The organism is Inquilinus limosus, assembly GCF_051487185.1.
In the GTDB taxonomy this organism is placed as follows: domain Bacteria; phylum Pseudomonadota; class Alphaproteobacteria; order DSM-16000; family Inquilinaceae; genus Inquilinus; species Inquilinus limosus_F.
The window spans coordinates 275,699-329,535 of sequence record NZ_JAHVDK010000004.1; the positions used below are offsets into that span (position 1 = coordinate 275,699).

Sequence of the window (53,837 nt, forward strand, 5' to 3'; positions counted from 1 at the left end):
CGCCGGAGGAATCGAAGGTCAGGTCCTCGACCGAGCCGGCGACGATGTCGAGATCCGACTGCTCGGCCAGCACCGCCTGCATCGCCTGGCGGTACAGCTTGCGGTCGGCCTGGGCGCGGGGGCCGCGCACCGCCGGACCCTTGCTGCGGTTGAGGATGCGGAACTGGATACCGGCGCGGTCGGTCACGCGGCCCATGATGCCGTCCAGCGCATCGATCTCGCGCACCAGATGGCCCTTGCCCAGCCCGCCGATGGCCGGGTTGCAGGACATTTCGCCGATCGTAGAGAGCCGCTGGGTGACCAGCGCCGTGCGCGCGCCAAACCGCGCCGCGGCCGCCGCCGCCTCGCATCCGGCATGGCCGCCGCCGACCACGATAACATCATACTGTTCCATGGCGGCGGACTTTACGGAGACGGCCCCGCGGGGTCAAATGCGGGGACATCAGGGGGTTTCACGTGAAACAGAAAAGCTTGCTTGCACGCCGCGCGGTGATCTGGGCGACCCTGCCTTTCGCGGCCGCGGCAGTGCTCGGCGCATGCGTGCCGAGCCGCCCGTCCAAGGAGGTGGCTTCTCCGACAGGTCTGCAGGTCCACTTGGCCGAACCGTCTCCCGGCCCCGGCCTGACACAAGCATCATCGACCGAAACCACCGTGTACCTGCAGCCGGATTCCCTGATCACCAGCGCGGACACGTCCCTGGTCCGGATTCTCCCGTCGCCGTTCGGTGACTATCGGATTGTGGTCCAACTCAAGGAAGGTGTGCCGGACCGGCTCGCCCCGATCTTGCGAGCCCATCGCGGCGGCACGCTCGCCATCATCGTCGACGGCCGGCTCGTGTCGACGCAGCCCATCGACGGCTCCCTCGGCGGCCGCCTGACCATTGCCAACAAGTTCTCGAAGGCGAAAGCCGAAGCAATCGCCAAGGCGATCTGACACGGCAGGATCAGATGCGCCTGCACTAGACCAGGGTGTTTCACGTGAAACATCGCGGGAGGATGCCATCTCGTGCTCTCCATCGTCTCCACCCTGGCCGCCACCGCCACGGCCCTGGCCACCGCGCTGTCGATCCCGATCGAGCCGCCGCCGACAGCCCGGACCGCCCCGCCGGACGTGCAGATGCGCTTCGCCGAGACCGAGCCGGGGCCCGGCCTGACCCGAATTGAGGGCAGCGGCCGGGTCCTCTACCTGCAGCCGAATGCCGTGCTGTCGACCCCTGATATCGCCTCGGCCGCGGTCCGGATTGATCCGACCTCGGCAAGCCCTGTCGTCGAGCTGACGCTAACCCTGGCCGGTCGCGACCACCTGGCCCGGGCGACCACCGATAATGTCGGCCGGATTCTGGCCGTGCTGATCGATGAGGCCTTGATCACGGCCCCGATCATCCGCGAACCCATTCTCGGCGGCCGGGTGCAGATCAGCGGCCTGATGACTGCGGCGGAAGCCACCGATCTCGCCCGCCTGCTTGCCGGCGCCGTCGGCCGATCCGATCGGTCGCTGGCCGACGCGCTGCAGGACCGGCTGTTTCGACAAACGATGCGGTGAGGCCAACATCGCCTCGCAAAATCGAGGCATCACACCCAAGGCGCAACCATGGATTGCTTCGCTACGCTCGCAACGACGAGGAGGAGCCGGGGCCGTGCTCCCCAATCGTCATTGCGAGGAGGCGAAGCCGGCGAAGCAATCCACGCAAGCGTCGATGTGCCATAGCATGCTATGCAATTATCGGAATCGGCGGTCTTCCAATGCAGCCTGCCGTCTACATCATGGCGAACCGCCGCAACGGCACGCTCTACACGGGTGTCACGTCGGACCTGCTCCGGCGGGTTCATCAGCATCGCGAGGGCGCGGTCGCGGGTTTCTCGTCTCGATATGGCTGCAAGATCCTGGTCTGGTACGAGACCCTGCCGTCGATGATGAGGCGATCGCGCGAGAGAAGCAGATCAAGGGCGGGTCGCGGGAGAAGAAGATCGCGCTGATCCAGGCGCTGAACCCCGAGTGGCGCGACCTCTATCCGGACCTGATCTGACCCTTTTTAGAGGTAAGATTGCTATGGATTGCTTCGCTTCGCTCGCAATGACGTTGAGAGGGGACGACCGGCACTCTCCACCGTCATTGCGAGAAGGCGCAGCCGACGAAGCAATCCATCACGCCGACGGACGCAGCCCGAATCGCCCCGCCGATGTTCCACGTGAAACATCTCACTTCCCGATACAGAAGCTGCCGAACAGCACGTCGAGCATGTCCTCGACATCGACCCGGCCGGTGATGCGGCCGAGGGCGCGCAGAGCCAGGCGCAGATCCTCCGCCGCCAGCTCGGGCAGCGGTGCCGTCGGCACCCGGGCCAGGGCGTCGCGCGCATCCTCCAGGGCCGCGCGGTGGCGGGCCCGGGTGAGGGCAGGAGAGCCGTCGCCGGTCAGCCGCCGCTCCACCGCCTCGGCCACGGCGTCGAGCAGCCGGTCGACTCCGGCACCGGTGCGCACGGAGATGGCGATCTCATCCGCCGCCCGTGGCGCCTGCGGCGCCAGATCGATCTTGTTGACCACACGGATCGTGTCGGGCCCCGGGCCCAAGGCCGGATCAGCAGACACAGGTTCCGCCGCGTCTCGGATGACCAGGCGCAGATCGGCCTCGGCGGCGCGGTGGTGGGAGCGGCGGATGCCCTCGATCTCGATCTCGTCGATGGTCTCGCGCAGCCCCGCCGTGTCGGCCAGCACCACCGGGTAGCCGCGCAGATCGAGCGCAACCTCGACCACGTCGCGGGTGGTGCCCGGCCGGTCGGAGACAATGGCGACGTCGCGCCGGGCCAGCGCGTTCAGCAGGCTGGACTTGCCGGCGTTGACCGGGCCGAGGATGGCGATGTGCACCCCCTCGCGCAGCCGCTCGCCGCGGCCGGCATCGTCGAGATGGGCGGCGATCGCCGCCGACACCTCGGCCACGATCCGCTCCGCCTCCGCCGCCAGATCGGGCGGCAGCCCCTCGTCGGGAAAATCGAGCGCCGCCTCGGTCATGGCCAGCGCCCGCATCAGCGACGCGCGCCAGCTTTCATAGAGCTCGCCGAGAGCGCCGCCGAGCTGGCGCAGCGCCTGCAGCCGCTGGGCCCGGGTCTCGGCGTCGACCAGGTCGGCCACCGCCTCGGCCTCGGTGAGGTCTAGCTTGCCGGCCAGGAAAGCGCGCTTGGTGAACTCCCCCGGCTCGGCCGGGCGCAGCCCCGGCAGCCGGGCCAACGCCTCGACCACGCCGCGGGTCACCGCCCGCCCGCCATGGAGATGCAGCTCGACGACGTCCTCGCCGGTGTAGCTGGCGGGGCCGGGGAACCAGAGCACGAGGCCGCGGTCGAGCGGTGTGCCGTCGGCCGGGTCGCGCAGCTCCGCCAGCGTCGCCAGGCGAGGGGCGGGGAGGGGGCGTTCGGTCAGCACCCGCAGCGCCGGCCCGGCGTCGGGACCGGAGATCCGCAGCACCGCCACACCGCCGCGCCCGGCGGGGGTCGCCGGGGCGAAGATGGTGTCACGGCGAGTCATGAAGCGAGACCGGTGCCGGCCGTTGTTTCACGTGAAACACGCCTGTCCGTTCGCATCCGCACGCTCAGGACTTGCCTCCCTTGCCGCCGGTCATGCTCTGCCAGAAGGCGCGCTGCAGCGTCTCGAAGCCTTCGAGGCTCGCGGGCAGCCAGGTCTTGAACAGCGCCTCCGGCTCCATCGCCGCCAGGTTGGCGCGCATCCGCCCCTCCAGATCCTTCAGCAGCGCCTGCTGCATCGGGCCGACATCCGGCAGGCCGAAGAAGGCGCGCGCCTCCTCCGGCGTGCAGTCGATATCGATCGAGACCTTCATCGGGATCCTCCTGGGGAGTTGGCGGCGTTATCGTGGCAGGGGAGTATAGCCGCTGGCCGCAGATCCACCACAGGCCGGCCCCACAGACCGGGATTTCGAGATGCCGAACCGCCTCGCCCCCAATCGCCTCGCCGGGGAGACCAGCCCCTATCTGCTGCAGCACGCCGACAATCCGGTGGACTGGCAGCCCTGGGGCCCGGAGGCCTTCGCCCGCGCCCGCGCCGAGAACAAGCCGGTGCTGCTGTCGGTCGGCTACGCCGCCTGCCACTGGTGCCATGTGATGGCGCATGAGAGCTTCGAGGACCCGGCCACGGCCGCGGTGATGAACGATCTGTTCGTGTCGATCAAGGTCGACCGCGAGGAGCGGCCGGATGTCGATACCATCTACCAGACGGCGCTGGCGATGCTCGGCCAGCAGGGCGGCTGGCCGCTGACCATGTTCCTGACGCCGGAGGGCAAGCCTTTCTGGGGCGGCACCTATTTCCCGCCGACCAGCCGCTGGGGCCGGCCCGGCTTCACCGACGTGCTGCGCGCCCTGGCCGCCGCCTATGCCAATGAGCCGGAGAAGGTGACCGGCAACGTCGCCGCCCTGACCGAGGCCCTGGCCAAGCATTCGGAGAACACTCCCGGCGCGGGGCTCGACCGCGACGTGCTCGACCAGGTGGCGGAGCGGCTGGCCGGGCAGTTCGACCCACTTTGGGGCGGGATGCGCGGCGCCCCGAAATTCCCGCAGCCGAGCATCCTCGAGCTGCTGTGGCGCGGCTGGTGTCGGTCGCGCCGCCCGGAGTGGCGCGACGCCGTGCTGCGCACCCTGACGGCGATGAGCCAGGGCGGCCTCTACGACCATCTCGGCGGCGGCTTCGCCCGCTACTCCACCGACGAGGAGTGGCTGGCGCCGCATTTCGAGAAGATGCTGTATGACAATGCCCAGCTGATCGACCTCCTGACCCTGGCCTGGCAGGAGACGCGTGATCCTCTGTACGCTGCCCGGGTCGCGGAGACGGTGACCTGGGTCGAGCGCGAGATGATCGCGGAGGGCGGCGCCTTCGCCGCGACGCTGGATGCTGACAGCGAGGGCGAGGAGGGCCGGTTCTACGTCTGGACCGAGGCCGAGATCGACGCCGCGCTGGGTGAACGTGCGGCCGCGTTCAAGCAGGCGTACGACGTCACGCCGGACGGCAACTGGGAGGGCAAGACCATCCTCAACCGCCGCCGCGATCCGGCGCTGCGCGACGCCGAAACCGAGGCGGCGCTGGCGGCGGACCGGGCCGTACTCCTCGAGCACCGGGGTGTACGCGTACGGCCGGGCTGGGACGACAAGGTGCTGGCCGACTGGAACGGGCTGATGGCCGCCGCCCTGGCCCGCGCCGCCCTGGCCTTCGACCGGCCGGAATGGCTCGCGCTGGCCGAGACCGCCTTCGCCGCCGTGGTCCGGCAGCTCGGGCAGGGCGACCGCCTGGCGCATGCCTGGCGCCGCGGCAAGGCGACCGCGCCCGGGCTGCTCGAGGACTATGCCGACATGGCGGCGGCGGCGCTGGCCCTGCATGAGGCGACCGAGACGGCGGCCTATCTCGACCATGCGAAGCGCTGGACCGCGGTGCTCGACACCCATTTCTGGGATGCCGGCCGCGGCGGCTATTTCCTGACGGCCGATGACGGCGAGACGCTGATCGTCCGCACCAAGAGCGCGTACGACGCCGCGGTGCCGGCCGGCAACGGCACCATGCTCGGGGTGCTGACGCAGCTGCACCACCTGACCGGCGACCAGCTGTACGCCTTGCGCGCCGATTCCCTGATCGCCGCCTTCACCGGCGAGCTGCAGCGGAACTTCATCCCGCTCGCCACCTGGCTGAACCGGGCCGAGGACCGGATGGAGCCGTTGCAGATCGTGGTCATCGGCCCGAAGGACGATCCCGCCACCCGGGCGCTGCTGCGGGCGGTCCATGGCCGATCGCTGCCCGGCCGGATGCTGCTGCGGCTCGACCCCGGCACGGCCCTGCCGGAAGGCCACCCGGCCGCCGGCAAGGCGATGCTGGACGGGCGGCCGACCGCCTATCTCTGCCGCGGGCCGGTGTGCCAGGCCCCCGTCACCGAACCGGACGCCCTCCTCGACCTGATCGGACCATGACGCGCATTGCCCGAAGCCTCGCTCCCGCGGACCGTGTCACCGCGACGATCGCCACCCCGGTCGGGCCGGTGCGGATCACCGTGGCCGGCGGCGTGGTCGCCGCCGTCGACCATGTCCAGGACCCGCCGGACGAAACCCTGCCGCGAGACAAGCTGCTGCGCGAGGCGATCCGGCAGATCGAGGCGTATTTCGCCGGCCAGCGGCGCCGCTTCGACCTGCCGATGGCGCCGGCCGCCAGCCCGTTCCAGGCCCGGGTGCGGCAGGCGATCATCGACATCCCCTATAGCGAGGCCGCGTCCTATGGCGGCCTGGCGCATATCCTGAACAGCGGCCCGCGCGCCGTCGGCCAGGCTTGCGGCCGCAACGACCTGGTGCTGCTGGTGCCCTGCCATCGCGTCATCGGCGCCGGCGGCGCCCTCGGCGGCTACGGCAGCGCCTCCGGCCTGGAACGCAAGCGCCGGCTGCTGGAGTTCGAGGGATATCCAGGAAAATTCCCGTCGAATTGAATCGATCCAACGGCGGCGCTGCGGGGCTGTTCGGCCGCCGTGACAAGCCCGCCGGCCTGCGGTTATCGTCCACCCCGTTTGCTCCGATTGCTTCGTCCACCGCAACGCTCGAGGGAGAGCGCATCCATGGCGACAGTCACCATCACCGCTGCCGATGGCGGCCGCTTCAACGCGTATCTCGCGCGGCCGGCCTCGGGCTCCGGGCCAGGCATCCTGGTGATCCAGGAGATCTTCGGCGTCAATGCGGTGATGCGGCAGATCTGCGACGACCTGGCCGCGCAGGGCTATGTCGCCCTGTGCCCCGACCTGTTCTGGCGGCAGGAGCCCGGCGTCGATATCACCGACAAGTCGAAGGCAGAGTGGGACAAGGCCTTCGCCCTGTTCAACGGCTTCAACGAGACCGCGGGTGTCGAGGACCTGATCGCCTCGCTGGCCACGCTGCGCGACCTGCCGGAATGCACCGGCCGCGCCGGCGCGCTTGGCTACTGCCTGGGCGGCCGCCTGGCCTTCCTGATGGCCACCCGCTCGGACGCCGACTGTGCCGTCAGCTATTACGGCGTCGGCATCGACAAGCTCCTGGGCGAGGCCAGCGCCATCACCCGGCCGCTGATGCTGCACATCGCCGAGAAGGACCGTTTCGTGCCGCCCGAGGCGCAGGCCGAGATCCGCGCACGCATGGCCTCGCTGCCGACGGTCACGGTGCATGCCTATCCCGGCCTCGATCACGCCTTCGCCCGCGTCGGCGGCGAGCATTACGACGCGGCCGGCGCCAAGCTGGCGAACGACCGCACCGCCGCCTTCCTGAAGACCCACCTCGGCTGAGGGAGACAACCATGGTCCACGCCATCCGCATCCATGAGAACGGCGGCCCCGAGGTGCTGCGCTGGGAGCCGGTCGAGGTGCCCGCGCCCGGCGAGGGTGAGATCCGCGTCCGCCACACCGCGATCGGCCTGAACTACATCGACACCTATCACCGCGCCGGCCTGTACAAGCTGACCCTGCCGGTCGCCCTCGGGCAGGAGGCGGCGGGCGAGGTCGTCGCCGTCGGGCCCGGCGTCGAGGACCTCAAGCCGGGCGACCGGATCGCCTATGGCAACGGCCCGATCGGCGCCTATTCCGAGGAACGGGTGATTCCGGTCGAGAAGGTGGTGAAGATCCCGGACGGCGTCACCGACCGCACCGCGGCCGCGATCATGCTGAAGGGGCTGACCGCCTGGTATCTCCTGCGCCGCACCTTCCCGGTGCAGCCGGGCCAGACCATCCTGTTCCACGCCGCCGCCGGCGGCGTCGGCCAGATCGCCTGCCAGTGGGCCAAGCATCTCGGCGCCACCGTGATCGGCACCGCCGGCGGGCCGGAGAAGGTGGCGATCGCCCGGGCGGCCGGCTGCGACCATGTGATCGACTACACGACCGAGGACTTCGTCTCCCGCGTGCGCGCCATCACCGGCGGCAAGGGCGTGCCGGTGGTCTATGACGGCGTCGGCAAGACCACCTTCGAGGGGTCGCTCGACTGCCTGTCGCCGCGCGGCATGATGGTGACCTTCGGCAACGCCTCCGGCCCGGTGGCGCCGATCAGCCCGCTGGTGCTGTCGCAGAAGGGGTCGCTGTACCTGACCCGACCGACGCTCGGCACCTATATCGCGACCCGGGCGGAGCACGAGGCCGCGGCGGCGGAGCTGTTCGATGTGGTCGCCCGCGGCGCGGTGAAGATCGCGATCAACCAGACCTATCCGCTGCGCGAGGCCGCCCAGGCCCATCGCGACCTCGAGGCGCGGAAGACCACGGGATCGACGGTGCTGCTGCCGTAGAGTTCGCTTCGGAGAGAGACCCTTACTGCGTCATGGCGAGGCGCGCAGCGCCGTGGCCATCCAGAGGCCGGTGCCGCCTGGATGGCCACGCCCCTTCGGGGCTCGCCATGACGATGAGGGGCTTGGCGCCCTACGACGCCGGAACCGCGTAGGCGCGCAGGAAGGCGTCGACGCCACTCTTCAGGCCGCGCTCGATCCGCTCCTCGCTCGGGATCTCGATGCCGAGCTCGAGCCGCATCTTCATGTGGCCAAGGATCATGGCGCCGAACTGCTCGGCCGCCAGCTCCGGATCCGGCACCGCCAGCACGCCGCGCTCGGTGGCGGCGGCGAAGAACTTCGCCAGATGGGCCTTGCCCTGGCCCGGGCCGGCCTCGTACATCGCCCGACCCAGCTCCGGGAACCGCACCGCCTCCGCCATCACGTTGCGGTACACCTTGACCACGTCGGGGTGCAGGATGAAGCGCAGCAGCGTGCCGCCGGCCTCCATCAGCGCCGAACGCAGGTCGTCCGGCGGCGGCGACATCGCGGCCAGCCGTTCGAACGCCCGGCACGCATTGCCGACGATCGCGGAGAACAACTCCTCCTTGCTGGCGAAATGGGCGTAGAGCGTGGCCTTGGACACGCCGGCCTCGCGCGCGATCGAATCCATGCTGGCCGCCCCATAGCCCTGCTCGAGAAACACGGCATAGGCCGCCTTCAGGATCTGGTCCGGCTTCCGGCTGGCCGCGGCTGGCGGCGGAAGCATGTCGGTGAAAGGGCAGGTCATCGGCACGCAGGATAGGGAAAGTTTGAACTAAACTGAACCGTTCAGTTTGATCTTGACAACAGATAGGGCAAATCGCACTTTCCCGCAACAAGACTGAACGGTTTAGTTTAGCCCGCGGTTCTCCCTCCCATGCGCAAGCCCCTCATCGCCGTCGTCACCGTGGCCGCCATCGCCGCCGCGGGCTATTTCGGCTATCGCTGGTGGACCGTCGACCGGTTCATCGAGAGCACCGACACCACCACGCTGAGCCCGCAGGTCGAAGGATCGGTGGTCGAGGTGCTGGTCACCGACAACCAGATGGTCAGGGCCGGCGACCCGCTGGTCCGCATCGATGACCGCGACTACCGCGCGCAACTGGCGCAGGCGAAGGCGGAGCTGTCGGCGCAGCAGGCGGCGCTGGCCTCGATCGAGCAGCAGCTGGCACTGCAGGATTCGATGATCGCCCAGGCCGAGGCCAGCGTCGACCAGGCGACCGCGACCCTGGCCCAGACCGGCAACGACCTGGAGCGGGCGCGCCGGCTGTGGGAGACCCGCAACGGCAGCCAGCAGGCCTTCGAGACCGCCGATACCGAGCACAAGCGCGCCGCCGCGGCCCTCGCCAGCGCCCAGGCGGCGCTGACCAACCAGCAGGGCCAGACCACGATCCTGCAGGCCTCGCGCAAGCAGGCCCAAGCCCAGATCGAGCGGCTGAGCGCCGCGGTCGACCTGGCCCAGATCAGCCTCGACCGCACCGTGATCCACGCCCCGGTCGACGGCGTCGTCGGCAACAAGGGGGTCGAAGTCGGGCAGTATGTCCGGCCTGGCACGCAGCTGCTGTCGGTCGTGCCGCTGCCCAGCGTCTATGTCGTCGCCAATTTCAAGGAGACCCAGCTGTCTGAGATGCGGGTCGGCCAGACGGTGACGATGTCGGTCGACGCCTTCCCCGGCAAAACCCTGACCGGCAAGGTCGAAAGCTTCGCCCCGGCCAGCGGCGCCGAGTTCAGCCTGCTGCCGCCGGAGAATGCGACCGGCAACTTCACCAAGATCGTGCAGCGCGTGCCGGTGCGCATCGCGGTGCCGGCCGACAACCAGCTCAGCGGCCTGCTGCGCCCCGGCCTGTCGGTCGGCGTTTCGGTCGACACGCGCGAGGAGGGCACAGGTCCGCTCCTGGCCAGCGGCATCTTCGGCGCCGCCATGGCGGCCGAGTTCCGGCGGTGACCGCGGACGCGACGACTGCCGACGTTCTTCCGGCCCCGGCGCCGGCCGCGCCGAAGCGCGCCGGCATCTCGACGCGGGAGACGATCGGCTTCTTCACCATGGTCGTCGGCATGTTCATGGCGATCCTGGACATCCAGATCGTCTCCAGCTCGATCAGCGAGATCCAGGCCGGGCTGGCGGCCAGCCCGGACGAGATCAGCTGGGTCCAGACCTCCTATCTGATCGCCGAGGTGGTGATGATCCCGCTGTCGGGATTCCTCTCCCGCCTGCTGTCGACCCGGATCCTCTACGTCATCTCGGCGGCCAGCTTCACCCTCTCCAGCCTGGCCTGCGCGCTGGCCTGGAACATCGAATCCATGATCGTGTTCCGGGCGCTGCAGGGCTTCCTCGGCGGGGCGATGATCCCGACTGTCTTCGCCGCCTCCTTCATCCTGTTCCCGCCTGAGCGCCGGGCCGGCATCTCGGTGCTGATCGGCCTGGTGGCGACCATGGCCCCGACCATCGGGCCGACCCTCGGTGGCTATCTGACCCAGGCCTTCTCCTGGCACTGGCTGTTCCTGATCAACGTCGTGCCGGGCGTGCTGGTGACCGCCGGGGTGTGGTTCCTGGTCAATTTCGACAAGCCGAATCTCGAGCTGCTCAAGGGCTTCGATTTCGCCGGGCTGGGATTGATGGCGCTGTTCCTCGGCAGTCTCGAATACGTGTTCGAGGAAGGGCCGCGATGGGACTGGTTCGAGGATCAGTCGATCTTCACCTTCGCCGTGATCGGGACACTGGCCGGGATCGGCTTCTTCGTCCGGGTGCTGCGCGCGAGGAACCCGATCGTCGACCTGCGCGCCTTCGCCGACCGCAACTTCTCGCTCGGCTGCCTGTACAGCCTGATCATCGGCGTCGGGCTCTACGGCGCCGTCTACATCGTGCCCCTGTTCCTGGCGCGGGTGCGCGGCCTGAACAGCCTGCAGATCGGCGAGATCATGTTCGTCACCGGCGTGTTCCAATTCCTCTCGGCGCCGCTGGCCGGCGCGCTGTCGAAGAAGCTGGACCTGCGGGTGATGCTGGCCATGGGCCTCGTTGCCTTCGGCACCGGGGTCTACATGATGACCTGGATCACCGCCGACTGGAGCTTCTGGGAGCTGTTCTGGCCGCAGGCGGTCCGCGGCGTGTCGCTGATGCTCCTGTTCCTGCCGATCAACACACTCGCGCTCGGCACCCTGCCGCCCGACAAGATCAAGAACGCCTCGGGCCTCTACAACCTGATGCGCAATCTCGGCGGCGCCTTCGGCCTCGCCGGCATCAACACGGTGATGATCGAACGGTCGGCACTGCACGGCTCGCGCATCGCCGACCACGTCACCATGACCAACCCGCAGGTGCAGGCGACGGTCGACAATTTCAGCCAGATGTTCACCGCAGCCGGCCTCGGCAACCCGGACCTCGCGGCGGTGAAGATGCTGGACAACATGGTGCTGAAGCAGGCGCAGGTGCTGACCTTCGCCGACTGCTTCCTGCTGATGGCGCTGCTGTTCTATGCCGGGCTGCTGCTGATGCCGCTCTTGCGCGCGCCGAAGCAGGCCGGGCCTGGCGGCGGCGGGCACTGACGGGCGTCAGGCGGACGTCACGTCAGATCGGCGGCAAGGTCGCGCCGTCCCGCGCATAGACCTGCGCGATCCGGCAGTTGCCCCGGTCGTACTGCACCACGATCGCGCCGGGCTGGCCCGGCTGCCGGATCCAGGCCTGGCGCTGGCTCAGGTTGTAATCGTCCGGTCTGCGGGGCGGCACCGGCGTCAGCTCGATGCGGGAGATGCCCTCGGCCGTCAAGTGATAGGCCGCCAGGACCCCGGCGACGCGGCCGGAGCAGTCGTCGTCCTCATTCCCCATCAGGCCGCGGACCTTCTCGGCCAGCGCCGGATCGGGCGTCGCCGAGGGCGGGACCAGACCGGCGCAGCCCGACAGCGCCACGACGAGGGCGATGCTGGAACGAAGTTTGGCCATGCCGATCCCCCACAGGCTGATTTCGCCAGCGAAATGGTATTGCCCGCGCGCCCAGTCAACCGGTGCGAACCGCAGCGCTGCCCTGAAACGACGAAGGCCGCCGATCCTGCGACCGGCGGCCCTCTTCGTCGGAATCGAGACCGTTACTGATTCATGCTCTCGAAGAAGTCGGCGTTCGACTTGGTGTGCTTGAGCTTCTCCATCAGGAACTCCATCGCATCCGTCGGGCCCATCGGCATCAGGATGCGGCGCAGCACCCACATCTTCGACATCGTGCCCTTGTCGACCAGCAGCTCCTCCTTGCGGGTGCCGGACTTGCCGATGTCGATCGACGGGAATGTGCGGCGGTCGGACAGCTTGCGGTCCAGGATGATCTCGGAGTTGCCGGTGCCCTTGAACTCTTCGAAGATCACCTCGTCCATCCGGCTGCCGGTGTCGATCAGCGCGGTGGCGATGATGGTCAGGCTGCCGCCCTCCTCGATGTTGCGGGCGGCACCGAAGAAGCGCTTCGGCCGCTGCAGCGCGTTGGCGTCGACACCGCCGGTCAGCACCTTGCCCGAGGACGGCACCACCGTGTTGTAGGCGCGCGCCAGGCGGGTGATCGAGTCGAGCAGGATGACGACATCCTTCTTGTGCTCGACCAGGCGCTTGGCCTTCTCGATCACCATCTCGGCCACCTGGACGTGGCGCGAGGCCGGCTCGTCGAAGGTCGAGGAGATGACCTCGCCCTTCACCGACCGGTCCATGTCGGTCACTTCCTCCGGCCGCTCATCGATCAGCAGCACGATCAGGAAGGCTTCCGGGTGGTTCTCGGCGATCGAGTTGGCGATGTTCTGCAGCATCACCGTCTTGCCGGTGCGCGGCGGCGCCACGATCAGGGCACGCTGGCCCTTGCCGAGGGGCGAGACCAGATCGATGATCCGGCCGGTCATGTTCTTCTTGGTCGGGTCGATCAGCTCCATCCGCAGCGCTTCATCGGGATAGAGCGGGGTCAGGTTGTCGAAGGTGACCCGGTGCCGGACCGCCTCCGGCTCCTCGAAGTTGATCTTGTTGACCTTGGTCAGGGCGAAGTAGCGCTCATTTTCCTTCGGCGCGCGGATCTCGCCCTCGATGGTGTCGCCGGTGCGCACGCCGAAGCGGCGGATCTGCTGCGGCGACACATAGATGTCGTCCGGTCCCGGCAGGTAATTCGATTCCGGGGATCGCAGAAATCCGAAGCCGTCGGGCAGGACTTCCAGCACACCCGATCCAAAAATGGCAACGTCGTTCTCGGCGAGCTGCTTGAGGATTGCGAACATCATGTCCTGCTTGCGCAGCATGCTCGCGTTTTCGACCTCGAGCTCTTCGGCATAGGCGAGAAGCTCGCTGGGAGACTTCTCTTTCAGTTCTTGCAGATGCATGGGGACCCTGATGGGCGTGGACAGATCACCGGCGGCGCGGCGTCTTTGGATTGGTCTCTCGCTGGAAGCTCGGTCCACGGCACGAAGGGCTCGACCGCGCCGGCGCTTCGAATGACCGCCGGAAGACCGCTGAGAACACGAGATGGTTATCGAATGACTTGCCGCAAGTCAATCGCCGAGCCGCGGCGGAGCGCCGGGAGCCGCGCCGCTCAGAACGGCCGCACGATCACCATGATCAGGATGATCAGCAGCAGCAGCGCCGGCACTTCGTTGACGATGCGGTAGAAACGCTCGCTGTGCGGGTTGCGGCCCTCGGCGAAACCGCGGCGCCACCGGATGCACATGTGGTGCAGCACGGTCAGGATGACAACCCCCGTCAGCTTCACATGCAGCCAGCCCTCGGCGAAAAACGCCCAATCGGTCAGCCACAGCATGGCGATGCCGAACACCCAGGTCAGAACCGCCGCGGGCAGCATGATGCCGCGCATCAGCCGCCGCTCCATCACCGAGAAGCGCTCGTATTCCGGCGTCCCAGGCGTGGTCTGCGAGTGGTAGACGAACAGCCGCGGCAGGTAGAGCATCCCCGCCATCCAGGCGATGACGAAGAAGACGTGGAACGCCTTGATCCAGGGGTAGACGTCTGCCATTCGCTCCTCGTCGCTCAAGCCGCCTTGCTGGGACACCCCGAGAACGCCGCCGGGCAGATCCGGCCGCCATCCCCCGCTTCGCATGCCGTCCCGCGGCGATGGCCGGCCCGCACCAGCTCCGCCAGCCCGGCGATGAAGCCCTCGTCGGCGCCGACGGTCGGCACTCGCAGGTAGCACGGCGCGCCCGATTCGTCAGCCAGCCTGCGGTATTCGATGTCGAGCTCGACCAGCGTCTCGGAATGCTCGGAGACGAAGGCGATCGGCACCACCACGATCGGCCGCTTCGCCAGCGCCGCCTCGTGGATCACCGCCTCGGTCGACGGCTCGATCCATTTCAGCCGGCCGACCCGGCTCTGATAGGTCGAGACCCAGTCGAGGTCACGGATGCCGGAGGCCTCGGCCAGGGCCGCGGCGGTGAGCTCGCACTGCCACTGATAGGGATCGCCGGCGCGGACGATCTTCTCCGGCAGGCCGTGGGCGGAGAACAGCACCCGCGGCCGTCCGTGCCGCGCCGCTTCCTCATGCGCCGCGCGCAGCCCGGCGGCCATGGCGGCGACGAACCGGCTCTCGGTCGGATAGCAGCAGACGACGCGGGTCGGCGCGTCCAGCCGGGCGATCCTGCAGGCGTCGCGCCACACCCGCAGCGATGAGGCCGTGGTGGTGGTGGAGAATTGCGGGTAGAGCGGCAGCAGGATCACCTCGTCGGGCGCGAAGTCCTTCGCCAGCATCGCCGTCTCCTGGCTCATCGGATGCCAGTAGCGCATGGCGATGAAGACCTTGACCTCGCCGAGATCCGCCAGCTCCGCCTCGAGGGCCCGGGCCTGGGCCTCGGTGTTGGGCAGCAGCGGCGAGCCGCCGCCGAGCTCGGCATAGATGTCCTTCGCCTGGCGCGACCGCTTCTTGGCGATGGCCCAGGCCAGGATCAGCCGCACCGGGTTGGGCAGCCGGATGATCGCCGGATCGGCGAACAGGTTGAACAGGAAGGGCCGGATCGCATCCGGATTGTCGGGGCCGCCCAGGTTGAACAGGACGACGGCGATCCGCCGGCTCATCCCGCGTCTCCGCGCAGGTGGCGGACCAGGGCGGCCACGTGCTCGGGCGGCGTCTTCTGCAGCACGCCGTGGCCGAGATTGAACACGAAGGGGCCGCGGCCCAGCGCGTCGACGATCATGTCGGTGGCCCGCAGCATCGGTGCGCCGCCGGTCAGCAGGAAGACCGGATCGAGATTGCCCTGCACTGCCGCCCTGGGCTGCAGCACCCGGGCCGCCCAGCCCGGCGGCACGGTGGTGTCGAGGCCGACCGCATCCACCCCGGTGCCGGCGAGGTAGCGCTCGGTGAGCAGCCCGGCGCCGCGTGGGAAGCCGATGACCGGCACCCCCGGCGCCCCGGCCCGCACCGCCTCGACGATGCGCCGCGTGGGGGCGACGACCCAGCGTTCGAATTCCGCCTCCGGCAGCACCCCGGCCCAGCTGTCGAACAGCTGCACCGCCTCGGCCCCGGCCTCGATCTGGCGCAGCAGATAGGCGGATGTCGCCTCGACCAGCAGGTCGATCAGCCGGCCGAAGGTCTCCGGCTCGCCATAGGCCAGCCGCTTCACCGCGGCGTATTCCTTGCTGCCGCCGCCCTCGACCATGTAGGTCGCGACGGTCCAGGGCGACCCGGCGAAGCCGATCAGCGCCGTCTCCGGCGGCAGCTCCGCCGCCACCCGGCCGACCGTCTCATAGACCGGCGCCAGCACCTCCTGCAGCCGGTCGGGGGACAGGCGGCCGATTGCAGCCGCGTCGGTCACCGGCTCGAGCTTCGGGCCCTCGCCCTCGATATAGTCCAGCGCCTGGCCCAGCGCGTGCGGCACCACCAGGATGTCCGAGAACAGGATCGCGGCGTCGAACCCATAGCGGCGGATCGGCTGCAGCGTCACCTCGGCGGCCAGGGCCGGGGTGTAGCAGAGGTCGAGGAAGGTGCCTGCCCGGGCGCGGGTGGCGCGGTATTCCGGCAGGTAGCGGCCGGCCTGGCGCATCAGCCAGACCGGCGGTCGGGCCTGGGTCTCGCCGGCCAGGGCGCGCAGGAACGGCTTCGCCGGTGTCACGGATCCGTCTTCCCGGCTCTGCCCATCCTGTTTCATTAAAGGAATCCTTTGATTCTTGAGGATGTGGTGAATCGCTGTGGATAACGGGGATTGTGACTCATCCCCAGGTCATCCACAGGGTTTTGCCGGCCCGGCTGCCCCGTCCTGTGGAAAGCGGGGAAGACGCGCCCGACTCGCTACACCCTCGCCATCGCTCCTGTCCATAACGGGCGGGAGGACTCGGAGTCGCATCGGCGCGCTTCGGCGGGGGTGCTCCGGGACCGTGACTCTCGTCCCCAGCCGGATGGAAGAGTCGACGACTCGCCGGCCAGCCGGCACGAGATCGCGTCAAGCCTCACGAATCCGGCCTTGATCCCGAATTTGCCCACAGACAATCCCCATGCCTCGGGATACAAGATGGGCATGGCGCAGACGAAGACATTCCACCTACATCTCGTTTCGGATTCGACCGGCGACACCATTCATAGCGTCGCGCGGGCCTGCCTCGCCCAGTTCGAAGGGGCGGAGCCGATCGAGCATTTCTGGAACCTGGTGCGGACCAACCGCCAGCTCGACATGGTGATCGAGGAGATCCGCACCCATCCCGGCATCGTCGTCTTCACCCTGGTCGATGACGGGCTGCGCCACCGGCTGATGGATGTCTGCGGCTCGCTCGGCGTGCCCTGCATCTCGGTGCTCGATCCGATCATGGCGGCGCTGGCGCAGCAGCTCGGCATGGCGGTGCATGGCCGCCCGGGACGGCAGCACGCGATGGACGCCGCCTATTTCCACCGCATCGAGGCGATGGACTATGCGCTGGCCCATGACGACGGCCATCTGACGGGCGAGATGCACCAGGCCGATGTCATCCTGGTCGGCGTCTCCCGCACCTCGAAGACCCCGACCTGCCTCTACCTCGCCAATCGCGGGGTGAAGGCGGCGAACGTCCCCTTCGTCCCGGGGCTGCCGCTGCCGGAGGATCTGCACAGGGTCAGCCGGCCGCTGATCGTCGGGCTGACGAAGGACCCGGAGCAGCTGGTGCAGCTGCGCCGCAACCGGATGCAGATGCTGAACCAGGCCCAGACCACCGATTATGTCGACCCGGAGCTGGTGCGGTCGGAGGTGGCGGAGGCGCGGCGCTATTTCGCCAAGCACCGCTGGCCGGTGATCGACGTCAGCCGCCGCGCGATCGAGGAGACGGCGGCGGAGATCCTGTCGCTGCTCGCCCGCCGCGGCCGCAGCGTGGGGGTGTGAGACGTGAGCGCGCTGGTCCTCGCCTCCGGCAGCGCGACGCGGCGGGCGATGCTCGAAGCCGCCGGCGTCGCCGTCACGGTCAGCCCGGCAGCGATCGACGAGGCCGAGGTCAAGGCCTCGATGAAGGCCGAGGGCGCGTCCCCGGCCGATGTCGCCGAGGCGCTGGCGGTACTGAAGGCGCAGCGGGCGTCGCGGCGGCATCCCGGCGCCCTCGTCATCGGCGCCGACCAGATGCTGGACTGCGACGGCGTCTGGTACGACAAGCCCGCCGACCGGGAAGCGGCCCGCGACCAGCTGCTGGCGCTGCGCGGCCGCACCCACACCCTGACCTCGACGGCGGTGGCGGTGCGCGACGGCGAAAGGCTGTGGCACGCGACCGACCGGGCGCGGCTGACCATGCGGCCGTTCAGCCATGTCTTCCTGGAATCCTATCTCGACGCGGTCGGCGATGCGGTGCTGAGCTCGGTCGGCGGCTATCAGCTGGAAGGCCGCGGGGCGCAGCTCTTCGCCAAGGTCGAGGGCGACCATTTCACCATCCTCGGCCTGCCGCTGCTGCCACTGCTCGGCTTTCTGCGCGACCACGGGGTGCTGCCGTCGTGAGCGGACTGCTTCTGACCGCGAAGGGCCGTCTGGCCGGGGTGATCGGCTGGCCGGTCGGGCATTCCCGCTCGCCGCAGCTGCACGGCCACTGGTTGGCGCGCTATCGCATCGACGGCGCCTATGTGCCGATGGCCGTGCCGCCCGAGCGGCTGGAGGCGGCGTTGCGCGGCCTCGCCGCCCTCGGCTTCCGCGGCTGCAACGTCACGGTGCCGCACAAGGAGGCGGCGATGGCCCTGGTCGACGAGCTCGACCCGCTGGCCCGCCGCATCGCCGCGGTGAACACCATCGTCGTGCGCGAGGACGGCAGCCTCTTCGGCACCAACACCGACGGCTTCGGCTTCCTGGCCAATCTCCAGGCCGGCGCATCCTTGAACGCCAAGGAAGGGGGCTGGTCGGCGGGCGCGGGACCCGCCGTGGTGATCGGCGCCGGCGGCGCGGCCCGGGCGGTGATCGTCGCCCTGGCCGATGCCGGCGCGCCGGAGATCCGCCTGGCCAACCGCACCCGGGCCCGCGCCGAGACCCTGGCGGCGGAGCTGGGCGGGCCGGGCACCGTGCCCATAACCGTCATTGACTGGGCTGACCGGGCCGCGGCGCTGGACGGCGCGGCGCTGCTGGTCAACACCACCACCGAGGGCATGGTCGGCCGCCCGCCGCTCGACCTGCCGCTCGACGCGCTGCCGCCGGTGGCGCTGGTCAACGACATCGTCTATGTGCCGCTGGAGACGCCGCTGCTGGCCGCGGCGCGGGCGCGCGGCAACCCGGTGGTCGACGGGCTCGGCATGCTGCTGCACCAGGCCCGGCCGGGCTTCGAAGCGTGGTTCGGCGTGGCGCCGATGGTCGATTCCGCGCTGCGGGCCGCGGTGCTGGGGCCCACGGACTCGGGGCGATCCTGATGCGGATCCTGGGCCTCACCGGCTCGATCGGCATGGGCAAGTCGACCGCGGCGGCGATGCTGCGGCGCGACGGCGTCGCCGTGCACGACGCCGACGCCGTGGTGCATGACCTGCTGCGCCGCGGCGGGGCGGCGGTGCCGGCGGTGGCCGCGGCCTTCCCGGAGGCGGTGCGCGACGGCGCGGTCGACCGCCGGGCGCTCGGCGCGCTGGTGTTCGGCAAGCCGGAGGCGCTGCGCCGGCTGGAGGCGATCCTGCACCCGCTGGTGCGCCGCCGCATGCGCCGCTTCCTGCAGCAGGCCGGGCGGCGCGGCGACCGGCTGGTGGTGCTCGATATCCCGCTGCTGTTCGAGACCGGGGGCGAGCGGTTCTGCGACGCCGTCGCCGTGGTCAGCGCGCCGCGCCTGCTGCAGCGCCAGCGGGTGCTGACCCGACCGGGCATGACGCGCGAGAAATTCGCCGCCATCCTGGCGGCACAGATGCCCGACCGCGAGAAGCGGCGGCGGGCGGATTGGGTGGTGCCGACCGGCCTCGGCCGCCGGCCGACGCGGCTGGCCCTGCGGGCCGTGCGGCGGCAGGCGCTGGCGCGGCCGGGGCGGCGCTGGCGGCCCTCATTGAAGGTGGTGTGATGCGCGAGATCGTCCTGGACACAGAAACCACCGGCCTGCATGCGCTGGGCGGCGACCGCCTGGTCGAGATCGGCGGGGTCGAGATGATCAACCACGTTCCGACCGGCCGGCATTTCCACGTCTACATCAACCCGGAGCGGCCGGTGCCGTTGGAGGCGCAGCGGGTGCACGGGCTGACCGACGAGTTCCTGGGCGACAAGCCGCTCTTCGCCGAGGTGGTGGGCGACTTCCTGGACTTCGTCGGCGACGCCATGCTGGTGATCCACAACGCCGAATTCGACATGGGCTTCCTGAACGCCGAGCTCGGGCGGCTCGGCCTGCCGCCGATCCCGATGGCGCGGGCGATCGACACGGTGGCGCTGGCCCGGCGGCGCTGGCCCGGCGCCCAGGCCTCGCTCGACGCGCTGTGCCGGCGCTTCGGCATCGACAATTCCGGCCGCACCCTGCACGGGGCGCTGCTCGACGCCCAACTGCTGGCCGAGGTGTGGCTGGAGATGTGCGGCGGCCGCGAGCCGGGCCTCGCCATCACCACGACGGTCGCGGTCACCGAGACCACGGTGGTGGTCGAGCGCGTCGCCCGCCCGGCGCGGCCGCACGCCCCGACCGAGGAGGAGCTGGCCGCCCATCTCGCCTTCATCAAGGGCCTGACCGACGCGCTGTGGCTGAAGGAGGGATGAGGGCGGACAAGAAAAAGCCCCGCCGGAGCGGGGCTTGGTCTTTGCCGCAGAGGGCGGCCGGCGTCAGTTCACGCTCGGCTGCTCGTTCTCGGATTCGGACCGGGCGCGCAGTGCGGCGAGCTGGCGGCGGAACAGCTCGGTGAAGTCGATCGGCTGGATCAGCAGCGGCGGGAAGCCGCCGTTGCGCGTCGCCTCGGCGATCACCGACCGGGCGAAGGGAAACAGAAGGCGCGGCGCCTCGATCAGCAGCAGCGGCGCCGTCTGCTCCTTGGTCGCATTGGCCAGCACGACCACGCCGCCATAGCTCAGCTCGCACAGGAAGGTGGCGGCGTCGCCGGTCTTGGCCTCGGCCTTGATGTGCAGCACCACCTCGAAGGCGTTGTCGGCCAGCTGCTGGGTGCGGACATCGACATTGACCGTCACCTGCGGCGGCGTCGACTGCTGGGTCAGGCTGCGCGGCGCGTTCGGGTTCTCGAAGGACAGGTCCTTGACGTACTGCGCCGAGATCTGCAGCGACGGCTGCAGCGGCTGGGCCGCGTCGGGCTGCTGGTTGACGTCCGACATGAAAAATCTCCCTGGAAACTCTGGCTGGGCTGGCCGGCGAAAGACGGCGTCTCGCTAGCACGGAACCCGTGGCGGCCACAACCGGGGAGGGAGGCCGATCACGAGGGGCGGCGCACATCCTTGTCGTCCGGGCCGCGCCAGCGCGAATCCTCGAGCCGCGGCGCGGTCGGATCGGCGCCGCCCTCCGGGTGGACCTCGGTGTAGTCCGCGTCGATCACGGTGCCACCGCCGGGGCCGCGCCCACCGCCGGGCCAGACGGTGAAGCCGCCGCGGCGCTGGGCCTGCACGCCGAGCCAGCGGATCAGGCTGCGTCGCACCGGCGGCAGCAGCAACGGCAGCGCCATCAGGTCGCTGAGGAAGCCGGGGAAGATCAGCAGCAGCGCCGCCAGCACCAGCAGGGCGGCATGCGCCACCGGCTCGGCCGGCGGCTCGCCCCGGGCCAGCGCCGCCTGCATCTCGCGCAGCGCCCGCATCCCCTGCCGCTTCAGCAGCAGCGAGCCGATCACGCCGATGGCGATGAACAGCACCAGGGTGGCGACGACGCCGATCCAGCGGCCGACCAGGATGAACACCGTGATCTCGGCCAGAACCGGGACAAGAAGCAGCAGGGCGAGAAGGGGCATCGGTTTCCCTTGCCGTTTGGGGGGCGGCAGCCTATCTGTCGGGGGCAGGCGTCGTTCCTGACCGCGCATCCTGGCCCGGACGGCCGTCCGCCGAGAGGTTGCTTCATCCGGACAGGCCCGACCAAGAGTTAGTGTCGCGCGGCGCCCGGGTCCAGAGCGATGCGTTCGGCGCCGGCACGGGCGCGCGACAAGTGTAGGGAGCGATGGGCGAAGGCTCTTTCCTCGATATCCTGGTTCTGGCGGTGATCGCCGGGTTTCTGATTCTGCGGCTGCGCAGCGTGCTCGGCCGCCGCACGGGGACCGAGCAGCGGCGGCCGAATCCGCTGGCCCAGCCGCCGGCGCGGCCGGAGGCGCGCGCGCCCGACAACGTCGTGAGCATGCCGGAGCGGCCGCGCGCCGCCGGCAACGGCGAGGCGGGCCCGGCCAGCGGCCTGACCCAGATCAAGATCGCCGACCGCAGCTTCAGCGAAGGCAGCTTCCTGGGCGGCGCCCGCGGCGCCTTCAAGATGATCGTCGAGGCCTTCGCCCGCGGCGACACGGCGACGCTGCGCCCGCTCCTGTCCGACGAGCTGTATGACGAGTTCAGCGCCGCGATCCGCGAGCGCCTGGCCGCCGGTCACACCCTGGATGAGACGGTGGAGGCGGTCGACCGCGCCGAGATCGTCGAGGCGCGCCTCGACGGCCGCACCGCCTTCGTCACCGTGCGCTTCGCCTCGCGCCAGAGGAGCGTGCTGCGCGATGGCGAGGGCAAGGTGGTCGAGGGCAACCCGGACCAGTCGGTCGAGGTCACCGATGTCTGGACTTTTGCCCGCAACACTCGCGCCACCGACCCGAACTGGGCGCTGGTCGAGACCCGCGAATCCCACTGAGTGATCGATGCCGGTTGTCCTGACACGCCCGGCCCGGCCATGCCCGGGACGCGTCCGGCCGGCCGAGGATGCCGATTGCTGACCCGGCATGGCCAAGACTCGAAAACCGAGCGAGGAAGAGCGCCGCCTCTGGCGTCTCGTGATGCAGGACGTCGTGCCGCTGCGGCCGCGCGACCCGGCATCGCCGCCCCCGCCTGAACCCCCACCGCCACCGCCGTCGGGTCCGTCCCCTCGACCGGCCGCGTCCGGCCAGAAGCCGGCCGCGGCGCCGAAGCCGCCCCTGCCGCCGGCTGCGCCGAAGCGGCTGCGCCCCGGCGACCTGACCGGCATCGACGGCCACCGCGCCGACCGGCTGCGCCGCGGCAAGGAGGGGATCGAGGGCAGGCTCGACCTGCACGGCATGCGCCAGGTCGAGGCGCATGACGCGCTGATCGGCTTCGTTGCCTCGGCCTATCGGGCCGGCAAGAAGACGCTCCTGGTGATCACCGGCAAGGGCAGCTTCTCGAACGGCGACAGCGTGCTGCGCGCCAAGGTGCCGCTCTGGCTCAACGAGCCGCCGCTGCGCGACAAGGTCCTGGCGATCACCCCGGCCCATCCCCGCGACGGCGGCTCCGGCGCGCTCTACGTCGTGCTCAAGCGCCGACGGGAGGGGTAGGCGGTCAGCGGATCACGTCGACGGTGACGCCCACAACACCGGCGATGTCACGCCAGGGCCGGTCAGCCGTGACCGCCGGTATCTCCAGTCGCTTTGCCAGAGCCAGGCAGGCCCGGTCGCCCAGCGACAGGCCCGCCGGCCGTGTCAGCGGCAGCAACATGCCTGCCGCATAAGCCAGATCCTCGTCGAAGAGGACTCGTTCTAGCGGCAATGGTCCAAGCACCGACCGGACATCCGATTCCGCGACACCGTTGCGTGCGAAGTGGCCAACAACCTCGGACAGGTTGACCATCGTCACCGCCGCATCCGGTAACACCGCCTTTACCTTGTCGGCACCCGGTTCCCCGCGCAGGAGGGCGAGAATGGCGGAGGCGTCGAGGACGGCCGCTGTCATTCCTTCGCCGCCTCGCGTCGCCGTTCGGCCAAGAAGGCGTCGACGGAGGCCTCCGGCTTGTCGCCCAGCAGCTGCCGCGTCAGGGCCTGAGCCTGGGCGACGACCTCATCGACCGTCCGGATCCGGATGTCGCGGCCGTCGAGCTCGACCATGACATCGCCGCCATGCTCAAGGCCGACGGCTCGACGCAGATCGGCCGGAATGCTCAGCCGACCGGACTCCGAGACTTTGGCTTTGACTGCGTTCATGGCGTAAATCCAGATTATGCCATATAGTTGAAATATGGCGTGAAACGCGACTGGCAACAAGAGCCGGACTGACCTCAGGGGGTCGGCCGGCTCCCGAACTCCGCCAGGATCCACTCCCGCACCGCCGCCACCGCCTCGTCCTTTAACCCTGGGCGGCGGACCAGGTGGAAGCCCATGCCCTCGATCGCCGGGCCGAAGGGCTGCACCAGCGTCCCGGCAGCGAGCTCCGCCGCCACCAGGGTCAGGCTCAGCAGGCCGACGCCGTGGCCGGCCGCCACCGCCTGGATGGCGTGGCTCTCGTCGGTGTAGTGCAGGGCGGAGGCGCCGCGCTCCGGCAGACCGGCCGCGGCGAACCAGCGCGGCCAGCTCGGCTTCTCCGGATGCGGAATTCGCCACTCGAAATGGATCAGGCGATGCTGCGCCAGCTGCTCTGGCGCCGTCAGTCCGAGTGAGGGATGCGCCACCGGCGCCAGCCGGTCGGTGCCCAGCAGCTCCGACCGCAGCCCGGGATAGGCGCCGCCGCCGTAACGGATGGCGAGATCGGCGGTGCCGACGGCCAGGTCCACCGGCTCGTCCGCGGCCAGCAGGCGCAGCGTGATATCCGGCCGCCGCTCCTGGAACGATGCCACCCGCGGCACCAAGAGGCGGGCGGTGAAGGCGCGGGTCGCGGTCAGGGTCACTGTGCGGGGGCCCGCCTTCGCCGACAGCGCCTCGATGGTGCGGGCGAAGGCGTCGAAGCCGTCGCGCAGCACCGGATACAGGCGCTGCGCCGCCTCGGTCATGACCACCTGGCGGGTGCGGCGCTCGAACAGCCGCAGGCCCATGGTTTCCTCCAGCAGTCGGATCTGATGGCTGATCGCGGTCGGGGTCACCAGCAGCTCCTCGGCCGCGCGCTTGAAGCTGAGATGGCGGGCCGCGGCCTCGAAGGCGCGCAGAGCGGCGAGCGGGGGCAGGCGGCGCATGGCGCTTCACACGGATGAATTCACATCAGCCATAAGATGAGGGATTCGCCTTTGTCCGCAAGCCGGAAAGCGCGCATCTCCTGGGCCGGAGAGGTTCCGGAGTTCAGCCATGACCACGATCCTGCACATCGATTCCAGCGCCCGCGCCGGCCGCTCGCACACGCGGCGCCTGTCCGCCCGCTTCGTCCAGGGCTGGCTGGCGCGGCGGCCGCGCGACCCGGTGATCCGCCGTGATGTCGGCCTGGAACCGCCGCCGGCGGTGACCGAGGCCTGGATCGCCGCCGCCTTCACCAAGCCGGAGCGGCGGACCGAGCCGATGCGCGCTGCGCTGGCGCTCAGCGACGCGCTGGTGGACGAGCTGGAGCGCGCCGATCTGATCGTCGCCGGCGTGCCGATGTACAATTTCGGCCTGCCGGCGGGAATGAAGGCCTGGGTCGACAACATCGTCCGGGTCGGCCGCACCTTCGGCTTCGACCGCAGCCGGCAGGGCGAGCCCTACTGGCCGATGCTGTCCGGCAAGCGGCTGGTCACGCTCGGCGCCCGTGGCGACTGGGGCTACGACCCCGGTGGACGGCTTTCCGGCCTCAACCATGTCGAGCCGCATCTCGAGACGGTGTTCCGCTACATCGGCATCACCGACACGGTTTCCATCGCTGTGGAGTACGACGAGTTCGCCGATGAGCGGGTCGAGCAGTCGCTGCAGGCGGCGGAGGTCGAGATCGACCGGCTGGTGGCGCGGATGACGGAGGAGGCGCAGGCGGCCTAAAGAACAGCGGCCCGAAACATTGACCCGTCATGGCGAGCCCCGAAGCGCCGTGGCCATGACACTTGGGGATCTGAAGGCCTTCTGCGCAGATCCGCGACCCGAGAGTTTCACGCGCCTGTCATCCGGCCGTCATCGCCCGTCCCCACTCTCTCGCCGCTTTCGAGACCGAGAGGGGGACTCATGCTTCCGTTTCGCAGCGCCGCCGCTTCCCTGGCGATCCTGGCCCTGTCCGCCGCTGGCGCCCTGGCGGGCGACGATCCGGCGCCGCAGACTTTCCCGGCGGTGCTTGCCGGCCATGCCGTGCTGCCGGCGATGACCTTCGCGGCGCCGCCGGCCGACGCGCCGGCGATGTTCGCCACCTCCGGCAAGTTCGCCGGCCCGACGCCGGCCCGCATCGACCGGCCGTTCAGCACCATGGGCACGACCGGCAGCAAGGATGCGGTGCGCGAGACCGGGGTGCTGTTCCCCTTCGTCGGCCAGGCGGTGCAGGGCTTCAGCGGCATCAAGCCGGTCGGCAACGGCGAGTACGTCGTGCTCACCGACAACGGCTTCGGCGCGAAGGCCAATTCGCCCGACGCGATGCTGATGGTGCACCGGGTGAAGCCGGACTGGCAGACCGGCCGCGTCGCGGTGCTGAACACGCTGTTCCTCAGCGACCCGGACCGGAAGGTGCCGTTCCGCATCACCACCGAGGCGACGAAGGAGCGTTACCTGACCGGCGCCGACTTCGATATCGAATCGGTGCAGCCGGTCGGCGACCACTATTGGTTCGGCGACGAGCTCGGTCCCTTCCTGATCGAGACCGACGCGGCCGGCCGGGTGCTGACTGTGGTCGACACCGCGGCCGACGGCAAGCCGGTGCGGTCGCCGGACAATCCCTATCTCACCACGCCGGCCGCCCCGGGCCCGGTCGCCTTCGAGGCGCGGCGCAGCAAGGGCTTCGAGGGCATGGCCGCGTCCGCGGACGGCAAGACCCTGTACCCGCTGCTCGAAGGCGGGCTGTGGGACCCGGCCAAGGGCGCGCCGGAGACCGACGCCGAAGGCCGCGAATATCTGCGCGTGCTGGAATTCGACACCGCGTCGAAAAAATTCACCGGCAAATCGTGGAAGTACCGGCTCGAGGCCAAGGGCAACGCGATCGGCGACTTCAACCTGATCGACGCCACCCGCGGCCTGATCATCGAGCGCGACAACGGCGAGGGCGACGCCGCCCAGGCCTGCCAGGGTGTGCCGAAGCCGGACTGCTTCGCCACCCCGGCGAAGTTCAAGCGCGTCTTCCTCATCGATCTCGCCCAGGCGGATGCCGACGGCTTCCTGCGCAAGATCGGCTCGATCGACCTGATGGCGATCCAGGATCCCGACCACAAGGCGCGCCGGGGCGGGCATGACGGCACGCTCAGCTTCCCCTTCGTCACCATCGAGAACGTGGCGCGGGTGGACGCCGACCACATCATCATCGCCAACGACAACAACCTGCCGTTCTCCTCCGGCCGCGCGGTCGACCGGCAGGACGACAACGAGTTCGTCCTGCTCAAGGTCACCGAGCTGCTGAACGCGCAGTAGGGCGGCATCGCTGCGTTACATCCCCCTCGCCGGCCGAGGGGGATTGTCCTCACCGCGGCCGGTGCGCCGTCACAGCGCTGCAAGCCGGCTGATCGCTGGGTTTGCGGACGTCAGGTCGTGTAGCTTATCGACCCATAGTATTTCTTCGCGTAGCTGGCGACGAGCTCCGCCCGCTCGGTGCCGTTGATGATGCGACGAGCGCTCGTCCAGTCCTCCTTCGACGGGTTGAAGTAATCCGAGAGCTTCTTGCCGGTGAAAAGTCCGTTCGCCATGCCCTTGAACAGGACCTTGGTGGCGATATCGACACGCATGACCAGATCGGGGTTGGCAACGACATCGATCCCGGTCAGCTGTTTCACAGCCTCATAGTTCGACTTGTGGGTGAGCTGGACGTAGCCGCGCCCCAGCCAGGTCTTCCCGTTGGCGTCGCGGCGCCAATACGGCCGGGAGACCCAAGGCAGCCTGCCGGCGGCCCAGGCTCGCTCGAGCTTTGCGATGGCTTGGTCGTCGGTCGCGGCAAACGTCTCTCGAACCGGCTGCATGGTGCGGCCCGTCTCGTGATGGGTGGTGCCCAGCATATAGGCCAGCCAGCGATCATCCTCGCGGGCCATTCCGTTTTCCCATTCGTCGAGAATCGTGGTGAGGCCGGCGACCTGAGATGGACTCAGTCTCCCGTCGAACAGGGTCAGGCGTGCGGAGTCGAAGAAGAATCTCCTGTTAATGGCCATTTCAATGCCTCCGAATATCCATTTCGGCTTATCTCTGGAATGTAGGCGAAAAACTTTGCAACACCCGTATGAGGTGACAACAGAGACGGTAACAAGCTTGCAAATATTAGGACAAAATGATCATACGCCGGCGATGTGGCGAATTTCTGTCCAAATCAAGGTCCCGCCGGGCCTCAACCCTCGACGAAGCGCCAGCCCCGCTCGCCGGCTTCGATCCGGCCGGTCCGGCTGACATGGCTGCCGGTGACCAGCCAGCCCTGCCGGGCCGCCTGCTCCAGCAGGGAACGCCGGGTCTGCACCGCCAGCGCCGGGTCGAGGTCATAGGTGAGGCCGACCTCCGGATCCTCGATCTGCGGGACGCCGAGGTGGATGGCGTCGGCCCAGATCAGCAAGGCGTCCCGGCCTTCGCCGATCAGATAGCCGCTCTGCCCCGGCGTGTGGCCGGGCAGCGGCACGGCCTCGACGCCCGGCATGCCCTCGACCGGTCCCGGCGCGATGGCCCGGATGCGGCCGGCATAGGCCCGGGCCAGGTCGGCGACGGTCTTAAAGTTGCCGCGGCGGTTCGGCGGGAAGGTCTCGGCGATTGCCGGATCGCCGAAGAAGGCGAAATCGCGTTCCGGAAACAGAATCTCGGCCCGCGGCAGCCAGGGCCGGTCGCCGTCGAGGAGGCCGAGGGCGTGGTCGCCGTGAGGATGGGTCAGCAGGACGCGGTCGACCTCTTCGGGACGCACGCCGGCCGCGGCCAGGGCCGCGCGCGCCTTGCCCAGCGCCGGCCCCCAATGGTCGCCCGTGCCGGCATCGATCAGGGAGACCCCGTTCTCTCCCCTCAGGAGATAGCAGTTGACGTCGATGCTGATCTTGTGGCCGGGCCAGCCGTCGATCAAGCGTCTGCTCGCCTCCTCGCCGCCGGCATGGGCCAGCACGGTCTTGGGGGCCTCGAAGATGCCGTCGAGCAGCACGGTGACATCATAGGGGCCGAAGCGCCTGGCAACAGCGGACATGTCGGTTCCTCTCGGCAGAAAGGGCTGCTTGCCGCCGCAGCCCCTCTCCGTCATCGCCAGATCGGCGCCTACAGGATGAACTTGCTCAGATCCGCGTTCTTCGTCAGCGCGCCGACGCGGTCGTGGACATAATCGGCGTCGATCCGCACCGTCTCGCCGGAGCGGTCGGAGGCGGTGAAGCTGACCTCGTCCAGCAGCCGCTCCAGCACCGTGTGCAACCGGCGGGCGCCGATGTTCTCGACCGAGCGGTTGATCTCCGCCGCCAGGTCGGCCAGGGCGTCAATCGAGTCCTCGGTGAAGTCGAGCGTCACCTCCTCGGTGCCCAGCAGCGCCTTGTACTGCTTGATCAGGCTGTGCTCCGGCTCGGTCAGGATGCGGCGGAAATCGTCGCGCGACAGGGCCTGCAGCTCGACCCGGATCGGCAGGCGGCCCTGCAGCTCCGGCAGCAGGTCGGACGGCTTGGCCAGCTGGAAGGCGCCCGAGGCGATGAACAGGATGTGGTCGGTGCGCACCGTGCCGTGCTTGGTCGCCACCTGGGTGCCCTCGATCAGCGGCAGCAGATCGCGCTGCACGCCCTCGCGGCTGACATCGGCGCCCACCCGCTCCGATCGCGCCGTGATCTTGTCGATCTCGTCCAGGAAGACGATGCCGTTCTGCTCGACCAGATGGATCGCCTCGGACGTCACCTTCTCCTGGTCCAGCAGCTTGTCCGATTCCTCGGCCAGCAGCACGGCGTGGCTCTCGGATACGGTCATGCGCCGCGGCTTGGTGCGGCCGCCGAAAGCCTTGCCGAAGATGTCGTTGAGGTTGAGCATCCCCATCTGGGCGCCGGGCATGCCCGGGATGTCGAAGGTCGGCAGCGCGCCGCCGGTGTCGGCCACCTGGATCTCGATCTCGCGGTCGTTCAGCTGGCCCTCGCGCAGCATCTTGCGGAACTTCTGCCGGGTCTCGGCCGAGGCGTTCTCGCCCACCAGCGCGTCCAGCACCCGCTCCTCGGCCCGGATCTCGGCCTTGGCGGCGACCTCGCGGCGCAGCGTGTCGCGCGTCATCTTGATCGCGATCTCCAGAAGATCGCGGACGATCTGCTCGACATCGCGGCCGACATAGCCGACCTCGGTGAACTTGGTCGCCTCGACCTTCAGGAACGGGGCGTTGGCCAGCTTCGCCAGGCGGCGCGCGATCTCGGTCTTGCCGACGCCGGTCGGGCCGATCATCAGGATGTTCTTCGGCAGAACCTCCTCGCGCAGCGCCTCGGGCAGCTGCTGGCGGCGCCAGCGGTTGCGCAGGGCGATGGCGACGGCGCGCTTGGCCTCGTGCTGGCCGACGATGAAGCGGTCGAGCTCGGAGACGATCTCGCGCGGGCTGAAATTGGAAGTCTCGGTCATGTCGGGTCCTTCGCGGCCTCGGGTCGCTCGGCGTGGGGCCGCGATCACAGGCGTTCCAGCGTGATGTTGTGGTTGGTGTAGATGCAGATGTCGCCGGCGATCTTCATCGCCTTGCGCGCCACCGTCTCGGCATCCAGCTCGGGGTGCTCCAGATAGGCCCTGGCGGCGGCGAGCGCGAAGGGCCCGCCGGAGCCGATGCCGATCAGCCCGTCATCGGGCTCCAGCACGTCGCCGGTGCCGGTCAGGATCAGCGACACCTGGCGGTCGCACACCGCCATCATCGCCTCCAGCCGCCGCAGATAGCGGTCGGTGCGCCAGTCCTTGGCCAGCTCGACGCAGGCTCGGGCCAGCTGGCCCGGATGCTTCTCCAGCTGGGCCTCGAGGCGCTCGAACAGCGCCATGGCGTCGGCCGTCGCCCCGGCGAAGCCGGCGATGACGCTGCCGTCGCCCAGGCGGCGCACCTTGCGGGCGGTGCCCTTCATCACGGTGTTGCCGGCGGTGACCTGTCCGTCGCCGGCGATGACGACATGGCCGTTCTTGCGCACGGCGAGGATGGTGGTGCCGTGCCAGGCGGCACTCTCGGAAGACGACATGCAGAAATCCGGAAACGCTGAGGTTGCGACGAGCCGTCCGGCCCGCACCGCCTAGATTGGGCCATCCGGCGGGGGGATCAAGTCTTGCGGACCGTTCCCTGCCCTCCGGGCATGGCTCCTTCTCTGGCGATGCGCCGGGCTTCCTGATAAGACACCAGGGCCATGGACGGAACCCCTTCCAAACCCAGCCAGACGGGCCCGGCCGACGCTGTCGCTGCCCGCTCGGCCCCAACGCGCTCCGCCACCGTCGACCGCGCCACCCGCGAGACGCGGATCAGCGCCACGGTCGATCTCGACGGCACCGGCCGGTCCGACATCCAGACCGGCATCGGCTTTCTCGACCACATGCTCGACCAGCTCGCCCGGCACGGCCTGTTCGACCTGACGGTGCGGGCCGAGGGCGACCTCCATATCGACTTCCATCACACCACCGAGGATGTCGGCATCGTCCTCGGCCAGGCCTTCGCCAAGGCGCTGGGCGACCGCCGCGGCATCCAGCGCTACGGCGAGGCGCATGTGCCGATGGATGAGGCGCTGACCCGCGTCGCCATCGACATCTCGGCGCGGCCCTACCTGGTCTGGGACGTCCGCTTCACCCGCGACAAGCTGGGCGAAATGGACACCGAGCTGTTCCGCGAATGGTTCCACGCCTTCGCCCAGAACGCCGGGCTGACGCTGCATGTCGCTAATCTCTATGGCGAGAACAACCACCATATCGTCGAAAGCTGCTTCAAGGCGCTGGCGCGGGCGCTGCGCGCCGCGACATCCATCGACACCCGCCGCCCCGATGCCGTGCCTTCGACCAAGGGCACGCTCGGCGGCACCCTCTAACTCTGGGGAACAATCATGGCCATCGCCGTGATCGACTACGGCTCCGGCAATCTCCGCTCGGCGGCCAAGGCGCTGGAACGCGCCGCGGCGGAGCGCGGGGTATCGCAGGAGATCGTGGTCACCGCCGATGCCGAGGTGGTGCGCCGGGCCGACCGGCTGGTGCTGCCGGGCGTCGGCGCCTTCGGCGACTGCAGCCAGGCGCTGGGCGCGCTGCCGGGCATGCGCGAGGTGCTGGAGGAGCAGGTGCGCGAGGCCGGCGTGCCCTTCCTCGGCATCTGCGTCGGCATGCAGGTGATGGCCGGGGCCGGCCATGAGCATGGCGACTTTCTCGGTCTCGACTGGATCCATGGCGCGGTGGTGCCGCTGGCCCCTTCCGACCCGGATCTCGTGGTCCCGCATATGGGCTGGAACACCCTGGCGGTGGAGGAGGAGCACCCGGTGTTGCAAGGGCTGGCCGGCCAGGACGTCTATTTCGCCCATTCCTATGTGATGGTGCCGGCCGACCCGGCCGATGTGCTGGCCACGGTCGATTATGGCGGGCCGCAGACCGCCGCGGTCGGCAGCGACAACTGGGTCGGCGTGCAGTTCCATCCGGAGAAGAGCCAGGCGGTCGGCCTCCGGCTGCTCGGCAATTTCGTGACCTGGACGCCATGACCAGCGCGATTGCTTCGGCCCCCATGGTGTCGGTCGGCCGGCTCGAACGGTTCCGCAGCAACGACCTGCACGACCTGTGCGACGCCGCCGAGCTCGCCATCGTCGAGGGCGGCGGCTTCGGCTGGGTCAAGCCGCCGTCGCGCGAGACCATGGAACGCTACTGGGGCGGCGTGGTCGTCATGCCGGGCCGGCATCTCTTCGTCGGCCGGCTGGACGAGGTCATCGCCGGCGCCATCCAGCTGATGGAGCCGCCGCCGAACAACGAAGCGCAGTCCTTCGCCGCCAGCCTGACCGGCATGTTCGTCGCCCCCTGGGCCCGCGGCCACGGCCTGGCCCGGATGCTGATCGAGGCGGCGGAGGCTGAGGCGCGGACGCGCGGCTACGGCCTCCTCACCCTCGATGTCCGCGAGACCCAGGCCGCGGCGATCCATCTGTTCGAAAGCCTGGGATTCGTGCGCTGGGCGACGAATCCGTATTATGCCCGCGTGAACGGCCGCCTGATCGGCGGCTGCTACTTCCACAAACCGCTGATCCCGCTGACCGAGGCGGGGCAGGACCCGACGCCATGATCCTCTATCCGGCCATCGATCTGAAGGACGGACACTGCGTCCGGCTCGTCCGCGGCGAGATGAGCGAAGCCACGGTGTTCAACCTCGACCCCGCGGAGCAGGCCAGGGCCTTCGCCGAGCAGGGGTTCAGCTGGATCCACGTGGTCGACCTGAACGGCGCCATCGCCGGCCATCCGGTGAACGCGGCGGCGATCGACGGCATCCTCAAGGCCACCCCGCTGCCGGTGCAGCTCGGCGGCGGCATCCGCGACCTGGAGCGGATCGAGTTCTGGCTCGAGCGCGGCGTCGCCCGGGTGGTGCTGGGCACGGTCGCGGTGCGCGACCCGGAGCTGGTGCGCGAGGCCTGCCGCCGCTGGCCCGGCCGGATCGCCGTCGGCATCGATGCGCGCGAGGGCTATGTCGCCATCGAGGGCTGGGTCAAGACCTCGACCGTCAAGGCGCTCGACCTGGCGCTGCGCTTCGAGGATTCCGGCGTCGCCGCGATCATCTACACCGATATCAACCGTGACGGCGCCATGGGCGGGCTGAATATCGAGGCCACGGCCGACCTGGCCTTCACCCTCACCACGCCGGTGATCGCCTCGGGCGGCGCCTCCTCGCTCGACGACCTGCGCGCGATCAAGCGCGAGGAGCGGTCGGGCATCGCCGGGGTGATCTGCGGCCGTGCCCTCTATGACGGCCGGATCGACCCGAAGCAGGCGCTGGCCATCCTGTCCGGCCCCCATCCCGTTCAACTTGGGCCGGTGGAGGCCTAAGGCGATGCTGAAGGTCCGGGTCATCCCCTGCCTCGACGTCAAGGACGGCCGGGTGGTCAAGGGCGTGAACTTCGAGAACCTGGTCGATGCCGGGGACCCGGTGGAGCAGGCCCGCCACTACGACCGCGAGGGCGCCGACGAGCTGGTCTATCTCGACATCGCCGCCACCAACGAGAATCGCGGCGTGCTGCTCGACGTCGTCCGCCGGACGGCGGAGCAGGTGTTCATGCCGCTGACCGTGGGCGGCGGCGTGCGCAGCGTCGATGACGTGCGGGCGCTGCTGCTGGCCGGCGCCGACAAGGTGTCGATCAATTCCGCCGCCGTGGCGCGGCCGGAGCTGGTGACCGAGGCGGCGGTCAAGTTCGGCCGGCAATGTGTGGTGGTGGCGATCGACGCCAAGCAGGTGTCGCCGGGGAAATGGGAGATCTTCACCCATGGCGGCCGCAAGGGCATCGGCATCGACGCGGTGGAATGGGCCGACCGCATGGGCGCCGCGGGGGCCGGCGAGCTGCTGGTGACCTCGATGGACCGCGACGGCACCAAGGAGGGCTTCGACCTCGAGCTGCTCAAGGCGATCCGTCAGGTGGTCGGCATCCCGATCATCGCCTCCGGCGGGGTCGGCACGCTCCAGCACCTCGCCGACGGCGCGCTGGTCGGCGGTGCCACCGGGCTTCTCGCCGCCTCAATCTTCCATTTCGGCACCTATTCGATCGCCCAGGCCAAGCGGCACCTGGCCGAGGCCGGGCTGCCGGTGCGGATGACGGCATGAGCGGCGGCCAGCCGATCGATGCGCGTGTGCTGGACCGGCTCTCTACCGTGATCCGGTCGCGGCGGGGCGCCGACTCCGCCTCCAGCTACACCGCCAAGCTGTTCGCCCGCGGCCGGCCGAAGATCGCCCAGAAGCTGGGCGAGGAGGCGGTCGAGACGGTGATCGAGGCGATGCGCGGCGACCCCGATGCCATCGCCGCCGAAAGCGCCGATCTGCTCTATCATCTCCTGGTGCTGTGGGCCGATGCCGGGGTGGCGCCGGAGGCAGTGTGGGCGGTGCTCGAATCGCGGGAAGGCGTCAGCGGCATCGCCGAGAAGGCGGCGCGGCCGACGGAGTGACCGCCCCCGCCCGTGACGGGAGAGGCAGCCGTTCGCGCCCGCGACAACGCGTCGCCGCGAGTCCCCTGAGGGTCGCTGGCCGGCGGCCCAATTTCGCCGCGAATCGGCAGCATGTGTCATCATTCATCAGCGAAGACCGGTGGAGAGGACGACCGATGGCCTATGATCCGAACAATGTCTTCGCCCGCATCCTGAGGGGCGAGCTGCCGTGCAAGAAGGTCTATGAGGACGACCACGTCTTGGCCTTCCACGACATCGGACCGAAGGCGCCGGTGCATGTGCTGGTCATTCCCAAGGGCGCTTATGTCTCGATGGACGATTTCTCGGAACGCGCGAGCGACGCGGAAATTGTGGCGCTGACCCGGGCGGTCGGCCGGATCGCCGGCGATCTCGGCCTGGCCGAGCCCGGCTACCGCATCCTGTCGAACATCGGCGGCCATGGGCACCAGGAGGTGCCGCACCTGCACATCCACATCTTCGGCGGCCGGCCGCTCGGCCGCATGCTGGATCCCGCCATCGCCCCATGACCCTGCCGGTCTCCGCCGAGGCCGCGGCGCCGGCCCGTGGCAGCAACGGGCCGCGCCGGCGCACTGTCACCCTGGCCCGCACGCTGGCCGTCGCCATCGGCGGCCTGGTGGCGATCGCGGTCGCGGCGGTGCTGGCGATCTACTGGACCACGGCGGCGCGCACCACCTTCGACCTGCTGACCAACCAGGCGGAGATCGGCGTGGCCTCGGTCGAGGCGCAGCTGCGCCAGCATCTCGAGCCGGTGTCGAACGAGCTCGGCAATCTCGCCCTGCTGCTGCAGCAGGGGCGGCTCGACCCCGGCAACATGGACCAGTTCTCGACCATGCTGACCGGCGCGCTGGCGGCGTCGCCGCAGGTGCGCTCGATCGCCTATCTGACCGAGGACCTGCACATCCGCGGCGTCACCCACCAGCAGGACGGCAGCTACGAGACCTTCGATGAACAGAACGAGGCCGAGCAGAGCCGCGAGGCGCTGGCCGAGGCGGCCGGCAAGGTCGACGCCTATTGGGGCGAGATCCTGTACCTGAAGGACGGGCCGCACGCGACGGTGATGAACCTGCGCCAGCCGGTGCGCCGCAACGGCCAGCTCGTCGGCGTGCTGTTCGCGGTGGTCACGGTGCAGGACCTGTCGAAGTTCCTGGCGCGGGTCTCCAGCGATCCCTCGCAGGTGCCCTTCATCCTCTATGGCGAGACCCGGGTCCTGGCCCATCCGCGCATGGCCGCCGATCCGCCGCCGGCCTCGGTGGAGGAGCCGCTGCCGCGGCTCGACCAGATCGGCGATCCGGCGCTGGCGGCGCTGTGGACGGACGGCGCGCCGGTCACCGTGCGCAATCCGCGGGTGCGGATCCGCGAGGTCCAGATCGGCGACCAGGACGAGATCTTCCTGTACCGCACCATCTACGGCTTTGGCCCGACGCAGCTGATCCTCGGCATCCATGTGCCGGGCGACGCGATCGGGGCCGAGGTCTGGCGGGTGATCCGCGCCGGCCTGGCCGGCCTTGCGGTGATGGTGCTGGCGATCATCGTCGGCGTCTTCGTCGGCCGCATGATCGCCCGGCCGGTGCGCGCCTTCTCCGACCAGGCGCGGGCGGTGGGAACGCTGGAGTTCAGCCAGCTCAAGCCGCTGCCCGGCAGCGTGTTCCGCGAGCTGAACGAGGGCGCGCAGGCCTTCAACACCATGCTGGTGGGGCTGCGCTGGCTCGAGACCTATGTGCCGAAGAGCCTGGTCCGCCGCCTGATCGTCAAGGGCGACGGCGAGGACGTGGTCTCGATCGAGCGCATCCTGACGGTGATGTTCACCGACATCGCCAATTTCAGCGCGGCGGCGGAGCGGCTGCCGGCGGCCCGGATCGCCGCCTATCTGAACGAGCATTTCGCTATGCTGGCGCGCTGCGTCGAGGCCGAGTCCGGCACCATCGACAAGTTCATCGGCGATTGCTTGATGGCTTTCTGGGGCGCGCCGGAGAAGCTGAAGGACCATGCGCCGCGGGCGGCCCGTGCGGCGCTCTCCATCGCCGCGGTGATGCGGGCCGAGAACGATCGCCGCGCCGCCGCCGGCCGGCCGCGGCTGAAGCTGCGCATCGGGCTGCACAGCGGCCCGGTGGTGGTCGGCAACATCGGCGCGCCGGGGCGCACCAACTACACCATCGTCGGCGACACGGTGAACATCGGCAACCGGCTGGAGCAGCTGGGCAAGGTGCTGGCGCACGACGAGGAGACGACGATCCTGATCAGCGCCGAGACCGCGGCCCTGCTGGGCCCGGAGTTCGAGGTGGAGAGCTTAGGGCCGCGTCGTGTCCGCGGCCGCAACGGCGAGGTCGAGATCTTCCGGCTGATCGGGATGAGGCCGCTCTAGTTCGCCACGGTTCGTACCGCAATTCCGCCACCATGAGCCCCTCTGAATCGATCCCAGCCAGGGAGGGGGAATCATGTCGACCGATCGCGATCTGGGAATGGGCCGGGCCGTCAGCCGGCGGGACTTTCTCGACGGCGCCGCCCTGACGGTGGCGGCGGCCGCGCTGCACCGGCCGTTCATCCGCAGCGCCTTCGCGGCGACCCAGGGCTATCCGCCGAAGCTGACCGGCCTGCGGGGCCAACACGAAGGCTCCTACAGCGTCATGCACGCGGTCCGAGACGGCACCTTCTGGGACAAGGCCGGGGCGCCGGAGCCGACCGGCGAGCACTACGATCTGGTGGTGGTCGGCGGCGGCATCTCCGGCCTGGCCGCGGCGGTTCAGTACCGCAAGCAGGCGGGCGCCGATGTCCGCGTGCTGGTGCTGGAGAACCACGACGATTTCGGCGGCCACGCCAGGCGCAACGAGTTCACCAGCGCCAGCGGGCGCACCATCATCGGCTATGGCGGCTCGCAGTCGCTGCAGACGCCGAGCTATTTCAGCCCGGCGGTGAATGCCCTTCTAGCCGAGATCGGCATCGAGCCGAAGCGCTTCGAGGATTATTACGACCAGGGCTGGGCCGAGGCGCGCGGCCTGTCCCGTGCCGTGTTCTTTCCGAAGGAGGTGTTCGGCGCCGACGCGCTGGTGAAGGAGGCCGAGGCCGCGGCCGACTGGGTGCCGCAGACACCGCTGACCGACAAGGCCAAGCAGGACCTGATCGCGCTGATCGATTCGCCGGCCGACTACCTGCCCGGCCTGTCGCGGGCGGAGAAGCTGGAGCGGCTGTCGAAGACCACCTACGCCCAGTTCCTGACCGAGCTGGTGAAGGCCGACCCGCAGCTGGTCACCTATTTCCAGCGCTCGACCGAAGGCTATTTCGGCGTCGGCATCGACGGCACCACCTGCCTCGACGCCTGGGCCAACGGCAACCCCGGCTTTGACGGCATGGATCTCGGCGACGGCGCCTACCCGACCATGAGCCCGAGCGGCCGGCTGGCCCGCACCGACCCGGACGACTACATCTACCACTTCCCGGACGGCAATGCCGGCATCGCCCGGGCGCTGGTGCGGGCGCTGGTCCCGGCGGCGGTGCCGGGGAGCGGCATGGAGGACCTGGTCCTCGCGCCGGTTGATTATGCGAAGCTCGATCTCGACGGCCAGCCGGCACGGATCCGGCTCAGCTCGACCGTGGTGCGGGTGAAGCATCAGGGCGACCCGGCCACCGCCAGGTCGGTCGAGGTGTCCTACGTCCAGAGCGGCAAGCTGCGGACGGTCGAGGCCGGCCATGTGGTGCTGGCCTGCTGGCACCGGGTGATCCCGTTCCTGACCGAAGAGCTGCCGGCGGCGCAGGTCGAAGCGCTGCGCGACCAGCAGAAGGTGCCGCTGATCTACACCAACGTCCTGATCCGGAACTGGACCGCCTTCGCCAAGCTCGGCATCGACGGCTTCGACGCGCCGGGCCATTTCTGGTCGGGGGCGGAGATCGACTTCCCGGTCAGCATGGGCGGCTACCGCTTCGCCGACACGCCGGAAGACCCGGTGCTGCTGCATCTGAGCAAGGTGCCGCTGCAGCCGGGCCTGTCCTCGCGCGAGCAATCCCTGGCCGGGCGCATCCAGCTGACCCAGCTGACCTTCGAGGAGATGGAACGGCAGATCCGCGACCTGCTCGGCCGCGCCCTGTCCGGCGGCAGCTTCGATCCGGCGCGCGACATCGAGGCGATCACCGTGAACCGCTGGTCGCATGGCTATGCCTACGAATACATGCGGCCCTGGGACCCGTTCTGGCCGGACGGGCCGCTGCCGATCGAGACGGCTCGCCGGCCCTGGGGCCGGGTGGCGATCGCCAACTCCGATTCCGGCGCCTATGCCTATGTCCATTCGGCGATCGACCAGGCGACCCGGGCGGTGCGCGAGCTGCTGGGCACCCCGGCCGGGGCGCCGGCCTTCGCCGACTTCCCCGGCCCGCCGCGCGACCAGCTCGGGCTGCTCTAGGAGGGCAGGCGGCGCGCCGCCGGCGGCTCGGCCGGGGCCGCCGCGCGGCCGCGGGTGTTGACCAGGACCACGCCGGTGATGGCGATCGCGCCGCCGACCAGCGTCCGGAATCCCGGCAGCTCGCCCAGCATCGGCGCGGCGATGGCGGTCGCGACCGGCGGCACGAGGTAGAGGAAGTTGGTCGCCCGCGACGCACCGAAATGGCCCAGGGCATAGGTCCAGGTGGCGTAGCCGATCGCGGCCGGCAACACGCCGAGGCCCACCACCGCGGCGACCGTGGCCGCGCCGGCGTGCGGCAGCTCGCCCGCGGCCTCGGGCAGCCAGGGCGACAGCCACAGGGCGCCGGCCAGCAGCGTCCAGGCGGTACAGGTCAGGGCGCCGTGCCGCGCCACCATCGGCCGCTGCAGCACGACATAGCAGGCCATGCACAGCGCCGACCCCAGCACCAGGCTGGCGCCGGCGCCGAAGGCCAGGCCGCCCGGCTGGGCCGAAGCGATCAGCGCGATGCCGGCGAAGCTGACCAACGTGCCGACCCAGCCGCGCGTGCCGAAGCGCTCGCCCAGCACCAGCCGGGCCAGCAGCGCGGTCAGGATCGGTGCGGTGTTGACGATGAAGCTGGCGGCGCCGGCCGCCACGGTGCGCTGCCCGGTGTTCAGGAGGATGTTGTAGGCGGCGATACCGATCAGGCCGCACAGGGCGAAGCGCAGCAGGTCGGGCCAGGCGGGAAGCGGCGGTCGGCGCCAGGCCAACCAGGCCAACACCAGCAGCGCCGCCACGGCGAAGCGGGCGGCGGCCAGTGGCACCGGCGCCAGCTCGCGCAGCGCCAGGCGGATCGCCGGGAAAGCCGAGGCCCAGGACAGGATGGTGACGGCCACGGCGGCATAGGCCAGGGAAGCGCGGCTGGACACGACAGGCACCTGCGGTTCGACGAGGGGCTTCCGTTCTGGCACCGGCCGTGCTGTTGACATAGCGCACCGATCGAGCGCGAGCTGTGCGCATGGATCACAGCTCGTTGCCCGAGCGCCCGCCGCTCGATGCCCTCGACACCGTCTGCGTCGTCGCCCGCTACGACTCCTTCAGCGCGGCGGCGGAGGCGCTGGGCCTGACCCATGGTGCGGTCAGCCGGCGCGTCGCCGCCGTCGAGGCCTGGCTCGGCACGCCCCTGTTCGAACGCCATGGCCGCGGCGTGCGCCCCACACCGGACGGGCAGCGCTTCGTCTCGCGGGTCGAGGCGGCGTTCCGGCTGATCGACGAGGCGGCGGTGCGCTGGCGCCGCCGCCGCGGGCCGGAGGTGGTGCGGATCAGCGTGGTGCCGGGCTTCGCCAAGCTCTGGCTGTTCGAGCGGCTGGCGGCGCTGGAGCAGGGCGACCCGGCGCTGCGGATCGAGATCGCGGTGGAAGGCCGCAATGCCGACGTCGAAGGCGGCGAGGTCGACCTGGCGGTGCGCTACGGCGCCGGCACCTGGCCCGGCGTCCAGGCTGTCCGCCTGCTGCCGGAGCGGCTGTATCCGGTGGCGCACCCGGATCTGGCGCGGCGGCTCGGATCGTCACCAGACGGGCTGCTGCAGGCGCCGCTGCTGCACGATTCCGACCTGACCGGCTGGCGCGCCTGGTTCGCCGCCTGCGGCATCGCGCTAAAGCCGCGGCCGCAGGATCGGCGTTTCGAGGACTACACGCTGGTCTTGGCGGCGGCGGAGGCCGGGCTGGGCATCGCCCTCGCTCGCGCCCCCTTCTCCGACCACGCGATCCGGGCGGCCGGCCTGGCGCGGCTGGGCGAGCGGGAGGTGCCGAGCCCGCTGGCGTACCACCTGATCACACGGACCGGCGGGGCCCGGCCGGCGGTCGCCGCGCTGGTCGCGCGAATGGCGGCGCTGGCCGCCCGGACCTGACCGGCTGGCCCGTGCGGCCCGCCACCGACCGCCGCGGGCGCTCTTTCCCTACTCTGCCGGCTGCTTTCTGGCGACGGCGCCCATCAGATCGAAATCGCCACCGAGAACGGCATCCAGTCGCCCGCTGCGCCAGCCGCCGGCGACATCGCGCACCAGGGGGGACGTTCCGTCGCGGTAGCGGCGGACGATGGTGGCCGTACCCGGCAACGCGGCGAGCCGTTGTCTGGCAGCGTCGTATTCCGCGCCTTCGGGCATGTCCCGATCCGGGCCGGCAGCCACCGAAACGCGGGCCACGATGCGCTGGTTGCTGTCCGGGGCAGGGTCCTCGAGCACGTGCAGGCCGTTCTCGCCATCAAGGGTACGGAAGGCCCCGAAACCGGTGATGTGCACAATGGGCCGGCCTTTGCCGCCGGGCGCGGCATATTCCAGCAGCTGCATGTGGCGCCTGTCGGCCCAGGCTCGATACATGTCCGTCAGCCTGCGGCACCACTCATCCGCATGACCGGTGCCGCCACCGGCTTCGAGGGCGGGCTCGACGCGCAGAAGGGCGTCGATGGGCACGCCGGCGGCGAGGTCGTCGAGACCCGCACGCAGGTTGTAGAGCTGCAGCGCCAGCCGCGAGGCCAGTTCCCGCGATGCCCGCTGCGGCGTCCCAGCGGTGTGCGCGTAGCGCCGGTCCAGTCGTTCGCCGGTGCGGGCCGCCTCCCGGATGCGGTCCATGAGCTCCAGGCGCGAGAAGATGGCGTGGCGATCATCCCGCGACCAGAAGTCGGGATCGGCGAGCTCGGCCCGCAGCGTGTCGCCCAGCGCGGCCCATTGGGGGCCGTCCATTTCTTGACGAATGGCCAGCCAGCTGGCGCCGAGGAAGGCGCGCTCGGCTTGGGAGCCGCTCGGCCGCAGCATGATCCCCGGCAGGGACAGCGTGTCGTCGAGCTCGGCTTCCGGCAATGCCTCGCCCGCCGGCGGGGCATCGGGATCGACGAACTCCACCTGGATGGCTTTGCCGTCGGAGCGCACGAACAGGAACTGGTCTCCTTCGGGGAACCGGTGCTCCACCAGGGTGGCGGCCAGGGGGGCCAGGACGAGCTGGTCGATGGCGCGTTTGAGCGGCCGGGCTCCCATCTCCGGCGTGAAGCCGCGGTCGAGCAGGAATTCGATGGCGCCCGCTTCCCACTCCACCGCCCAGTTGCGTTCGCGCAGCCCCCGGCGTTCCTGCACCAAGGCGAGTTCCTTGTGCAGGATGTTGCGCATCAGTTCGCGCGAGAGCGGGCGGAAGACGATGATCTTGTCGAGCCGATTGACGAATTCGGGGCGGAAGGTCTGGCTGACGGTGGTCAGGACCTGGTCTTCGCCATAGGCCTGCGGGTTCGACAGGAAGCCGAAGCTCTGCCGGCGATGGGCCGTGGCGCCGAGATTGGACGTCAGGATGATGAAGCTGTGGCGGAAATCGGCTTCGCGGCCATTTGCATCGCTCAGGCGGCCGTCGTCGAAGATCTGCAGGAAAAGGTCCCAGCAATTGGGATGAGCCTTCTCGAATTCGTCGAGCAGGATGACGCAGAAGGGCTGCTTGCGGACGCGCGCGATCAGCGAGTCGGACTCGCTTTCGCCGGCCTTGCCGAGAATCTTGGCGGTGGATTCCGCTGTCTGGAACTCGCTCATGTCCAGGCGCGCCATCCGGTCGGACGCGCCGAACAGGAAGGTGGCGAGCGTCTTGGCCAGCTCCGTCTTGCCCGTGCCGGTGGGGCCGGCCAGAAGGAAGACGCCGATGGGGCGGCTCGGATCGGTCAGGCCGGCCTTGAGCATGGCGATGCGGTCGACCACCGCCTGCACCGCTTCGTCCTGGCCGATGACGCGGCTGCTGAAATAGTCGCGGATGGTGGCCAGTTCCACGCGCTGGCTGGTGTCGAGAATCACCGAAGGCAGGCCGGAGATCTGCGACAGGGTGGCAATGACGCTGGCCGCCGTCAGCGTCTCCTCGCCGGCATGGAGCGAGCGGGCGGTGGCACGCTTGAGAAGTTCGAGGACGGCGCCCGGCAGCTGGCCGTTGCCGAGGTAGTGCTGGGCAAGCTCCATGGTTGTGGCGACGGCCTGCTCCGATACGGTCACGCCGACAGCGTCGGCAATGCGCCGGCCGAGTTCGGCCGCCAGCTCCAGCGTCTGGTTTTCATTCATCGGTTCGAGCGCGACCGTTTCGATCACCGAGCGCAGCGAGGGGTAGGCCTGGAACAGCCGCGTCGCGCCCGTCTGCCCGGTTTCGCCCACCACGATCAGGTCGCCGGCGACCACCGCCGGCATGATCTGGTCGAGAATGCTGGCCGCCTGCCCTTTGTGGGTGCCGCTGCCGGCCAGTTGGCCGAGATCGCGCACATACCAGACGATCCTGCGACGGGCATGCAGGGCCTCGACGAGTTGGCGGATCCGTCCTTCGAGCTGGCCGATATACATCTGGCCGGCCATCAGCTCGTGGCCGCTCGCCATGAACACTTGCCAGCCGGCGTCGTGCAGCCGCATGCCGAGCAGGCGCAGGAACGAACTCTTGCCGATGCGTGCGGCACCGCTGACCAGGACCGAGCGCGGATGCGGCGCGCATATGGCGGTTTCGGCGGCGGAAAGCTGCTCCTGCCAGACGGCAGGCGGGATCAGCAGCCGGTCGTCCTCGTCCGCGCTCCACAACGTGCCGATGCCGGAGAGGAAGCTGCGGTCGATCCGCGTCTCCTGCCAGATCCTGAGCGCTTCGAGCAGGCGTGCGGCGAAAGGGTGCCGGACCTTGTGCAGAAGGGCCTGGGCGGGCGCGAGGTCGAGTTCGGCATATCGGCCGAGGAGAGTGCCGAAACTCGGGGTGTCGCCGAGTTCGGCACTGCGGTTGAAATAGGCCTCCACGAAGCGCGGAATGACCGCATTGCGCTCCCACCATTCCGGAGCGGCCAGAACCACCTGTCCGATGAGAGGGCGCGGATCCAGCGTGGTCAGGAACCGCAATGCGTCGGGCAGGACGTAGGGACGTGTATGCGGCAGGTGCCGAAGCACCTCGTCGCCCAGCGATTGCCGGTCCGGGTGGTCCTGCAGGACGATGAAGGCGGCGCAGGCGAGCGGCCAGTTGGCACCCAATGCGTGGTGACGCAGCAGGTCGAAACCGGCATCCGGGCGCCGCATCGATTCGAGAGCCGCCTGGAACTCCGGGATATCGAGCAGTTCTCCCGGACCGCCGATCTCCTCCGCCTTGGGGGCCAGCGTCTGGTTGAGCTGCTGGAGCAGGGCGGCGACGGTCCTGGCCGGCTCGGGCACGGCGGCCGCATCGGCCGGGCCCGTCGCCTCGGCTTCGGGCACCGGCTCAGGGGAGGACGGCACGGGGGATGCTGTCCGCTTCCACCGGGCCACGGCAAGGCTGGAGAGGATGCCGCCCGCGGCACCGGCCAGGATGCTGTACAGCAGATCGGACATGCGCGAGTCGTCGTGAGGGAACCGGCGGGATCACTCCGACCGGAAACCGCGCATTTGGCAAGAGGGCGTTCAGGCGAGCCGCGGCCGGCTTTACCCCGCCCGCACTGCCTGCAGCAGGGTCGTCGTGGCGAAGCCGTCCGGGATCAGGCCGCGGGAGACCTGCCAAGCGCGAATCGCACCGCGTGTCGCCGGCCCGATCAGCCCGTCCGGCGCGCCGCCGGTGGCGAAGCCCTTGGCGGTCAGCAGCGACTGCAGCTCCAGCACCTCGCTGCGCGACAGCGGCTGCTCGTCCCTGGGCCAGGAGGCCACGACCGGGCCGCCGCCGGCCAGCCGGTCGGCCAGCAGGCCGACCGCCAGGGCGTAGCTGGTCGAGTTGTTGTACTTCATGATCACGCCGAAGTTCGGCCCGACCAGGAAGGCCGGGCCCCGCGCGCCGGCCGGGGTGATCACCGAGGCGTCGCCCAGCGCCGGCAGGCTGCCGCCCGACACCGGCCTCACCCCCAGCGCCGCCCATTGCGACACCGGCCGCTTGGTGGAGAGCTCGGCCACCGAATAGTCGAAACCGGGCGGCAGCCGCACCTCGACACCCCAGCTCTGGCCGCGCTGCCAGCCCGACTGCACCAGGTAGTTGGCGGTCGAGGCCATGACGTCGGGAATGCTGCCCCAGATGTCGCGGCGGCCGTCGCCGTCGGCATCGACGGCAGCGGCCAGGAACACCGAGGGCAGGAACTGGGTGTTGCCCATGGCGCCGGCCCAGGAGCCGAGCATGCGGTCGCGGCTGATGTCGCCCTGCTGCAGGATCTGCAGCGCCGCGAACAGCTCGGCCTTGGCCCAGTCTCGGCGGCGGCCCTCATAGCCCAGGGTGGCCAGGGCGTCGATCACCTCCGTGCTGCCGAAGTTCTGGCCGTAATTGCTCTCGATGCCCCAGATCGCGGCGATGATCTGCTTCGGTACACCGTAGCGCTGCTCGACGGCGTTGGCGGTCGATCCCCACTGCGCCAGCATCGCCTGGCCGGTGCGGATGCGGTCGGCCGAGACGGAGCGGTCGAGATAGTCCCAGACGGCGCGGGTGAACTCCGCCTGCGACTGGTCGGACTCGATCACGTTCGGCAGGAACTGCACGGTGTCGAAGGCGGTGGCCAGCGTCGCCGGGCTGATGCCACGCGCCGCGGCCTCGGCGCGGAAGGCCGTCACCCATTGCTGGAAGCCCTGCGCCTCGGACTGTGCCGGGGGGATAGCCGATGCGCCCGGCATCGGCGTCGGCACCACCGGCTGGCCCTGGCCCGTGCTCTGGCATCCGGCCAGCAGCACCGCCGCGGCCAGGACCGTCATCCGCGTGGTCATCGGCATTCACCCCTCCGCAACTGCGAATCAGTGGGTGAAGGTCGCGGCAAAGCGGCCGGAGATCAAGGCCGGAGGGTGCGGAAGACGGTTTCGCCGCTCACCCCTGCGGGGCGCCGGGAAAGGCGTCGAGCGGGATCTTCAGGTAGCGCCGGCCGTTGCTCTCAGGCTCGGGCAGGCGGCCGCCGCGGATGTTCACCTGCAGCGCCGCCAGCATCAGCCCGGGCAGCGGCAGCGTCCGGTCGCGGTCCTGGCGCAGCGCCACGAACTCGGCCTCCGACACGGCGGCGACATGGATGTTGCGCTCCTTCTGGTCGGCGACGGTGCTCTGCCAGCGCGGCTCGCGCCCGTCCGGCTGATAGTCGTGGCCGGTGAACAGGCGGGTCTCGTCCGGCAGGGCCAGGATGCGCTGGATCGAGGCCCAGAGCTGCCGGGCGTCGCCGCCTGGGAAGTCGGCCCGCGCCGTGCCGCCATCGGGCATGAACAGGGTGTCGTGGATGAAGGCGGCGTCGCCGACGAGATAGGTGATCGAGGCCAGCGTGTGGCCCGGGCAGAACAGCACCTGGGCCTCCAGCGACCCGATGCGGAACTGGTCGCCGTCGCGGAACAGCCGGTCCCAGCCCGAGCCATCGGTCGGCTGTTCCGGCAGGTGGTAGATCTCGCGCCACAGCGCCTGGACGCCGGTGACCTTCTCGCCGATCGCGGTCGGCGCGCCGGTCTTCTCCTTCAAATAGGCGGCCGCCGAGAAGTGGTCGGCATGCGGATGGGTGTCGAGGATCCAGGCGACCCGCAGCCCGGATCGCGCGACATGGTCGAGGATCAGATCCGCGTTGCGGGTGAAGACGGTGCCGGATTTCGCGTCGAAGTCCAGCACCGGGTCGATGATCGCGCAGTCGCCGGTCGCGCGATCGGCCACCACATACTGCACGCTGCAGGTCCGCGGGTCGAAGATGGCATGGACGGCGGGGGAGGTCTCCCGCGCCGGCATGACCGCGAGCGTTTGCTCGGCATCGTTCATGGTCGCGCCGCCCGGTCAGCCCTTGGGCTGGGCAACCACCCGCAGATAGGGTTTCAGCGTCTTCCAGCCCTCCGGGAACTTCTGCTTCGCCTCCTCGTCCGAGACCGCGGTGACGATGATCACGTCCTCGCCGTTCCTCCAATCCGCCGGCGTCGCCACCTTGTGCTTGGCGGTCAGCTGCAGCGAATCGATCACCCGCAGCACCTCGTCGAAGTTGCGGCCGGTGGTCATCGGATAGGAGATCACCAGCTTGACCTTCTTGTCCGGGCCGATGACGTAGACGTTGCGCACCGTCTGGTTGGCCACCGGGGTGCGGCCTTCCGAGGTGGTGCCGGCATCGGCCGGCAGCATGCCGTACAGCTTCGACACCACCAGCTCGGAATCGCCGATCACCGGGAAGTTCGGGGCGGCGCCCTGGGTCTCCTCGATGTCGCGGGCCCAGCGCTCGTGATCGCCGACCGGGTCGACGCTGAGGCCGATCACCTTGACGTCGCGCTTGTCGAATTCCGACTTGAGCTTGGCCACGGCGCCGAGCTCGGTGGTGCACACCGGGGTGAAGTCCTTGGGATGCGAGAACAGCACGCCCCAGGACGAGCCGAGCCAGTCGTGGAAGCGGATCCGCCCCTCGGTGGTCTCGACTTCGAAATCGGGCGCGTCCTCTCCAATCGCGAGCGGTCCGGCCATTCTTTTACCTCCATCCTTATCGCCGATCAGGGCCGCAGCGCTCCTGCAACTGCGGCGACGGAAATGTCAGTCTGGGAAGGTGCCGTTACGGAAGATTTCAAACCAAATTTGATACAACTGCAACAGTAACAGATATCGTCCGATCGTCGATATTTAATATCGTCGCAGTATTATGGACAAAATGAACAGAGCGAAATGCTCAATAGCCGGCTAAACAACAGCCGGGTGGCAGGGTCAAGAGACAAGAACATGACCGGCTCGCAAATTGCCATGCCGGTCTCGTTAATTCCGTCTCCGGATGAGACTGGATGCCGCAGCGACGCGCTGAAAGGGGACGCGGGTCGGCTTCCTTGGCAAAGTTCTGCGACAAACGGATCGTATCCTTCTCCTTCCCGGATTCCCGGACCCGGCGCGCAGGCGGCGGTCCGCCAGGCGCGCCCGGTCGCAGAGACGGAGCTGTCCATGGCTGTCGACCTCAACATCAATGGCCGGACCGAGCGCATCGACGCCCCGCCGGAGATGCCCCTCCTATGGGCGCTGCGCGACGAGCTCGGGCTCGTCGGCACCAAATTCGGCTGCGGCGCCGGGCTGTGCGGCGCCTGCACCGTGCATCTCGACGGCATCCCGGTGCGCGCCTGCCAGACCGCGATCGGCGATGTCGGCGGGTCGAAGATCGTCACCATCGAGGGCATCGGCGCCACCGAGATCGGCGCCCGGCTGCAGCAGGCCTGGCTGGTCTTCGATGTGATGCAGTGCGGCTATTGCCAGGCCGGGCAGATCATGTCCGCCGCGGCGCTTCTGGCCACCACCTCGGCGCCCAGCGACGGCGACATCGACGCCGCCATGGCCGGCAATCTCTGCCGCTGCGGCACCTATAACCGCATCCGCGCCGCCATCCTGCGGGCGGCCGAACGGAAGGCGGCGGAAGGGAGGGCCGGCTGATGGGACACATCCTCGCCGAAACCGGCCTCGGCCGGCGCGCCTTCCTCAAGGCCTCGCTGCTGGTCGGCGGCGGTCTCCTGATCGACGCGACCCTGCCCCTCCCGGCGACGGCGGCCGCGGGGGAGGGCGGCGGCACGCTCGGCGCCTTCATCGCCATCGCGCCGGACGGGCGGGTGACGATCACCGGCAAGAACCCGGAGATCGGGCAGGGCATCAAGACCTCGCTGCCGATGATCATCGCCGACGAGCTGGACGTCGACTGGGATCAGGTCACCGTGACCCAGGCCATGGTGGACGAGGCCGCCTACGGTCCGCAGACGGCCGGCGGCAGCCGGGCCACGCCGAGCAACTGGATGCCGATGCGCCAGGTCGGCGCCGCGGCCCGGGCGCTGCTGGTCCAGGCGGCGGCGCGGCACTGGGGCGTGCCCGCAGACAGCGTCACCACCCGGTCCGGGCGGCTGCTGCACGCCGCCAGCGGGCGCAGCCTGGGCTATGGCGAGATCGCGGCCGAGGCCTCGGCGCTGCCCATGCCCGACCCGGCCAAGGTGCGGCTGAAGGACCCGGCCGAGTTCCGCATCATCGGCCGGCCGATCGGCGGCTGCGACAGCCCGAAGGTGGTGCGGGGTGAGCCGATCTTCGGCATCGATGTGCGGCTGCCGGGCATGCTGTACGCGGTGTTCGAGCGCTGCCCGGTGTTCGGCGGCACGCTGAAATCGGCCGATCTCGACGCCGCCCGCGGCCAGCCGGGCGTGCGCCAGGTGTTTGCGGTCAAGGGCAATGGCCGGCCGGAAAGCTTGGTCGACGGCGTGGCGGTCCTGGCGACGAACTGGTGGCTCGCCGATCAGGCGCGGCAGGCGCTGAAGCTCGAATGGGATGAAGGTCCCGGCACGGCGCAGAGCAGCGACGGCTACGACGCGCAGGCCAAGGCGCTGTTCGAGGGTGAGCCGCAGGCCGAGCTGTTCCGCGCCGGCGATGTCGAGGGCGCCCTGGCCGGGGCGGCCAGGCGGATCACGGCGGACTACGCCTATCCCTTCCTGTCGCACGCGCCGCTGGAGCCGCAGAACTGCACCGCCCTCTACCGTGAGGACGGGACGCTGGAGCTGTGGGCGCCGACCCAGACGCCGCAGCGCGGGCGCGGCCTGGTGGCCGAGGCGCTGGGGCTGAAGCCCGAGGCGATCACCATGCACATGCCACGCATCGGCGGTGGCTTCGGCCGGCGGCTGATGAACGACTATGTGGTTCAGGCGGCGGCGATCGCGCGGCAGGTGCCGGGCACGCCGGTCAAGCTGGTGTGGACCCGAACCGAGGACATCCAGCACGACTTCTACCGCCCGGCCGGCTGGCATCGCTTCACCGCCGGCTTCGACGCCAGCAACAAGCCAGTCGTCTTCACCGGCCATTTCGTCACCCTGACCCGGGGCGGCAAGCCGGTCCCGAGCGGCGATTTCGACTTCCAGGAACTGCCGGCGCTGATGGCGCCGAACCTGCTGTTCGCCCAGTCCGGCATCGACAGCGTGGTGCCGACCGGGGCGATGCGGGCGCCGCGGTCGAACGGGCTGGCCTGGGCCTACCAGTCCTTCCTGGACGAGGTGGCGGCCGAGGCCGGCACCGACCTGCCGACGCTGCTGCTCGGGCTGCTCGGCGAGCCCCGGGCGCTGCCAGCGCGCGAGGGGGCGCGGGCGCAGTTCCACACCGGCCGGGCCCGCGGCGTGATCGAAAAGGTGCTGTCGATGTCGAACTGGCCGGTCAAGCCGGCCGCCGGCAGCGGCAAGGGCTTCGCCTTCTACTTCTGCCATCTCGGCTATTTCGCCGAGGTGGTGGAGGCGGCGGTGGCGTCCGACGGCACGGTCGCGGTGCCGCGGGTCTGGGTGGCGGGTGACATCGGCAGCCAGATCGTCAACCCCTCCGGCGCCGAGAACCAGGTGCGCGGATCGGTGATCGACGGCCTCGGCCAGGCGTTGGGCGGCCTCGCCATCACCCTGGCCGGCGGGCGGGTCGAGCAGGAGAACTTCGACACCTATCCGCTGCCGCGGATTCCGGGCACGCCCGACATCGCGGTCGAATTCGTCGCCACCGACTTCCCGCCGACCGGCCTGGGCGAACCGGCCCTGCCGCCGGTGATCCCGGCGCTGTGCAACGCGATCTTCGCCCCGACCGGCAAGCGGCTGCGCCGGCTGCCGATCGATACCGCCGGGTTCAAGCGGGCGGCTTAAGCGCGCAAACAAAAGAGGCGGCCCGAAGGCCGCCCCTTGTCTTCTCCACCGAAGCGGACGCCTCAGCCCGCCGTCTCCGGCTGCGGCTTGGCCTCTTCGCGCGGCAGCTCCTGGCCGGTCTGCTGGTCGATGAACTTCATCGACAGCTTGATCTTGCCGCGGTCGTCGAAGCCCAGGACCTTGACCTTGACGTCGTCGCCGACCTTGACCACGTCCGCCACCTTGGCGACGCGGCCGGGCCGCATCTCCGAGATGTGGACCAGGCCGTCGCGGCTGCCGAGGAAGTTGACGAAGGCGCCGAAATCGACCGTCTTCACCACCTTGCCGTTATAGATCTTGCCGACCTCGGGCTCGGCGACGATGCCCTTGATCCACTCGATCGCCGCGGTGGCCGCGGCCTCGTCGACCGCCGCCACCTTGATGGTGCCGTCATCCTCGATGTCGACCTTGGCGCCGGTGGTCTCGGTGATCTCGCGGATCACCTTGCCGCCGGTGCCGATCACCTCCCGGATCTTGTCCTTCGGGATCGAGAAGGTGGTGATGCGCGGGGCGTTGCGGTTGACCTCGCCGCGGGCGGCCGACAGCGCCTTGGCCATCTCGCCCAGGATGTGGACGCGGCCCTCGCGCGCCTGCTCCAGCGCGATCTTCATGATCTCCTCGGTGATCGAGGTGATCTTGATGTCCATCTGCAGGCTGGTGACGCCGTTCGTGGTGCCGGCGACCTTGAAGTCCATGTCGCCGAGATGGTCCTCGTCGCCCAGGATGTCGGTCAGGACGGCGAAGCGGTCGCCCTCCTTGATCAGGCCCATGGCGATGCCGGCGACCGGGCTGGACAGCGGCACGCCGGCATCCATCAGCGCCAGCGACGAGCCGCAGACCGTGGCCATCGAGGAGGAGCCGTTCGACTCGGTGATCTCCGACACCACGCGGATGGTGTAGGGGAACTGCTCCTTCGTCGGCAGGATCGGGTGGATCGCCCGCCACGCCAGCTTGCCGTGGCCGATCTCGCGCCGGCCCGGGCTGCCCATGCGCCCCGCTTCACCGACCGAATAGGGCGGGAAGTTGTAGTGCAGCATGAAGTTCTCGCGGTACTCGCCCTCGAGCGCGTCGATGATCTGCTCGTCCTGGCCGGTGCCGAGGGTGGTGACCACCAGCGCCTGGGTCTCGCCGCGGGTGAACAGGGCCGAACCGTGGGCCCGCTTCAGCACGCCGACCTCGGCGACGATCGGGCGGACCGTCCTGGTGTCGCGGCCGTCGATGCGCAGGCCGGTGTCCAGGATGTTGCCGCGGACGATGTCGCTCTCGAAATCCTTGAATACCTTGGCGCCGACCGCGAGCTCGGCGTCATTGCCCTCCAGCAGGGCCAGGGCCTTCTGCCGCACCGCATCAACCGCGGCGTAGCGGTCCTGCTTGCGGACGATCTTGTAGGCCTCACGCAGCTCGCCGGCGACATGCTCCTGGAACTTGGCGCGGACGGCGGCGATCTCGGCCGGCTCCTCGGCGAGGTCCCAGGGCTCCTTGGCGCACATCTCGGCCAGCTCGATGATCGCCTGGATCACCTGGCGGCTGGCGGCGTGGCCGAAGGCGACGGCGCCCAGCATGACCTCCTCGGTCAGCTCCTGCGCCTCGGACTCGACCATCAGCACGCCTTCGTCGGTGCCGGCGACGACCAGGTCGAGCTTGCTCTCCTTGGTCTGCGCCAAGGTCGGGTTCAGCACGTACTGGCCGTCGATGTGACCGACGCGGGCGGCGCCGATCGGGCCCAGGAACGGGATCCCGGAGATCGTCAGCGCGGCGGAAGCGCCGATCATCGACGGGATGTCGGGATCGTTCTCCAGGTCGTGGCTCAGCACCGTGGCGATGACCTGGGTCTCGTTGCGGTAGCTGGGGTGGAACAGCGGGCGGATCGGGCGGTCGATCAGGCGGCTGACCAGCGTCTCGTTCTCCGACGGGCGGCCTTCGCGCTTGAAGAAGCCGCCCGGGATCTTGCCGGCGGCGAACGCCTTCTCCTGGTAGTTCACGGTCAGCGGGAAGAAGTCGAAATTCGACTTCGCCTTGGAGCCGACCGCGGTGCACAGCACCACCGTCTCACCATAGGTGACGAGGACGGCGCCGTCGGCCTGGCGGGCGATCTTGCCCGTCTCCAGGACCAGCTTGCGGCCGCCCCAGTTGATCTCTTTGCGATAGATGTTGAACATCGCTTTTCCTTCCATCGGACACCCCGTGCCGCGGGGGCATCAGGGTCGGGCCGCTCCACGCCGGGCCCGGGGGCGAAATGCGACAAGCGCCGCCGGCGGGGTGCCGGCGGCGCCGATGTCACGAAACGAAGCCGCTGTCTGGCGCGGGCCCGCCGCAGCCGCTGACCGCGGCGGGGCGTCCGATCGGTCGGATCCCGCTGGTCCACGGGCCCGGGGCTGGGCCCGGGCGAAGAGGCTGGACGGGCATGGGCCGGATCAGCGGCGCAGGCCGAGGCGCTTGACGATATCCTCGTAGCGCGCGGCGTTCTTGCGCTTGAGATAGTCGAGGAGGCGGCGGCGGCGGCCGACCATGATCAGAAGACCGCGACGGCTGTGGAAGTCCTTCGCATGCGTCTTCAGGTGTTCGGTCAGGTTGGCGATGCGCTCGGACAGGATCGCGATCTGCACCTCCGGCGAACCGGTGTCCCCGGCCTTGGGGGCATAGGTGCCAATGACTTCCTGCTTGCGCTCCGGCGTAATCGACATCGTGGTCTCCTGGATCAGAGGTTGAGGATGCGCACCGGCCGGATCTCGCCGCCGTCGACACGGGCCAGGGCCACGGGGGCATCCCCGCAGGTGGCCAGAACGATGGCGTCCGGGTTGTCCGGATCGAGATCGAGGGCGGCAATCCGCTCCCGATCCGAGCGTCGTAGCAGCGCGACCGACTGGCCGTTCCGCATCCGATGCGCTTCGGCTTCCGTCAAGGCCACCGCCGGGATGTCGTCCAGCGGGGTCTCGACCGGAAGCAGAATGCCGTCGAGGGCCGATTGCTCGGCCCCCGGCTGCTTGGCTAGCGCGTCGATATGCTCCAAGGGAACCGCGTCGTCAAGGCCGAAGGGGCCGACCGCGGTGCGGCGCAATGCGACGATGTGCCCCACCGTGCCGAGGGCGAGGGCGATATCGCGGGCCAGGCCGCGCATATAGGCGCCCTTGCCGGACTGCACGTCGAACACGGCGTGGTCGCGGTCCGAGATCTCGACCAGGCGCAGGTCGTCGATCCGGATCAG

At 69.7% G+C, this 53,837-nt stretch carries 56 protein-coding genes (2 of these 56 running past the window's edge); 30 read left to right on the plus strand and 26 right to left on the minus strand.

Features of this window, described 5'->3' with window-relative positions; translation table 11 throughout:
* On the minus strand, positions 1–394 hold the start of the coding sequence (gene mnmG / locus KXR53_RS06685) for a tRNA uridine-5-carboxymethylaminomethyl(34) synthesis enzyme MnmG (protein WP_437374319.1). It extends 1,478 nt beyond the left edge of the window; the window shows 394 of its 1,872 coding nt (coding positions 1–394); it begins with the start codon at positions 392–394; its stop codon lies off the left edge, out of view.
* Positions 395–456: 62 nt separating this feature from the next.
* Here mnmG and KXR53_RS06690 point away from each other — a divergent pair, with 62 nt between their 5' ends.
* The 3 genes from KXR53_RS06690 to KXR53_RS06700 all read left to right on the plus strand — a co-directional run bounded on the left by KXR53_RS06690 (position 457) and on the right by KXR53_RS06700 (position 1,976).
* Positions 457–933: a hypothetical protein gene (locus tag KXR53_RS06690; protein ID WP_437374320.1), complete on the plus strand. Its 477-nt coding sequence runs from the start codon at positions 457–459 to the stop codon at positions 931–933.
* A gap of 72 nt (positions 934–1,005) precedes the next feature.
* Entirely contained in the window at positions 1,006–1,542 is a 537-nt protein-coding gene (locus KXR53_RS06695; protein WP_437374321.1) for a SecDF P1 head subdomain-containing protein, read from the plus strand.
* 221 nt (positions 1,543–1,763) lie between these two features.
* Positions 1,764–1,976: a GIY-YIG nuclease family protein gene (locus KXR53_RS06700; RefSeq protein ID WP_437374378.1), complete on the plus strand. Its 213-nt coding sequence runs from the start codon at positions 1,764–1,766 to the stop codon at positions 1,974–1,976.
* Between the two features lie 222 nt (positions 1,977–2,198).
* Here KXR53_RS06700 and mnmE read toward each other — a convergent pair whose 3' ends face one another.
* Both mnmE and KXR53_RS06710 read right to left on the minus strand, forming a co-directional pair.
* Positions 2,199–3,518 carry a tRNA uridine-5-carboxymethylaminomethyl(34) synthesis GTPase MnmE gene (gene mnmE, locus KXR53_RS06705; RefSeq protein WP_437374322.1) on the minus strand — a complete coding sequence of 440 codons (1,320 nt, stop codon included), beginning with the start codon at positions 3,516–3,518 and terminating at the stop codon, positions 2,199–2,201.
* A gap of 64 nt (positions 3,519–3,582) precedes the next feature.
* Positions 3,583–3,828, minus strand: coding sequence for a DUF6489 family protein (locus KXR53_RS06710; protein ID WP_437374323.1), 246 nt, complete (start codon positions 3,826–3,828; stop codon positions 3,583–3,585).
* A gap of 100 nt (positions 3,829–3,928) precedes the next feature.
* On the opposite strand from KXR53_RS06710, the gene KXR53_RS06715 reads away from it, so the two are divergent.
* From KXR53_RS06715 to KXR53_RS06730, 4 genes are all read left to right on the plus strand, one after another.
* Positions 3,929–5,956: a thioredoxin domain-containing protein gene (locus KXR53_RS06715; RefSeq protein WP_437374324.1), complete on the plus strand. Its 2,028-nt coding sequence runs from the start codon at positions 3,929–3,931 to the stop codon at positions 5,954–5,956.
* Positions 5,953–6,462, plus strand: a complete 510-nt coding sequence (locus KXR53_RS06720; protein WP_437374325.1) for a methylated-DNA--[protein]-cysteine S-methyltransferase — start codon at positions 5,953–5,955, stop codon at positions 6,460–6,462. The genes KXR53_RS06715 and KXR53_RS06720 overlap by 4 nt, the downstream gene beginning before the upstream one ends.
* A 126-nt stretch (positions 6,463–6,588) precedes the next feature.
* Positions 6,589–7,284: a dienelactone hydrolase family protein gene (locus tag KXR53_RS06725; RefSeq protein WP_437374326.1), complete on the plus strand. Its 696-nt coding sequence runs from the start codon at positions 6,589–6,591 to the stop codon at positions 7,282–7,284.
* Between the two features lie 11 nt (positions 7,285–7,295).
* Positions 7,296–8,270, plus strand: coding sequence for a quinone oxidoreductase family protein (locus KXR53_RS06730; protein ID WP_437374327.1), 975 nt, complete (start codon positions 7,296–7,298; stop codon positions 8,268–8,270).
* A 130-nt stretch (positions 8,271–8,400) separates the two neighbouring features.
* On the opposite strand, the gene KXR53_RS06735 is transcribed toward KXR53_RS06730, so the two are convergent.
* Positions 8,401–9,015, minus strand: a complete 615-nt coding sequence (locus tag KXR53_RS06735) for a TetR/AcrR family transcriptional regulator (RefSeq protein ID WP_437374328.1) — start codon at positions 9,013–9,015, stop codon at positions 8,401–8,403.
* Positions 9,016–9,165: 150 nt separating this feature from the next.
* On the opposite strand from KXR53_RS06735, the gene KXR53_RS06740 reads away from it, so the two are divergent.
* Together KXR53_RS06740 and KXR53_RS06745 are read left to right on the plus strand one after the other, a co-directional pair.
* Entirely contained in the window at positions 9,166–10,233 is a 1,068-nt protein-coding gene (locus KXR53_RS06740; protein WP_437374329.1) for an HlyD family secretion protein, read from the plus strand.
* Positions 10,230–11,831, plus strand: a complete 1,602-nt coding sequence (locus KXR53_RS06745; RefSeq protein WP_437374330.1) for a DHA2 family efflux MFS transporter permease subunit — start codon at positions 10,230–10,232, stop codon at positions 11,829–11,831. The genes KXR53_RS06740 and KXR53_RS06745 overlap by 4 nt, the downstream gene beginning before the upstream one ends.
* A 22-nt stretch (positions 11,832–11,853) precedes the next feature.
* On the opposite strand, the gene KXR53_RS06750 is transcribed toward KXR53_RS06745, so the two are convergent.
* The 5 genes from KXR53_RS06750 to hemE form a co-directional block, all read right to left on the minus strand.
* Positions 11,854–12,225, minus strand: a complete 372-nt coding sequence (locus KXR53_RS06750) for a hypothetical protein (RefSeq protein ID WP_437374331.1) — start codon at positions 12,223–12,225, stop codon at positions 11,854–11,856.
* Between the two features lie 143 nt (positions 12,226–12,368).
* Positions 12,369–13,625: a transcription termination factor Rho gene (gene rho, locus KXR53_RS06755; RefSeq protein WP_437374332.1), complete on the minus strand. Its 1,257-nt coding sequence runs from the start codon at positions 13,623–13,625 to the stop codon at positions 12,369–12,371.
* 209 nt (positions 13,626–13,834) lie between these two features.
* Positions 13,835–14,272 (minus strand): protoporphyrinogen oxidase HemJ, encoded by a 438-nt coding sequence (hemJ, locus tag KXR53_RS06760; RefSeq protein ID WP_437374333.1) that lies wholly within the window; start codon positions 14,270–14,272, stop codon positions 13,835–13,837.
* A gap of 14 nt (positions 14,273–14,286) precedes the next feature.
* Positions 14,287–15,324, minus strand: a complete 1,038-nt coding sequence (hemH, locus tag KXR53_RS06765) for a ferrochelatase (RefSeq protein ID WP_437374334.1) — start codon at positions 15,322–15,324, stop codon at positions 14,287–14,289.
* Positions 15,321–16,394, minus strand: a complete 1,074-nt coding sequence (gene hemE / locus KXR53_RS06770) for a uroporphyrinogen decarboxylase (RefSeq protein WP_437374335.1) — start codon at positions 16,392–16,394, stop codon at positions 15,321–15,323. Before hemE ends, hemH begins: the two co-directional genes overlap by 4 nt.
* A gap of 366 nt (positions 16,395–16,760) precedes the next feature.
* Here hemE and KXR53_RS06775 point away from each other — a divergent pair, with 366 nt between their 5' ends.
* Genes KXR53_RS06775 through dnaQ form a run of 5 tightly spaced genes read left to right on the plus strand, consistent with a single transcriptional unit; the run spans position 16,761 to position 20,387 of the window.
* Positions 16,761–17,591: a pyruvate, water dikinase regulatory protein gene (locus KXR53_RS06775; RefSeq protein ID WP_437374336.1), complete on the plus strand. Its 831-nt coding sequence runs from the start codon at positions 16,761–16,763 to the stop codon at positions 17,589–17,591.
* Between the two features lie 3 nt (positions 17,592–17,594).
* Positions 17,595–18,191, plus strand: coding sequence for a Maf family protein (locus tag KXR53_RS06780; protein ID WP_437374337.1), 597 nt, complete (start codon positions 17,595–17,597; stop codon positions 18,189–18,191).
* 5 nt (positions 18,192–18,196) lie between these two features.
* A complete protein-coding gene (locus KXR53_RS06785) occupies positions 18,197–19,084 on the plus strand; it encodes a shikimate dehydrogenase (protein ID WP_437374379.1) in 888 nt (295 codons plus the stop codon).
* Positions 19,084–19,710 carry a dephospho-CoA kinase gene (gene coaE / locus KXR53_RS06790; protein WP_437374338.1) on the plus strand — a complete coding sequence of 209 codons (627 nt, stop codon included), beginning with the start codon at positions 19,084–19,086 and terminating at the stop codon, positions 19,708–19,710. Before KXR53_RS06785 ends, coaE begins: the two co-directional genes overlap by 1 nt.
* Positions 19,710–20,387: a DNA polymerase III subunit epsilon gene (gene dnaQ / locus KXR53_RS06795; RefSeq protein WP_437374339.1), complete on the plus strand. Its 678-nt coding sequence runs from the start codon at positions 19,710–19,712 to the stop codon at positions 20,385–20,387. The genes coaE and dnaQ overlap by 1 nt, the downstream gene beginning before the upstream one ends.
* 63 nt (positions 20,388–20,450) lie before the next feature.
* On the opposite strand, the gene secB is transcribed toward dnaQ, so the two are convergent.
* Entirely contained in the window at positions 20,451–20,951 is a 501-nt protein-coding gene (secB, locus tag KXR53_RS06800) for a protein-export chaperone SecB (protein ID WP_437374340.1), read from the minus strand.
* A 98-nt stretch (positions 20,952–21,049) separates the two neighbouring features.
* Positions 21,050–21,574, minus strand: a complete 525-nt coding sequence (locus tag KXR53_RS06805; RefSeq protein ID WP_437374341.1) for an FxsA family protein — start codon at positions 21,572–21,574, stop codon at positions 21,050–21,052.
* 203 nt (positions 21,575–21,777) lie between these two features.
* Here KXR53_RS06805 and KXR53_RS06810 point away from each other — a divergent pair, with 203 nt between their 5' ends.
* Entirely contained in the window at positions 21,778–22,443 is a 666-nt protein-coding gene (locus KXR53_RS06810; RefSeq protein WP_437374342.1) for a Tim44/TimA family putative adaptor protein, read from the plus strand.
* Between the two features lie 142 nt (positions 22,444–22,585).
* On the plus strand, positions 22,586–23,098 hold the full coding sequence (locus tag KXR53_RS06815) for a Smr/MutS family protein (protein ID WP_437374343.1): 513 nt from the start codon (positions 22,586–22,588) through the stop codon (positions 23,096–23,098).
* Positions 23,099–23,102: 4 nt separating this feature from the next.
* Here the strand turns inward: KXR53_RS06815 and KXR53_RS06820 are convergent, their stop codons facing one another.
* The 3 genes from KXR53_RS06820 to KXR53_RS06830 form a co-directional block, all read right to left on the minus strand.
* Positions 23,103–23,492 carry a type II toxin-antitoxin system VapC family toxin gene (locus KXR53_RS06820; RefSeq protein WP_437374344.1) on the minus strand — a complete coding sequence of 130 codons (390 nt, stop codon included), beginning with the start codon at positions 23,490–23,492 and terminating at the stop codon, positions 23,103–23,105.
* Positions 23,489–23,740 carry an AbrB/MazE/SpoVT family DNA-binding domain-containing protein gene (locus tag KXR53_RS06825; protein ID WP_437374345.1) on the minus strand — a complete coding sequence of 84 codons (252 nt, stop codon included), beginning with the start codon at positions 23,738–23,740 and terminating at the stop codon, positions 23,489–23,491. The genes KXR53_RS06820 and KXR53_RS06825 overlap by 4 nt, the downstream gene beginning before the upstream one ends.
* 74 nt (positions 23,741–23,814) lie before the next feature.
* On the minus strand, positions 23,815–24,702 hold the full coding sequence (locus tag KXR53_RS06830) for a LysR substrate-binding domain-containing protein (RefSeq protein ID WP_437374346.1): 888 nt from the start codon (positions 24,700–24,702) through the stop codon (positions 23,815–23,817).
* A gap of 109 nt (positions 24,703–24,811) precedes the next feature.
* Here KXR53_RS06830 and KXR53_RS06835 point away from each other — a divergent pair, with 109 nt between their 5' ends.
* Both KXR53_RS06835 and KXR53_RS06840 read left to right on the plus strand, forming a co-directional pair.
* On the plus strand, positions 24,812–25,468 hold the full coding sequence (locus tag KXR53_RS06835) for an FMN-dependent NADH-azoreductase (RefSeq protein WP_437374347.1): 657 nt from the start codon (positions 24,812–24,814) through the stop codon (positions 25,466–25,468).
* Between the two features lie 180 nt (positions 25,469–25,648).
* On the plus strand, positions 25,649–27,031 hold the full coding sequence (locus KXR53_RS06840; RefSeq protein WP_437374348.1) for an esterase-like activity of phytase family protein: 1,383 nt from the start codon (positions 25,649–25,651) through the stop codon (positions 27,029–27,031).
* A 110-nt stretch (positions 27,032–27,141) separates the two neighbouring features.
* Here KXR53_RS06840 and KXR53_RS06845 read toward each other — a convergent pair whose 3' ends face one another.
* The 4 genes from KXR53_RS06845 to hslV all read right to left on the minus strand — a co-directional run bounded on the left by KXR53_RS06845 (position 27,142) and on the right by hslV (position 30,738).
* Positions 27,142–27,759, minus strand: a complete 618-nt coding sequence (locus tag KXR53_RS06845; protein WP_437374349.1) for a glycoside hydrolase family 19 protein — start codon at positions 27,757–27,759, stop codon at positions 27,142–27,144.
* A gap of 173 nt (positions 27,760–27,932) precedes the next feature.
* Positions 27,933–28,760 (minus strand): AidB family quorum-quenching N-acyl homoserine lactonase, encoded by an 828-nt coding sequence (gene aidB, locus KXR53_RS06850; protein ID WP_437374350.1) that lies wholly within the window; start codon positions 28,758–28,760, stop codon positions 27,933–27,935.
* A 68-nt stretch (positions 28,761–28,828) separates the two neighbouring features.
* Positions 28,829–30,145: an ATP-dependent protease ATPase subunit HslU gene (gene hslU, locus KXR53_RS06855; RefSeq protein WP_437374351.1), complete on the minus strand. Its 1,317-nt coding sequence runs from the start codon at positions 30,143–30,145 to the stop codon at positions 28,829–28,831.
* A gap of 44 nt (positions 30,146–30,189) precedes the next feature.
* Positions 30,190–30,738: an ATP-dependent protease subunit HslV gene (gene hslV / locus KXR53_RS06860; protein WP_437374352.1), complete on the minus strand. Its 549-nt coding sequence runs from the start codon at positions 30,736–30,738 to the stop codon at positions 30,190–30,192.
* A 162-nt stretch (positions 30,739–30,900) separates the two neighbouring features.
* Here hslV and hisB point away from each other — a divergent pair, with 162 nt between their 5' ends.
* The 9 genes from hisB (at position 30,901) to KXR53_RS06905 (ending at position 39,066) form a co-directional block, all read left to right on the plus strand.
* On the plus strand, positions 30,901–31,569 hold the full coding sequence (gene hisB / locus KXR53_RS06865) for an imidazoleglycerol-phosphate dehydratase HisB (protein WP_437374353.1): 669 nt from the start codon (positions 30,901–30,903) through the stop codon (positions 31,567–31,569).
* A gap of 15 nt (positions 31,570–31,584) precedes the next feature.
* A complete protein-coding gene (gene hisH, locus KXR53_RS06870) occupies positions 31,585–32,223 on the plus strand; it encodes an imidazole glycerol phosphate synthase subunit HisH (protein WP_437374354.1) in 639 nt (212 codons plus the stop codon).
* On the plus strand, positions 32,220–32,792 hold the full coding sequence (locus tag KXR53_RS06875) for an N-acetyltransferase family protein (RefSeq protein WP_437374355.1): 573 nt from the start codon (positions 32,220–32,222) through the stop codon (positions 32,790–32,792). Before hisH ends, KXR53_RS06875 begins: the two co-directional genes overlap by 4 nt.
* Positions 32,789–33,547, plus strand: a complete 759-nt coding sequence (gene hisA / locus KXR53_RS06880) for a 1-(5-phosphoribosyl)-5-[(5-phosphoribosylamino)methylideneamino]imidazole-4-carboxamide isomerase (RefSeq protein ID WP_437374356.1) — start codon at positions 32,789–32,791, stop codon at positions 33,545–33,547. Before KXR53_RS06875 ends, hisA begins: the two co-directional genes overlap by 4 nt.
* Before the next feature lie 4 nt (positions 33,548–33,551).
* On the plus strand, positions 33,552–34,316 hold the full coding sequence (hisF, locus tag KXR53_RS06885) for an imidazole glycerol phosphate synthase subunit HisF (RefSeq protein ID WP_437374357.1): 765 nt from the start codon (positions 33,552–33,554) through the stop codon (positions 34,314–34,316).
* A complete protein-coding gene (locus KXR53_RS06890) occupies positions 34,313–34,654 on the plus strand; it encodes a phosphoribosyl-ATP diphosphatase (protein ID WP_437374358.1) in 342 nt (113 codons plus the stop codon). The genes hisF and KXR53_RS06890 overlap by 4 nt, the downstream gene beginning before the upstream one ends.
* A gap of 155 nt (positions 34,655–34,809) precedes the next feature.
* A complete protein-coding gene (locus tag KXR53_RS06895; RefSeq protein ID WP_437374359.1) occupies positions 34,810–35,181 on the plus strand; it encodes a histidine triad nucleotide-binding protein in 372 nt (123 codons plus the stop codon).
* The gene (locus tag KXR53_RS06900) at positions 35,178–37,037 is read left to right on the plus strand and encodes an adenylate/guanylate cyclase domain-containing protein (protein ID WP_437374360.1); all 1,860 of its coding nucleotides are present in this window, start codon (positions 35,178–35,180) and stop codon (positions 37,035–37,037) included. The genes KXR53_RS06895 and KXR53_RS06900 overlap by 4 nt, the downstream gene beginning before the upstream one ends.
* 73 nt (positions 37,038–37,110) lie before the next feature.
* Positions 37,111–39,066 (plus strand): NAD(P)-binding protein, encoded by a 1,956-nt coding sequence (locus tag KXR53_RS06905; RefSeq protein ID WP_437374361.1) that lies wholly within the window; start codon positions 37,111–37,113, stop codon positions 39,064–39,066.
* Here the strand turns inward: KXR53_RS06905 and KXR53_RS06910 are convergent.
* Positions 39,063–39,974: a DMT family transporter gene (locus KXR53_RS06910; RefSeq protein ID WP_437374362.1), complete on the minus strand. Its 912-nt coding sequence runs from the start codon at positions 39,972–39,974 to the stop codon at positions 39,063–39,065. The two genes, KXR53_RS06905 and KXR53_RS06910, sit on opposite strands and share 4 nt — an antisense overlap.
* A gap of 89 nt (positions 39,975–40,063) precedes the next feature.
* Between KXR53_RS06910 and KXR53_RS06915 the strand changes: the two genes are divergently transcribed.
* A complete protein-coding gene (locus tag KXR53_RS06915; protein ID WP_437374363.1) occupies positions 40,064–40,954 on the plus strand; it encodes a LysR substrate-binding domain-containing protein in 891 nt (296 codons plus the stop codon).
* Between the two features lie 48 nt (positions 40,955–41,002).
* Here KXR53_RS06915 and KXR53_RS06920 read toward each other — a convergent pair whose 3' ends face one another.
* From KXR53_RS06920 to KXR53_RS06935, 4 genes are all read right to left on the minus strand, one after another.
* A complete protein-coding gene (locus KXR53_RS06920; protein ID WP_437374364.1) occupies positions 41,003–44,395 on the minus strand; it encodes an AAA family ATPase in 3,393 nt (1,130 codons plus the stop codon).
* A gap of 90 nt (positions 44,396–44,485) precedes the next feature.
* Entirely contained in the window at positions 44,486–45,745 is a 1,260-nt protein-coding gene (locus KXR53_RS06925) for a lytic murein transglycosylase (RefSeq protein ID WP_437374365.1), read from the minus strand.
* A 91-nt stretch (positions 45,746–45,836) separates the two neighbouring features.
* Complete coding sequence (locus KXR53_RS06930; protein WP_437374366.1) at positions 45,837–46,754, minus strand: MBL fold metallo-hydrolase; 918 nt, start codon at positions 46,752–46,754, stop codon at positions 45,837–45,839.
* 15 nt (positions 46,755–46,769) lie between these two features.
* Positions 46,770–47,438, minus strand: a complete 669-nt coding sequence (locus tag KXR53_RS06935) for a peroxiredoxin (RefSeq protein WP_437374367.1) — start codon at positions 47,436–47,438, stop codon at positions 46,770–46,772.
* A 462-nt stretch (positions 47,439–47,900) separates the two neighbouring features.
* Between KXR53_RS06935 and KXR53_RS06940 the strand changes: the two genes are divergently transcribed.
* Complete coding sequence (locus tag KXR53_RS06940) at positions 47,901–48,380, plus strand: (2Fe-2S)-binding protein (RefSeq protein ID WP_437374368.1); 480 nt, start codon at positions 47,901–47,903, stop codon at positions 48,378–48,380.
* Positions 48,380–50,593 (plus strand): molybdopterin cofactor-binding domain-containing protein, encoded by a 2,214-nt coding sequence (locus KXR53_RS06945; RefSeq protein ID WP_437374369.1) that lies wholly within the window; start codon positions 48,380–48,382, stop codon positions 50,591–50,593. The genes KXR53_RS06940 and KXR53_RS06945 overlap by 1 nt, the downstream gene beginning before the upstream one ends.
* A 62-nt stretch (positions 50,594–50,655) precedes the next feature.
* On the opposite strand, the gene pnp is transcribed toward KXR53_RS06945, so the two are convergent.
* The 3 genes from pnp to truB all read right to left on the minus strand — a co-directional run.
* On the minus strand, positions 50,656–52,806 hold the full coding sequence (pnp, locus tag KXR53_RS06950) for a polyribonucleotide nucleotidyltransferase (protein WP_437374370.1): 2,151 nt from the start codon (positions 52,804–52,806) through the stop codon (positions 50,656–50,658).
* A gap of 240 nt (positions 52,807–53,046) precedes the next feature.
* Positions 53,047–53,316 carry a 30S ribosomal protein S15 gene (rpsO, locus tag KXR53_RS06955; protein WP_026873291.1) on the minus strand — a complete coding sequence of 90 codons (270 nt, stop codon included), beginning with the start codon at positions 53,314–53,316 and terminating at the stop codon, positions 53,047–53,049.
* A 14-nt stretch (positions 53,317–53,330) separates the two neighbouring features.
* A protein-coding gene (gene truB / locus KXR53_RS06960; RefSeq protein ID WP_437374371.1) for a tRNA pseudouridine(55) synthase TruB crosses the window boundary here: on the minus strand, positions 53,331–53,837 show its 3' portion. 450 nt of this gene lie beyond the right edge of the window; the window shows 507 of its 957 coding nt (coding positions 451–957); its start codon lies off the right edge, out of view; the stop codon is at positions 53,331–53,333.

Excerpts from the sequence above, each read along its gene's own strand:
- hemH (WP_437374334.1), bottom strand. The coding sequence starts at position 15,324 with ATGAGCCGGCGGATCGCCGTCGTCCTGTTCAACCTGGGCGGCCCCGAC.
- hemJ (WP_437374333.1), bottom strand. The coding sequence starts at position 14,272 with ATGGCAGACGTCTACCCCTGGATCAAGGCGTTCCACGTCTTCTTCGTC.
- KXR53_RS06715 (WP_437374324.1), top strand. The coding sequence starts at position 3,929 with ATGCCGAACCGCCTCGCCCCCAATCGCCTCGCCGGGGAGACCAGCCCC.
- KXR53_RS06720 (WP_437374325.1), top strand. The coding sequence starts at position 5,953 with ATGACGCGCATTGCCCGAAGCCTCGCTCCCGCGGACCGTGTCACCGCG.
- hisH (WP_437374354.1), top strand. The coding sequence starts at position 31,585 with ATGGCCATCGCCGTGATCGACTACGGCTCCGGCAATCTCCGCTCGGCG.
- KXR53_RS06905 (WP_437374361.1), top strand. The coding sequence starts at position 37,111 with ATGTCGACCGATCGCGATCTGGGAATGGGCCGGGCCGTCAGCCGGCGG.
- KXR53_RS06775 (WP_437374336.1), top strand. The coding sequence starts at position 16,761 with ATGGCGCAGACGAAGACATTCCACCTACATCTCGTTTCGGATTCGACC.
- hisF (WP_437374357.1), top strand. The coding sequence starts at position 33,552 with ATGCTGAAGGTCCGGGTCATCCCCTGCCTCGACGTCAAGGACGGCCGG.
- KXR53_RS06815 (WP_437374343.1), top strand. The coding sequence starts at position 22,586 with ATGCAGGACGTCGTGCCGCTGCGGCCGCGCGACCCGGCATCGCCGCCC.
- KXR53_RS06940 (WP_437374368.1), top strand. The coding sequence starts at position 47,901 with ATGGCTGTCGACCTCAACATCAATGGCCGGACCGAGCGCATCGACGCC.
- KXR53_RS06825 (WP_437374345.1), bottom strand. The coding sequence starts at position 23,740 with ATGAACGCAGTCAAAGCCAAAGTCTCGGAGTCCGGTCGGCTGAGCATT.
- KXR53_RS06805 (WP_437374341.1), bottom strand. The coding sequence starts at position 21,574 with ATGCCCCTTCTCGCCCTGCTGCTTCTTGTCCCGGTTCTGGCCGAGATC.
- KXR53_RS06835 (WP_437374347.1), top strand. The coding sequence starts at position 24,812 with ATGACCACGATCCTGCACATCGATTCCAGCGCCCGCGCCGGCCGCTCG.
- KXR53_RS06935 (WP_437374367.1), bottom strand. The coding sequence starts at position 47,438 with ATGGCCGGACCGCTCGCGATTGGAGAGGACGCGCCCGATTTCGAAGTC.
- hslU (WP_437374351.1), bottom strand. The coding sequence starts at position 30,145 with ATGACCGAGACTTCCAATTTCAGCCCGCGCGAGATCGTCTCCGAGCTC.
- KXR53_RS06735 (WP_437374328.1), bottom strand. The coding sequence starts at position 9,015 with ATGCTTCCGCCGCCAGCCGCGGCCAGCCGGAAGCCGGACCAGATCCTG.
- KXR53_RS06730 (WP_437374327.1), top strand. The coding sequence starts at position 7,296 with ATGGTCCACGCCATCCGCATCCATGAGAACGGCGGCCCCGAGGTGCTG.
- KXR53_RS06875 (WP_437374355.1), top strand. The coding sequence starts at position 32,220 with ATGACCAGCGCGATTGCTTCGGCCCCCATGGTGTCGGTCGGCCGGCTC.
- KXR53_RS06725 (WP_437374326.1), top strand. The coding sequence starts at position 6,589 with ATGGCGACAGTCACCATCACCGCTGCCGATGGCGGCCGCTTCAACGCG.
- hemE (WP_437374335.1), bottom strand. The coding sequence starts at position 16,394 with ATGAAACAGGATGGGCAGAGCCGGGAAGACGGATCCGTGACACCGGCG.
- aidB (WP_437374350.1), bottom strand. The coding sequence starts at position 28,760 with ATGTCCGCTGTTGCCAGGCGCTTCGGCCCCTATGATGTCACCGTGCTG.
- KXR53_RS06750 (WP_437374331.1), bottom strand. The coding sequence starts at position 12,225 with ATGGCCAAACTTCGTTCCAGCATCGCCCTCGTCGTGGCGCTGTCGGGC.
- KXR53_RS06915 (WP_437374363.1), top strand. The coding sequence starts at position 40,064 with ATGGATCACAGCTCGTTGCCCGAGCGCCCGCCGCTCGATGCCCTCGAC.
- rpsO (WP_026873291.1), bottom strand. The coding sequence starts at position 53,316 with ATGTCGATTACGCCGGAGCGCAAGCAGGAAGTCATTGGCACCTATGCC.
- KXR53_RS06710 (WP_437374323.1), bottom strand. The coding sequence starts at position 3,828 with ATGAAGGTCTCGATCGATATCGACTGCACGCCGGAGGAGGCGCGCGCC.
- hslV (WP_437374352.1), bottom strand. The coding sequence starts at position 30,738 with ATGTCGTCTTCCGAGAGTGCCGCCTGGCACGGCACCACCATCCTCGCC.
- KXR53_RS06890 (WP_437374358.1), top strand. The coding sequence starts at position 34,313 with ATGAGCGGCGGCCAGCCGATCGATGCGCGTGTGCTGGACCGGCTCTCT.
- KXR53_RS06840 (WP_437374348.1), top strand. The coding sequence starts at position 25,649 with ATGCTTCCGTTTCGCAGCGCCGCCGCTTCCCTGGCGATCCTGGCCCTG.
- dnaQ (WP_437374339.1), top strand. The coding sequence starts at position 19,710 with ATGCGCGAGATCGTCCTGGACACAGAAACCACCGGCCTGCATGCGCTG.
- hisB (WP_437374353.1), top strand. The coding sequence starts at position 30,901 with ATGGACGGAACCCCTTCCAAACCCAGCCAGACGGGCCCGGCCGACGCT.
- mnmE (WP_437374322.1), bottom strand. The coding sequence starts at position 3,518 with ATGACTCGCCGTGACACCATCTTCGCCCCGGCGACCCCCGCCGGGCGC.
- pnp (WP_437374370.1), bottom strand. The coding sequence starts at position 52,806 with ATGGAAGGAAAAGCGATGTTCAACATCTATCGCAAAGAGATCAACTGG.
- KXR53_RS06930 (WP_437374366.1), bottom strand. The coding sequence starts at position 46,754 with ATGAACGATGCCGAGCAAACGCTCGCGGTCATGCCGGCGCGGGAGACC.
- coaE (WP_437374338.1), top strand. The coding sequence starts at position 19,084 with ATGCGGATCCTGGGCCTCACCGGCTCGATCGGCATGGGCAAGTCGACC.
- KXR53_RS06900 (WP_437374360.1), top strand. The coding sequence starts at position 35,178 with ATGACCCTGCCGGTCTCCGCCGAGGCCGCGGCGCCGGCCCGTGGCAGC.
- secB (WP_437374340.1), bottom strand. The coding sequence starts at position 20,951 with ATGTCGGACGTCAACCAGCAGCCCGACGCGGCCCAGCCGCTGCAGCCG.
- KXR53_RS06700 (WP_437374378.1), top strand. The coding sequence starts at position 1,764 with ATGGCGAACCGCCGCAACGGCACGCTCTACACGGGTGTCACGTCGGAC.
- KXR53_RS06925 (WP_437374365.1), bottom strand. The coding sequence starts at position 45,745 with ATGCCGATGACCACGCGGATGACGGTCCTGGCCGCGGCGGTGCTGCTG.
- KXR53_RS06845 (WP_437374349.1), bottom strand. The coding sequence starts at position 27,759 with ATGGCCATTAACAGGAGATTCTTCTTCGACTCCGCACGCCTGACCCTG.
- rho (WP_437374332.1), bottom strand. The coding sequence starts at position 13,625 with ATGCATCTGCAAGAACTGAAAGAGAAGTCTCCCAGCGAGCTTCTCGCC.
- KXR53_RS06920 (WP_437374364.1), bottom strand. The coding sequence starts at position 44,395 with ATGTCCGATCTGCTGTACAGCATCCTGGCCGGTGCCGCGGGCGGCATC.
- KXR53_RS06945 (WP_437374369.1), top strand. The coding sequence starts at position 48,380 with ATGGGACACATCCTCGCCGAAACCGGCCTCGGCCGGCGCGCCTTCCTC.
- KXR53_RS06820 (WP_437374344.1), bottom strand. The coding sequence starts at position 23,492 with ATGACAGCGGCCGTCCTCGACGCCTCCGCCATTCTCGCCCTCCTGCGC.
- KXR53_RS06895 (WP_437374359.1), top strand. The coding sequence starts at position 34,810 with ATGGCCTATGATCCGAACAATGTCTTCGCCCGCATCCTGAGGGGCGAG.
- KXR53_RS06830 (WP_437374346.1), bottom strand. The coding sequence starts at position 24,702 with ATGCGCCGCCTGCCCCCGCTCGCCGCTCTGCGCGCCTTCGAGGCCGCG.
- hisA (WP_437374356.1), top strand. The coding sequence starts at position 32,789 with ATGATCCTCTATCCGGCCATCGATCTGAAGGACGGACACTGCGTCCGG.
- KXR53_RS06740 (WP_437374329.1), top strand. The coding sequence starts at position 9,166 with ATGCGCAAGCCCCTCATCGCCGTCGTCACCGTGGCCGCCATCGCCGCC.
- KXR53_RS06810 (WP_437374342.1), top strand. The coding sequence starts at position 21,778 with ATGGGCGAAGGCTCTTTCCTCGATATCCTGGTTCTGGCGGTGATCGCC.